The organism is Rhodoligotrophos appendicifer (assembly GCF_007474605.1).
GTDB classification, from domain to species: domain Bacteria; phylum Pseudomonadota; class Alphaproteobacteria; order Rhizobiales; family Im1; genus Rhodoligotrophos; species Rhodoligotrophos appendicifer.
Genome location: NZ_VHKL01000007.1, coordinates 173,015 through 229,095, shown reverse-complemented (window position 1 = coordinate 229,095; position 56,081 = coordinate 173,015). Strand labels below are relative to the sequence as shown.

The 56,081-nt window shown below is 59.8% G+C and carries 53 protein-coding genes, 2 tRNA genes and 1 pseudogene (2 of these 56 running past the window's edge); 27 read left to right on the top strand and 29 right to left on the bottom strand.

The window, feature by feature from the left end:
* Positions 1-1,408 carry the 5' portion of an alanine--tRNA ligase gene (gene alaS, locus FKM97_RS16805; protein ID WP_144293586.1) on the bottom strand. The gene continues 1,286 nt to the left of window position 1, outside the view, so 1,408 of the gene's 2,694 nt are visible here — the first part of the coding sequence; the start codon lies at positions 1,406-1,408; its stop codon lies off the left edge, out of view.
* A gap of 201 nt (positions 1,409-1,609) precedes the next feature.
* Entirely contained in the window at positions 1,610-3,193 is a 1,584-nt protein-coding gene (locus FKM97_RS16800; protein WP_144293585.1) for a 2-isopropylmalate synthase, read from the bottom strand.
* Between the two features lie 632 nt (positions 3,194-3,825).
* Here FKM97_RS16800 and FKM97_RS16795 point away from each other — a divergent pair.
* Positions 3,826-4,020, top strand: coding sequence for a hypothetical protein (locus tag FKM97_RS16795; protein WP_144293584.1), 195 nt, complete (start codon positions 3,826-3,828; stop codon positions 4,018-4,020).
* Between the two features lie 72 nt (positions 4,021-4,092).
* On the opposite strand, the gene FKM97_RS16790 is transcribed toward FKM97_RS16795, so the two are convergent.
* Positions 4,093-5,301: an ABC transporter substrate-binding protein gene (locus FKM97_RS16790; protein ID WP_144293583.1), complete on the bottom strand. Its 1,209-nt coding sequence runs from the start codon at positions 5,299-5,301 to the stop codon at positions 4,093-4,095.
* A gap of 167 nt (positions 5,302-5,468) precedes the next feature.
* On the opposite strand from FKM97_RS16790, the gene FKM97_RS16785 reads away from it, so the two are divergent.
* Positions 5,469-5,705 carry an Lrp/AsnC ligand binding domain-containing protein gene (locus FKM97_RS16785; protein WP_144293582.1) on the top strand — a complete coding sequence of 79 codons (237 nt, stop codon included), beginning with the start codon at positions 5,469-5,471 and terminating at the stop codon, positions 5,703-5,705.
* Between the two features lie 56 nt (positions 5,706-5,761).
* Here FKM97_RS16785 and thiD read toward each other — a convergent pair whose 3' ends face one another.
* Together thiD and FKM97_RS16775 are read right to left on the bottom strand one after the other, a co-directional pair.
* The gene (gene thiD / locus FKM97_RS16780; RefSeq protein WP_144293581.1) at positions 5,762-6,565 is read right to left on the bottom strand and encodes a bifunctional hydroxymethylpyrimidine kinase/phosphomethylpyrimidine kinase; all 804 of its coding nucleotides are present in this window, start codon (positions 6,563-6,565) and stop codon (positions 5,762-5,764) included.
* Between the two features lie 82 nt (positions 6,566-6,647).
* A complete protein-coding gene (locus FKM97_RS16775; RefSeq protein WP_210244886.1) occupies positions 6,648-7,664 on the bottom strand; it encodes a type III PLP-dependent enzyme domain-containing protein in 1,017 nt (338 codons plus the stop codon).
* Positions 7,665-7,983: 319 nt separating this feature from the next.
* Here FKM97_RS16775 and FKM97_RS16770 point away from each other — a divergent pair, with 319 nt between their 5' ends.
* The 5 genes from FKM97_RS16770 to FKM97_RS16750 all read left to right on the top strand — a co-directional run bounded on the left by FKM97_RS16770 (position 7,984) and on the right by FKM97_RS16750 (position 13,297).
* Positions 7,984-8,424, top strand: a complete 441-nt coding sequence (locus FKM97_RS16770) for an Lrp/AsnC family transcriptional regulator (protein WP_144293580.1) — start codon at positions 7,984-7,986, stop codon at positions 8,422-8,424.
* A gap of 85 nt (positions 8,425-8,509) precedes the next feature.
* A complete protein-coding gene (locus tag FKM97_RS16765) occupies positions 8,510-9,916 on the top strand; it encodes a DegQ family serine endoprotease (RefSeq protein WP_144293579.1) in 1,407 nt (468 codons plus the stop codon).
* A 19-nt stretch (positions 9,917-9,935) separates the two neighbouring features.
* Positions 9,936-11,264 (top strand): replication-associated recombination protein A, encoded by a 1,329-nt coding sequence (locus FKM97_RS16760; RefSeq protein WP_144293578.1) that lies wholly within the window; start codon positions 9,936-9,938, stop codon positions 11,262-11,264.
* Between the two features lie 21 nt (positions 11,265-11,285).
* Complete coding sequence (locus FKM97_RS16755; protein WP_144293577.1) at positions 11,286-12,272, top strand: RluA family pseudouridine synthase; 987 nt, start codon at positions 11,286-11,288, stop codon at positions 12,270-12,272.
* A gap of 62 nt (positions 12,273-12,334) precedes the next feature.
* Entirely contained in the window at positions 12,335-13,297 is a 963-nt protein-coding gene (locus FKM97_RS16750; RefSeq protein ID WP_144293576.1) for a class I SAM-dependent methyltransferase, read from the top strand.
* On the opposite strand, the gene FKM97_RS16745 is transcribed toward FKM97_RS16750, so the two are convergent.
* The 11 genes from FKM97_RS16745 to FKM97_RS16695 all read right to left on the bottom strand — a co-directional run bounded on the left by FKM97_RS16745 (position 13,294) and on the right by FKM97_RS16695 (position 23,284).
* Entirely contained in the window at positions 13,294-13,776 is a 483-nt protein-coding gene (locus FKM97_RS16745; RefSeq protein ID WP_144293575.1) for a type II toxin-antitoxin system RatA family toxin, read from the bottom strand. The genes FKM97_RS16750 and FKM97_RS16745 overlap by 4 nt on opposite strands.
* A gap of 3 nt (positions 13,777-13,779) precedes the next feature.
* Positions 13,780-14,751 (bottom strand): lipoyl synthase, encoded by a 972-nt coding sequence (gene lipA, locus FKM97_RS16740; RefSeq protein WP_144293574.1) that lies wholly within the window; start codon positions 14,749-14,751, stop codon positions 13,780-13,782.
* Between the two features lie 18 nt (positions 14,752-14,769).
* Positions 14,770-15,021, bottom strand: a complete 252-nt coding sequence (locus FKM97_RS16735) for a GlsB/YeaQ/YmgE family stress response membrane protein (RefSeq protein WP_144293573.1) — start codon at positions 15,019-15,021, stop codon at positions 14,770-14,772.
* A 44-nt stretch (positions 15,022-15,065) separates the two neighbouring features.
* Positions 15,066-16,463 carry a dihydrolipoyl dehydrogenase gene (gene lpdA / locus FKM97_RS16730; RefSeq protein WP_144293572.1) on the bottom strand — a complete coding sequence of 466 codons (1,398 nt, stop codon included), beginning with the start codon at positions 16,461-16,463 and terminating at the stop codon, positions 15,066-15,068.
* Positions 16,464-16,472: 9 nt separating this feature from the next.
* Positions 16,473-17,837 carry a pyruvate dehydrogenase complex dihydrolipoamide acetyltransferase gene (locus FKM97_RS16725; RefSeq protein WP_144293571.1) on the bottom strand — a complete coding sequence of 455 codons (1,365 nt, stop codon included), beginning with the start codon at positions 17,835-17,837 and terminating at the stop codon, positions 16,473-16,475.
* 22 nt (positions 17,838-17,859) lie between these two features.
* On the bottom strand, positions 17,860-19,317 hold the full coding sequence (locus tag FKM97_RS16720) for a pyruvate dehydrogenase complex E1 component subunit beta (protein WP_144293570.1): 1,458 nt from the start codon (positions 19,315-19,317) through the stop codon (positions 17,860-17,862).
* Positions 19,318-19,347: 30 nt separating this feature from the next.
* Entirely contained in the window at positions 19,348-20,439 is a 1,092-nt protein-coding gene (gene pdhA / locus FKM97_RS16715) for a pyruvate dehydrogenase (acetyl-transferring) E1 component subunit alpha (RefSeq protein ID WP_144293569.1), read from the bottom strand.
* A 128-nt stretch (positions 20,440-20,567) separates the two neighbouring features.
* Entirely contained in the window at positions 20,568-20,897 is a 330-nt protein-coding gene (locus FKM97_RS16710) for an FtsB family cell division protein (protein ID WP_170240962.1), read from the bottom strand.
* An 83-nt stretch (positions 20,898-20,980) separates the two neighbouring features.
* Positions 20,981-21,604, bottom strand: a complete 624-nt coding sequence (locus tag FKM97_RS16705) for a helix-turn-helix domain-containing protein (RefSeq protein ID WP_144293567.1) — start codon at positions 21,602-21,604, stop codon at positions 20,981-20,983.
* 160 nt (positions 21,605-21,764) lie between these two features.
* Positions 21,765-22,580, bottom strand: a complete 816-nt coding sequence (locus FKM97_RS16700) for a GNAT family N-acetyltransferase (protein ID WP_144293566.1) — start codon at positions 22,578-22,580, stop codon at positions 21,765-21,767.
* 11 nt (positions 22,581-22,591) lie between these two features.
* On the bottom strand, positions 22,592-23,284 hold the full coding sequence (locus FKM97_RS16695; protein ID WP_144293565.1) for a metal-dependent hydrolase: 693 nt from the start codon (positions 23,282-23,284) through the stop codon (positions 22,592-22,594).
* Positions 23,285-23,355: 71 nt separating this feature from the next.
* Between FKM97_RS16695 and ruvX the strand changes: the two genes are divergently transcribed.
* From ruvX to FKM97_RS27055, 7 genes and pseudogenes are all read left to right on the top strand, one after another.
* A complete protein-coding gene (gene ruvX, locus FKM97_RS16690; protein WP_144293564.1) occupies positions 23,356-23,835 on the top strand; it encodes a Holliday junction resolvase RuvX in 480 nt (159 codons plus the stop codon).
* 82 nt (positions 23,836-23,917) lie between these two features.
* Complete coding sequence (locus tag FKM97_RS16685; protein ID WP_144293563.1) at positions 23,918-24,883, top strand: aspartate carbamoyltransferase catalytic subunit; 966 nt, start codon at positions 23,918-23,920, stop codon at positions 24,881-24,883.
* Positions 24,880-26,217, top strand: coding sequence for a dihydroorotase (gene pyrC, locus FKM97_RS16680; protein ID WP_144293562.1), 1,338 nt, complete (start codon positions 24,880-24,882; stop codon positions 26,215-26,217). The genes FKM97_RS16685 and pyrC overlap by 4 nt, the downstream gene beginning before the upstream one ends.
* A complete protein-coding gene (gene plsY / locus FKM97_RS16675) occupies positions 26,214-26,822 on the top strand; it encodes a glycerol-3-phosphate 1-O-acyltransferase PlsY (RefSeq protein WP_144293561.1) in 609 nt (202 codons plus the stop codon). The genes pyrC and plsY overlap by 4 nt, the downstream gene beginning before the upstream one ends.
* Before the next feature lie 52 nt (positions 26,823-26,874).
* Positions 26,875-27,123 (top strand): hypothetical protein, encoded by a 249-nt coding sequence (locus tag FKM97_RS27065; RefSeq protein WP_342783559.1) that lies wholly within the window; start codon positions 26,875-26,877, stop codon positions 27,121-27,123.
* A 15-nt stretch (positions 27,124-27,138) separates the two neighbouring features.
* Positions 27,139-27,720: pseudogene (dprA, locus tag FKM97_RS27060) on the top strand (DNA-processing protein DprA); the annotation flags it as partial.
* Positions 27,721-28,026, top strand: coding sequence for a DprA-like winged helix domain-containing protein (locus FKM97_RS27055; RefSeq protein WP_342783561.1), 306 nt, complete (start codon positions 27,721-27,723; stop codon positions 28,024-28,026).
* Here the strand turns inward: FKM97_RS27055 and FKM97_RS16665 are convergent.
* The gene (locus FKM97_RS16665) at positions 28,023-28,319 is read right to left on the bottom strand and encodes a hypothetical protein (RefSeq protein WP_144293560.1); all 297 of its coding nucleotides are present in this window, start codon (positions 28,317-28,319) and stop codon (positions 28,023-28,025) included. The two genes, FKM97_RS27055 and FKM97_RS16665, sit on opposite strands and share 4 nt — an antisense overlap.
* Before the next feature lie 359 nt (positions 28,320-28,678).
* On the opposite strand from FKM97_RS16665, the gene topA reads away from it, so the two are divergent.
* From topA to FKM97_RS16635, 6 genes are all read left to right on the top strand, one after another.
* A complete protein-coding gene (topA, locus tag FKM97_RS16660) occupies positions 28,679-31,363 on the top strand; it encodes a type I DNA topoisomerase (protein ID WP_144293559.1) in 2,685 nt (894 codons plus the stop codon).
* On the top strand, positions 31,363-33,705 hold the full coding sequence (gene rnr, locus FKM97_RS16655; protein WP_144293558.1) for a ribonuclease R: 2,343 nt from the start codon (positions 31,363-31,365) through the stop codon (positions 33,703-33,705). The genes topA and rnr overlap by 1 nt, the downstream gene beginning before the upstream one ends.
* A gap of 105 nt (positions 33,706-33,810) precedes the next feature.
* The gene (locus FKM97_RS16650) at positions 33,811-34,257 is read left to right on the top strand and encodes a DUF983 domain-containing protein (RefSeq protein WP_246105123.1); all 447 of its coding nucleotides are present in this window, start codon (positions 33,811-33,813) and stop codon (positions 34,255-34,257) included.
* Between the two features lie 32 nt (positions 34,258-34,289).
* On the top strand, positions 34,290-35,051 hold the full coding sequence (locus FKM97_RS16645) for an NUDIX hydrolase (protein WP_170240961.1): 762 nt from the start codon (positions 34,290-34,292) through the stop codon (positions 35,049-35,051).
* Positions 35,052-35,150: 99 nt separating this feature from the next.
* Positions 35,151-35,318, top strand: a complete 168-nt coding sequence (rpmG, locus tag FKM97_RS16640) for a 50S ribosomal protein L33 (protein ID WP_144293556.1) — start codon at positions 35,151-35,153, stop codon at positions 35,316-35,318.
* A 154-nt stretch (positions 35,319-35,472) separates the two neighbouring features.
* The gene (locus tag FKM97_RS16635) at positions 35,473-36,963 is read left to right on the top strand and encodes an aldehyde dehydrogenase (protein ID WP_144293555.1); all 1,491 of its coding nucleotides are present in this window, start codon (positions 35,473-35,475) and stop codon (positions 36,961-36,963) included.
* Positions 36,964-37,145: 182 nt separating this feature from the next.
* Here FKM97_RS16635 and argC read toward each other — a convergent pair whose 3' ends face one another.
* The 4 genes from argC to FKM97_RS16615 form a co-directional block, all read right to left on the bottom strand.
* The gene (gene argC / locus FKM97_RS16630) at positions 37,146-38,093 is read right to left on the bottom strand and encodes an N-acetyl-gamma-glutamyl-phosphate reductase (protein ID WP_144293554.1); all 948 of its coding nucleotides are present in this window, start codon (positions 38,091-38,093) and stop codon (positions 37,146-37,148) included.
* 164 nt (positions 38,094-38,257) lie between these two features.
* Positions 38,258-38,734, bottom strand: a complete 477-nt coding sequence (gene rpsI, locus FKM97_RS16625; RefSeq protein ID WP_144293553.1) for a 30S ribosomal protein S9 — start codon at positions 38,732-38,734, stop codon at positions 38,258-38,260.
* Positions 38,735-38,739: 5 nt separating this feature from the next.
* Positions 38,740-39,204: a 50S ribosomal protein L13 gene (gene rplM, locus FKM97_RS16620; RefSeq protein ID WP_144293552.1), complete on the bottom strand. Its 465-nt coding sequence runs from the start codon at positions 39,202-39,204 to the stop codon at positions 38,740-38,742.
* Positions 39,205-39,378: 174 nt separating this feature from the next.
* Positions 39,379-39,822 (bottom strand): PaaI family thioesterase, encoded by a 444-nt coding sequence (locus FKM97_RS16615; protein WP_144293551.1) that lies wholly within the window; start codon positions 39,820-39,822, stop codon positions 39,379-39,381.
* 132 nt (positions 39,823-39,954) lie between these two features.
* Here FKM97_RS16615 and FKM97_RS16610 point away from each other — a divergent pair, with 132 nt between their 5' ends.
* From FKM97_RS16610 to FKM97_RS16590, 5 genes are all read left to right on the top strand, one after another.
* A complete protein-coding gene (locus FKM97_RS16610) occupies positions 39,955-40,518 on the top strand; it encodes a hypothetical protein (protein WP_144293550.1) in 564 nt (187 codons plus the stop codon).
* A 3-nt stretch (positions 40,519-40,521) separates the two neighbouring features.
* Positions 40,522-41,346 (top strand): enoyl-CoA hydratase, encoded by an 825-nt coding sequence (locus FKM97_RS16605; RefSeq protein ID WP_144293549.1) that lies wholly within the window; start codon positions 40,522-40,524, stop codon positions 41,344-41,346.
* Positions 41,347-41,350: 4 nt separating this feature from the next.
* Complete coding sequence (locus tag FKM97_RS16600) at positions 41,351-41,878, top strand: CoA-binding protein (RefSeq protein ID WP_144293548.1); 528 nt, start codon at positions 41,351-41,353, stop codon at positions 41,876-41,878.
* Positions 41,879-41,953: 75 nt separating this feature from the next.
* Positions 41,954-42,421 carry a MarR family winged helix-turn-helix transcriptional regulator gene (locus tag FKM97_RS16595; RefSeq protein ID WP_144293547.1) on the top strand — a complete coding sequence of 156 codons (468 nt, stop codon included), beginning with the start codon at positions 41,954-41,956 and terminating at the stop codon, positions 42,419-42,421.
* Positions 42,411-43,640: a multidrug effflux MFS transporter gene (locus FKM97_RS16590; RefSeq protein ID WP_246105122.1), complete on the top strand. Its 1,230-nt coding sequence runs from the start codon at positions 42,411-42,413 to the stop codon at positions 43,638-43,640. Before FKM97_RS16595 ends, FKM97_RS16590 begins: the two co-directional genes overlap by 11 nt.
* 3 nt (positions 43,641-43,643) lie before the next feature.
* Here the strand turns inward: FKM97_RS16590 and FKM97_RS16585 are convergent, their stop codons facing one another.
* From FKM97_RS16585 to FKM97_RS16570, 4 genes are all read right to left on the bottom strand, one after another.
* Positions 43,644-46,349, bottom strand: a complete 2,706-nt coding sequence (locus FKM97_RS16585) for a valine--tRNA ligase (RefSeq protein ID WP_144293546.1) — start codon at positions 46,347-46,349, stop codon at positions 43,644-43,646.
* Between the two features lie 144 nt (positions 46,350-46,493).
* Positions 46,494-47,261, bottom strand: a complete 768-nt coding sequence (locus FKM97_RS16580) for a DUF2497 domain-containing protein (RefSeq protein WP_144293545.1) — start codon at positions 47,259-47,261, stop codon at positions 46,494-46,496.
* Between the two features lie 143 nt (positions 47,262-47,404).
* Positions 47,405-48,739: a TolC family outer membrane protein gene (locus tag FKM97_RS16575; RefSeq protein WP_170240960.1), complete on the bottom strand. Its 1,335-nt coding sequence runs from the start codon at positions 48,737-48,739 to the stop codon at positions 47,405-47,407.
* A gap of 384 nt (positions 48,740-49,123) precedes the next feature.
* Positions 49,124-49,798, bottom strand: coding sequence for a protein-L-isoaspartate O-methyltransferase family protein (locus FKM97_RS16570; RefSeq protein ID WP_144293543.1), 675 nt, complete (start codon positions 49,796-49,798; stop codon positions 49,124-49,126).
* A 261-nt stretch (positions 49,799-50,059) separates the two neighbouring features.
* On the opposite strand from FKM97_RS16570, the gene FKM97_RS16565 reads away from it, so the two are divergent.
* Positions 50,060-50,133: transfer RNA gene (locus tag FKM97_RS16565), tRNA-Cys, on the top strand.
* Between the two features lie 53 nt (positions 50,134-50,186).
* On the opposite strand, the gene FKM97_RS16560 is transcribed toward FKM97_RS16565, so the two are convergent.
* On the bottom strand, positions 50,187-50,486 hold the full coding sequence (locus FKM97_RS16560) for a hypothetical protein (RefSeq protein ID WP_246105133.1): 300 nt from the start codon (positions 50,484-50,486) through the stop codon (positions 50,187-50,189).
* 148 nt (positions 50,487-50,634) lie between these two features.
* Between FKM97_RS16560 and FKM97_RS16555 the strand changes: the two genes are divergently transcribed.
* A tRNA-Asn gene (locus FKM97_RS16555) sits at positions 50,635-50,709 on the top strand.
* A gap of 654 nt (positions 50,710-51,363) precedes the next feature.
* On the opposite strand, the gene FKM97_RS16550 is transcribed toward FKM97_RS16555, so the two are convergent.
* The 3 genes from FKM97_RS16550 to FKM97_RS16540 form a co-directional block, all read right to left on the bottom strand.
* On the bottom strand, positions 51,364-52,368 hold the full coding sequence (locus FKM97_RS16550; protein WP_144293542.1) for an LLM class oxidoreductase: 1,005 nt from the start codon (positions 52,366-52,368) through the stop codon (positions 51,364-51,366).
* A 683-nt stretch (positions 52,369-53,051) separates the two neighbouring features.
* On the bottom strand, positions 53,052-55,304 hold the full coding sequence (locus tag FKM97_RS16545) for a xanthine dehydrogenase family protein molybdopterin-binding subunit (RefSeq protein ID WP_144293541.1): 2,253 nt from the start codon (positions 55,302-55,304) through the stop codon (positions 53,052-53,054).
* Positions 55,294-56,081 carry the 3' portion of an FAD binding domain-containing protein gene (locus FKM97_RS16540; protein WP_144293540.1) on the bottom strand. The gene runs 271 nt beyond the window's last position, so the window shows 788 of its 1,059 coding nt (coding positions 272-1,059); its start codon lies off the right edge, out of view; its stop codon occupies positions 55,294-55,296. Before FKM97_RS16540 ends, FKM97_RS16545 begins: the two co-directional genes overlap by 11 nt.

Here is a 56,081-nt window from a genome sequence, read left to right as displayed (position 1 = left end):
TGACAACACCTTCTGCCAGTTCTGTGTCGTAGCCCAAGAATTCGGTCGCGCCGAGCCGATCTCGTAAGCCGAACCAAACCGTATCGGTTTTGGCTTCGCCCGAGCCGGTCCAGGCCTTGCGTGCTTCCGCCCGCTGGCGCTCCATCGCGGTGTTGAAGCCATCCGTGTCGACGCCGATGCCCCGCGGGCGCAGCGCGTCTTGGGTGAGATCCAGGGGAAAACCGAAGGTGTCGTAGAGTTTGAAGGCCGTCTCCCCGGCGAGGCTTTGCCCCTCGGTCAGAGTCGCTGTCTCGTCCTCCAGAATGCGTAATCCCCGTGCCAGGGTGGTGCGGAAGCGGCTCTCCTCCAGGCGGAGCGTTTCCGTGATCATCGCTTCTCCGCGCACGAGCTCCGGATAGGCTTGACCCATTTCGCGCACCAGAGCCGGTACCAGACGCCACAGCAAAGGCTCCTCGCTGCCGAGCAAGTGGGCATGCCGCATGGCGCGCCGCATGATTCGACGCAGCACGTAGCCGCGGCCTTCGTTCGAGGGGAGAACGCCGTCGGTGATCAGGAAGCTCGATGCACGGAGATGATCGGCAATCACCCGGAAGCTGGGCTTGGCGTCGCCTTCGGCCTCACGACCCACGATCTCCTCGCACGCCCCAATCAGGGCTCTGAACAGGTCGATTTCGTAATTGTCATGCGTGCCCTGCAGCACAGCGGCAATGCGTTCTAGTCCCATGCCCGTGTCTATGGACGGCCTCGGCAGGCTTACCCGCTCGCCGCCGCCCATTTCCTCGAACTGCATAAACACGAGATTCCAGATCTCGACGAACCGGTCGCCATCCTCTTCGGGCGATCCGGGAGGACCGCCCCAGATGTGCGGTCCATGATCGTAGAAGATCTCCGAGCAAGGTCCGCAAGGTCCGGTGTCGCCCATCCGCCAGAAATTATCAGAGGTCGGGATACGGATGATGCGCTCGTCAGGCAGCCCCGCGATCTTGCCCCAGAGGGCATGCGCCTCGTCGTCCTCAGAATAGACTGTGACCGTCAAGCGATCCTTGTTGAGCCCGAATTCTCGGGTGATCAGGTTCCAGGCGAATTCGATGGCTTGATCTTTGAAGTAATCGCCGAAGGAGAAATTGCCCAGCATCTCGAAGAAGGTGTGATGGCGTGCTGTATAGCCGACATTGTCGAGGTCGTTGTGCTTGCCGCCGGCGCGCACGCTCTTCTGTGAAGTTGTGGCTCGGGAATAGGGCCGCTTCTCAATTCCCGTGAAGACGTTCTTGAACTGGACCATGCCCGAATTCGTGAACATCAGCGTCGGGTCGTTGCGGGGCACCAGCGGGCTGGAGGCCACCACTTCATGTCCGTTCCTCCGGAAGAAATCGAGAAACCGCGAACGGATTTCATTAACGCCAGTCATCGCGCTGTCCTGTCATTGGCCGAGGCCCGAGAAAACCGGGATTATCGTATCGAAGAGCAGCGGGCAAGGTCGCGCCTGCCGTCACGGCATCCATCCTTCCTCACAGAAGAACGGCGGACGAGGCTGCATGCCCCGGCGGGAGCGGCGTCCATGATGTGGACACCTCTCCCGCTCTAGACGTGCACCTCGGCATCCGTCCCGCTAGCCCGCAGCGAGCACGCCCGACTTGCCCATGGCGCGCCGCGCCATCAGCTTGTTCAAGGCGCCCACATAGGCGCGCGCTGCAGCCACCATCGTGTCGGTGTCCGTGCCGCGACCGGTGAAGGACCGTCCATCCTCTTCGAGCCGTACACTCACATCCGCTTGTGCATCCGTGCCCTCGGTGACGGCCTTCACCTGGAACAATTGCAGATTGGCCGTATGGTCGACGGCTGCCTTGATCGCATTGAAGGTGGCATCCACCGGACCATCACCCGTGCACTCTTTGGTGATGTGCTTGCCGTTCACACTGAGCGTGATGGTCGCCCGTTGCGGGCCTCCGGTTCCAGCAATGACGGTCAGCGCTTCAACCTTGATCAGGTCGGCCGAGCGCGTGACCTGATCGTCGATGAGCGCCTCCAAATCCTCGTCATAGACGTGCTTCTTCTTGTCCGCCAAGGCCTTGAATCGCTCGAAGGCATCCTGGAAGGCATTGTCGGAGAGCTGATGTCCCAGTTCCTCCAGCTTCTTGCGGAAGGCGTGCCGGCCGGAATGCTTGCCCATCACCAGGGAGGACGATTTGAGGCCGATATCCTCCGGACGCATGATTTCGTAGGTCTCGGAATTCTTTAGCATGCCGTCCTGATGGATGCCGCTCTCATGGGCGAAGGCATTCTTGCCAACGATCGCTTTGTTATACTGAACTGGAAATGACGTCGCTGCGGCCACCAGCTTTGAGGCCCGGACCAGCATGCTGGCATCCACATTTGTCGTGTAGGGCAGCACGTCACCACGCACCTTCATCGCCATGACGACTTCTTCCAGCGCTGCGTTTCCAGCACGCTCGCCGATGCCGTTGATGGTGCATTCAATCTGCCGCGCCCCACCACGCAGGCCCGCCAGAGAATTGGCGACCGCCAGCCCCAGATCATTGTGGCAATGGACGGAAAAGATTGCCTTATCCGCGTTGGGCACGCGGTTGCGCAGGTTCTCGAACATCGCGCAATATTCTTCCGGTGTCGTATAGCCGACGGTGTCCGGCAAATTGATGGTGGTCGCGCCGGCCTTGATCGCCGCTTCGACGCAACGCGCGAGGAAATCGATGGGCGTGCGGGTCGCATCCATCCCGGACCATTCCACATTGTCGACCAGACCGCGGGCCTGGGTGACGGTGGCGATGACGATCTCCAGCACCTCGTCCTGGTTCTTCTTCATCTGATGCTCCAGATGGATCGGCGAGGTGGAGACGAAGGTGTGGATGCGTGGGCTCTTGGCATGGCGCACCGCCTCCCCTGCCCGCGCGATGTCGATCGGAATGGCTCGGGCGAGACCGGCAATGGTCGCCCGCTTGGTCTGGCGCGCAATCTCGGCAACTGCCTGGAAATCGCCTTCCGACGCGATGGGAAAGCCGGCTTCGATGATGTCGACTCCCATCTGGTCGAGCAAATCAGCGACTTCGAGCTTCTCCTCGAAGCTCATTGTAGCACCGGGCGACTGCTCGCCGTCTCGCAAAGTGGTGTCGAAGATGATGACGTGATCTTTGTCGCTCGTGGATACGCTGGGGCGCTGAATGTGTTCGACAGTCATGGAACTGGCTTCCTGAATCTTACGACCCGAGATGTCGGGCTATGATCTTGGGGGGCTTTATCAGTTCATCCCCTGAATACCCGCCTCGATCAGAAGCAGTCGATACTCAGGGGCAGCTAAGAAGGAGGGCGGCGGCTGGCAGCGCAAGCGTCCGGATGGCGGCGAGACGGATGTCTGCCGCGGCGGAAGCGTTACCTGCGATGTGGCTGCACGAGATCATGCGCGCCATGAATCCTGCCGATCAAGATAAGCGGAAGCCTGCGCTACCGCGAGAGGATTATTAAAGCGCATTTCCTCCCGTCACGCAACGGCGAGTTTCAGAGCCCATGGCAGTGCTCGGGGTCTTCACTCTTCGTAATTGCGGGTTTGCTCCTCAACCGTGCCTCAGGAGGAGCTTGAATAGGCAGTAGAAAATCTGCCGCAGCGATGGGGTGCTCGGCGGTGAAGGAAATGGTTCTTCTTACGGGTAGAATAGGTAATGATCGATTAGCCGGCGAAGCCGGTTGCGACCACCATATGGACGAAGGCGATGCGGGGCCGGAGCCGACATACTCAACGCCAGTTACTTAGATGACGTTCTAGGCGGCGGCTTAGGTGAGATTTTTTTCCCGTCCTCGCTCCCGGCAGCGGAGTTGACACCGTCTTCGATTACGACGTCCGGTGCTGAATTGGCGAACATGGTCGTCTGGATGTCACTGGCTTTGGCTCCCGGGAGGACGAAGCAGGACCGCTCAAGTGCCTTTCTCGGACTGGGCGGTGGCGTCAAGATCATCCTTGTCGGCGTTAGTAAAAACGATCTCTCGGCTGCAGATTTCCTCTCCGCCTGACTTCTGGACGATCTGCCCGAGATCCGCTGCTGTATTCCCGAAGTGGATCTCGGACAGTGGGTGTCGGTGAGATCAGTTGATCTGGCCAACCTCAGTGAAATGCCCGTCCTTTACGAGCATTTCGACGATAACGCCGGGAACGTCGCCGCGGCGATCAAAGGTGAGATTGCCGCCAGCGCCGGAATAATGAACGTCCTTGCCTTCGCTGATCAGCTTCTTGGCCTTTGACCATTCACCCGGCAGGATGGCCTCACCCTTACCGCTCGTCACTTCCCGCAATGCCTTGTTCAGCCCTGCCCTCTCCGCCTTTCCGCTCTTCTCGATCGCCAAGGCGGTTAGGAAAGCCGCGTCATAAGCTTGCGCCGCATAGACGGCGGAAGGATCGAGGCCCGCGTCCTTGGCTAGCTTAGTGAAGACGTCGGATCCTGGAATTTCGGGGCGGCCAGCTTTGGTACCAATCATGCCGTTCAGCCTGTCGGCGCCAATGGCGGTCACCAATTCATCCGAGATCATGCCGTCGCCGCCCACGAATTTGGCGAAATCGCCACCTTCTATCGCTTGGCGGATGATGGTTTGACCGGAACCCGAGGCATAGGCCAGAACGATCAGAGTGTCGGCTCCGGAGGAAGCAAGCTGTCCGAGTTCCGCGCGATAGTCGGCTTTGCCTTCCTCATGGGGCTCCTTCGCCATGATGACGCCGCCAGCCGCTGCGAAATGGGCTTCCAGGGCATCTGCGAAACCCTTTCCGTAGTCGTTGTTCACATAGGTGATGGCCACGTTCTCGATGCCCTTCTCCTTGAGCAACTTAGCCATGGCCTCGCCCTGGAAGCTGTCTGAAGGCGTCGTGCGGAAGACAAGGTCATTATCTTCCAGCAGCGAGACTGCAGGGGATGTAGAGGCGGGCGAAATCATCATAACCCCACCAGGAACGGCAGCGCTGTTCGCGATGGCGATGGTCTCGCCGGAGCATAGGGCACCGACAATGGCGATGACCTTCTCGGAATTAACCATGCGATCTCCGGCGGCGGCGGCGGCGGTTGCATCCACACAGGTCGAATCACCGCTTGGCATGTCGATCTTCTGTCCGTCCAGCACACCACCCTGATCGTTGATCTCCTTTACAGCGAGCTTTGCGCCTTCGAAGATCGGCGGCGTCAAGGCTTCAATGGGGCCAGTGAAACCGCCCAGAAATCCTATCTTCACGTCTGCCCAAGCAGCGGATGTGGTCAAGGCTGTTACGCATGCCGCTGCCATCAGAGAGCGCCTCAGGGTGCCGGTCATCTATTCTCCTCCTCGTCGTCTCGCGCCCGGGCTCGCTTCGGCGGCCGGTGTCTGAGGGCGATACTGGCCACTGGAAGGCCAACTTGTAAAGCGTCTGCGCGGGGGAGTTGTCAGCTGGGTTAAGGATTGCCATTTTGAGCTCTTCCATCGGACCCCAGGGAGTCGTCATGAAGCCGTTCTTCGTTCAGATAAAATGCACCCTGGGAAAGGCCTATCAGGTGGCTACCGCCATTGCCGACGCCGAGATTGCATCCGAGATCTATTCAACGGCCGGTGGATTCGATCTTCTGGTGAAGTTCTATTTGCCCGAAGGTGAGGATGTCGGCCACTTTATCAACGAGAAGGTGCACGTCATCCCGGATATTGTCGACACCTACACCATTATCACGTTCCGGGCGTTCTGACCGAAAGTCCGCCGCCGGCGCGATACTCCCTTGCTGCATACCGACGACCACACCGCCTAGCGCCACATCCGGTAAAAATGGTGTACGGGCCCATGCCCGCTCCCAACGCTCAGTGTGTCCGCTTCCGCAATGGCGCCGCTGAGATAAGATTTTGCCTCCTGCACGGCCTCCGCAAGCGGTCTGCCCAAGGCGAGGTAAGCGGCGATCGCAGCCGAGAGGGTGCAGCCGGTACCATGCGTATTGTTTGAACAAATCCGCTTTGCCGAAAATCGTGTGGACTGGGTGCCAACGATGAGCATGTCCACGGCATCCGCCGTCTGTAGATGGCCGCCCTTCAGCAAGACTGCTTGCGCCCCCTTGTCGAGAAGGGCGCGACCCAGTCCAACCATCGCAGCTTCGTCCGCTCCTTGCGTCCAGTCTCCGAGGACGATCGCTTCTGGCAGGTTCGGGGTGATGAGCGTTGCCAGGGGCATGAGTGTCGTGACCATGGCCTCGACGGCTTCGGCCCGCAGCAGATGATCGCCGCTCTTGGCGACCATTACCGGATCGAGCACCACATGACGTGGGCGATAGCGTCGGATGCCCTCAGCCACGGCATGGATGATCTCGGCATTGGCAAGCATACCAATTTTAACGGCATCCACTTCCAGATCATCGAAGACCGCACTGATCTGAGCAGACACGATCGCTGGCGCCATTTCCGCGATCGCCGTCACGGCGCGGGTATTCTGGGCGGTAACGGCAGTGATGACCGATGCGCCGTAAACACCCAGAGCCGAGAAGGTCTTGATGTCCGCCTGGATCCCTGCGCCGCCTCCGGAATCGGACCCGGCGATCGTGAGCGCGATAGGAATGCTCATTGATGCACAACCTCTTGTCTTGGTTGGCATCAAGAAGGCGGGCGCCGAGGCAATTTGCAAGTACAGATCGGGAATTGTGCCTTCAACTGTCTGCGCTGAACGCGTCCTCCACAATCACCGTCTGAGTGCCGCCATAGCCATTGAAGCGCGTGGCAGTGGCCGAACCGTAAGCACCAAGAGTGCCAAATTCCAGATAATCGCCGTCCTGTATATCCGCCGGCAGGGACAGTGGGGTTGGCAGCCTGTCCAACGGATCGCAAGTGGGCCCGAAGATGCTGAAGTCCCGATGCCCTGAAAAACTTCGTCTTATCAGCCGTACACGGGGCAACAACTGCTCCGTCTGGCTGTACTCCATCAGTGTTCCATAAATCCCATCATTCAGGAACACTTCGCCCGTCTCCGGCTTGACCAGCTTCACGCGCGTCAACAGCGAAACGGCCTCCGCAACCAGTGCCCGGCCGGGTTCCGCTTCAAGACGGGGCCGCCACTGCGGAAATTCCTCCTCGACTGCCGTCCGAATGGCTGCAAAGAACAGGTCCAGTTCGGGCGTGTCCAGCCGAGGGTAGGCAACCGGAAATCCCCCGCCCACATTTAGCGCGTGCAGACGAATTCCAGCCCTTCGCGAAATCTCTGCCGCGCCCTTGATATGGTGTGAATAGGCCGAAGGCTCGAGACATTGCGACCCCGGATGAAAGGTGAGAATGGGTTTGTAGCCTAGGCTGCTCACGAGCTGGAGCAACTCCGCGGCTTCGGCTGGAGTGGCGCCGAATTTCGAGCCGAAGCTGTGGACCGCCGCCTGATGCGGTGGGAGACGAAAGCGGACGGCAATCTCCACCGTCGTATCAGCCCCGATAACCGCGACGATTTTCTCGAGTTCACCGGCGTGGTCGACAGCAAATCGTCGGATCCCGAATTCCCGGTACGCGTCACGGATCTCCTGCGCCGATTTGACCGGATTGTGGTAGTGGCAGACTGCCCGTGGTGCAATGCTCTTGACCAGTGCGATCTCCGATACCGAAGCCGTGTCGAAAGTGATCGTTCCTTGCGCCATGACGCGCAGGATGCACTCAGAAGGGTTGGCTTTGACAGCGTAGCTCACCTCTCCCGGAAACCCTAAGATGAACCTGTGGAGTGCGGTGGCAAGCCGCGAAGGGGCGACGCAAAGTATCGGTTCGTCCGGCTCCAGCAGGTCTGCTGCCTCAGCAGCATCTCTGTACGCCGCTCCATATGTTTGCGCATGCGGCACCTGCGATGAATGTGTCCGCGCAAGGGTATCGGATAGGGTCAGGTTCACAGGCGCACTCTCGAATGTGGATCAGCTTCGCCCCAACACTCGGTCAGTTTCCGCCCGACAAATAGACGACAGATTGCGCGACTTTGACGGATTGCCCGTGAATCTGTCATAAGCTTGCCCCAACATGTCGAACGCCCTCACTGCAAAAGATCAGGAACTCCTTTCGGCACTACGTTTGAACGCGCGGGAATCAGTGACCACACTGGCCCGCAAATTGGGCCTGTCACGCTCCACGGTTCAGGACAGGCTCAAGCGGCTTGAATCCCGAGGTATCATTGCAGGCTACGCCGTAAAGCTCGGCGATCAGGTCGAACAGGCGGCTTTAAAGGCTTTTGTGACAATAGAAATCGAGCCGCGCCGTAGCCTGGATGTTGTCCGCACACTGGGCAAGCTTAGCCCCGTGGAGCAGCTTTATACAGTCAGCGGAAAATACGACATCGTCGCGATGTTGAGAACCAATTCGACTCAGGATCTTGACCGGCTGCTCGACGAGATCGGGCAGATTCAAGGGGTGACCCGGACGGAATCGGCCGTTGTGCTCTCGACTAAAATTGATCGGCGCTGATGCCTTTTGCATGGATCCGCCTTGATCCCCATTTACTGAAGCCGGAACACATCGTGACCGGATCTAGCCTCGAGGAATCGCGCGTATGACAATGCTCCGAACCCTGCTCGCCAGTATGGTGGCCTGCATCCTGATCTCTCCTGTGCAAGCACAGGAGAGACAGGTGCCGGAAACGCGGCAGGAATTGCAGCTTTCCTTCTCGCCAATCGTAAAATCCACGGCACCGGCGGTGGTGAACATTTATGCCCGTCGTGTGGTCCGCTCCCAGGGTATGAACTCGATCTTTCAGGATCCATTCTTCCAGCGCTTCTTTGGTAATAATGGCGGCTTTGGCGTGCCACGCGAGCGCGTTGAGCGGTCTTTGGGATCCGGTGCTATTGTCAGTTCTGACGGTCTGATCGTGACGAACAACCACGTCGTCGGTGAGGGATCTGACATTTTGGTTGTGCTGTCGGATAAGAGAGAATTTGAGGCCAAGGTGCTGCTGTCAGATGAACGCACCGATCTCGCCGTCCTCAAGATTGACGCAGAGGGAGCCGCACTCCCCAGCCTCGCCTTCGACGACAGCGATGATCTGGAGGTCGGAGACCTGGTCCTGGCCATCGGCAATCCGTTCGGCGTGGGCCAGACGGTGACCAGCGGCATTGTATCGGCGGTGGCACGCACAGCCGTGGGCATCAATGACTACCAGTTCTTCATCCAGACCGATGCCGCCATCAATCCCGGCAATTCCGGAGGGCCCCTGGTAGACATGAACGGACGCCTCGTCGGCATCAATACGGCGATTTATTCACGCTCGGGCGGCTCCATCGGCATCGGCTTCGCCATTCCCGCCGACACAGTCAGGCTGGTTGTGGAGTCTGCCCGCGCCGGGGGTAAGATCATCCGTCCCTGGTTGGGCGTGGAATTGCAGGACATCACTCCCGACATCGCGGATTCCCTTGGTATGAAGCTGCCCAGCGGCGCCGTTGTGGTCGATGGCCATCCGGCCTCCCCCTTGCTCAAGGCGGGACTGAAACGGGGCGATGTCGTCATCGATGTGGACGGCAAGTCGATCGACAGCCCAGCCGCGGCGACCTACCGTTTCTCGATGTTGCGGGTGGGGTCGAGCGCGAAGGTCGATTATCTCCGCGACGGAAAGCGGCGAAGTGCCGACGTCACCTTGATCGCCGCTCCAGAGGTGCCGCCCCGCAATGAGACCACCTTGACCGGTCGAACGCCCCTAAGCGGTCTTGTCATTAGCAACCTGTCACCGGCCTTGGCCGATGAACTTGGCGTCAAGAAGCCGCAGAAAGGGGTGATCGTCACTGATCTGAAACGCGGCCCCGCGAGTCGCCTGGGCTTTCGTCCGGGAGATGTGTTGCGCGAGATCAACGGCCGTGAAATGGCTTCGGTCGATGATGTCGTTCGCGCCATCGCTGACGGCACCAGTGGCTGGGCAGTCACGATCGAACGCGATGGACGGGTGATCTCATCTCGCTTCGGCGGCTGAGGCAAGGTATGTCGACGGCATGAGCAATCTGTTTGAGGCGGCTGGACTGGAGCGCGAGGCGCCGCGGCCTTTGGCAGATCGCTTGCGTCCTGAAACTCTGTCGGAAGTGGTCGGCCAGGATCATCTGGTCGGCGATGACGGCATCATCACCCGCATGTTGCGGGCTGGACGGTTCTCTTCCGTCATTCTTTGGGGACCACCAGGGACAGGCAAGACAACCATCGCCCGCCTTCTGGCGCGGGAAGCCAATCTTGTGTTCGTACAGATGTCGGCGATATTTTCCGGCGTGCAGGACCTCAAGAAGGCGTTCGAGTCGGCGCGCGGTAACCGACAGCAGGGTCGTGGCACCCTGCTGTTCATCGACGAGATTCACCGCTTCAACCGCACCCAGCAGGACAGTTTTCTGCCGGTGATGGAGGACGGCACCATCACCCTGGTCGGGGCGACGACGGAGAACCCCTCCTTTGAACTGAACGCCGCTTTGCTGTCACGATCACAGGTGTTGACGCTACGTCGCCTTGATACGGGTGCGTTGGACCTGTTGCTGACCCGCGCCGAAACCTATGAGGGGCGGCCTTTGCCCCTGGACCAGGATGCCCGCGCAGCCCTGTTGCAGCTTGCTGACGGCGATGGACGCTACTTGCTGAATATGGCGGAAGAAGTCTTTGCGACCGTAATCAGGTCGGAAGACAGGCTCGATTCTGCCGGCCTTGCTGACATCGTGCAGCGTCGCATGCCGCTTTACGACAAATCGCGTGACGGTCACTACAATCTCATTTCGGCACTACACAAAGCCGTCCGTGGATCCGACCCGGACGCCTCGCTCTATTACCTGGCACGGATGCTTGTCGCCGGCGAAGATCCTCTCTATCTGGCGCGCCGCTTGGTCCGAATGGCCATAGAGGACATTGGGTTGGCCGATCCCCAGGCCCTGGTGCAGACGATTGCTGCTAAGGATACCTATGACTTTCTCGGCTCTCCTGAGGGCGAGTTGGCCCTCGCGCAGGCGGTGATCTATTTGGCGACCGCGCCCAAATCGAATGCGGGCTATAAGGCGTTTAAGGCAGCCACGCGAAACGCCAAGGAGACCGGATCCCTGTCTCCACCGATGCACATCTTGAACGCGCCGACCAAGTTGATGAAGGGCCAAGGCTACGGGTCAGGCTACGACTACGACCATGATGCACCTGACGCCTTCTCGGGCCAGGACTATTTTCCCGACGGCATGGGCCGTCAGAAGTATTACGAGCCCCCTGAGCGCGGTTTCGAGCGCGAGATCCGCAAGAGGCTCGATTATTGGGCGAAGCTCAGGCAAACCCGCCAGGCAGACGGCAAAGCGGACGCGTAGCAAGGGACCGGGACGAACGGCATGAGCGGAGTAGCTATTATCACCGTTTCGAGTGACGAGGACGGAATGCGTCTGGACCGCTGGTTCAAGGCGCATTACCCGGAGCTCAACCATGGCGCTTTGGAGAAGCTTCTGCGAAAGGGTCAGGTGCGCCTTGATGGCAGCCGCGCGAAGGCGGCCGATCGGATTGCGAAGGGCCAAGCGGTGCGGGTTCCTCCGCTGACCCAAGCCCCGGCCAATAAGGCTTCACCGAAGATCCGCCCCGAGGACATACGCCTGCTCCAATCGCTGGTCATCCATCGCGACCCTGAGGTGCTGGCCCTGAACAAGCCCTCGGGCCTTGCCGTCCAGGGTGGCACGAAGACTGAGCGACACATCGATGGCATGCTGGACGCACTGGTTTTCGATGCCGAGGAACGGCCCCGGCTCGTTCATCGGCTCGACCGCGACACCAGTGGTATCCTTCTCCTCGCCCGCAACCGAACAGCTGCTGCTGCTCTGGGCCGCAGCTTCAAATCGAGGGAGGCCCTTAAAGTCTATTGGGCCTTCGTCCGCGGCGTGCCCCGACCCCATTCGGGAACGATCGACGCGGCATTGAAAAAAGCCGGACGCGCCGGTGACCAGCGTGTCGAGGTGTCTGATCCCGAGGATGAAGAGGCCCAGAACGCGGTTACCGACTACACAGTCCTCGCGCACGCCGGACAAAGAGCGGCTTTCGTCGCCTTGAGCCCTCGCACGGGGCGCACTCATCAATTGCGGGCCCACATGGCCGCGATTGGTCATCCCATCCTTGGCGACCGTAAATATGGCGGCGAAGACGCCTTTATTTCGGACGATCTGGATCCAGTTCTCCATCTTCATGCCCGGGGACTTACTTTACCCCATCCCCGCCGCGGCGGGCTCCGCCTGATCGCTGAGCCTCCGGCGCATATGTGCAAAGCTCTGCGATATTTTGACTTCGAACCAGGCGCGGAAGATCCATTCAAGGTCTTTGCCGAACGGGGCTAGCCTACCGTCACCGTCTTCCTCTACACTTGCGTATCGGAACCGGTTGGGGGCAGCTCGGAACCATGCACAACGATCCGCAAACGGCGTCTTCCTCCTCGGAGATCGGGCCGGCGAGACGCGCTTTTTACCTCTGGAAGCTTCTCAAGCTCTATGGATCGGGGTACCGGCGCAATTTCGATTCTGCTCGTGCGGATCGGGAGCTGGAAGACGACCGGCGCCTCGCCAGCCGCTATGGGGTGGACCTGACAACATCCCGCGTCCTGGAAGTCGGCTTTGGCCAGTTTCCCTTCCGTTTGCTGTGGATGCATGGCGCTAGAATGGATGTTCGGGGTCTTGACCTTGAGCTTCCGCAATATCGGCCGGGGACCTCACGGCTCATGGACATCGCGAGAACCAATGGAGCGGTCCGGGCAGCGAAGACGGCGGTAAGAAGTGCTCTGTTCGATAGATCCATCTGGCGCGATTTCATTTTGGCCTGGGAGCGGAGTTTTCAGACGACGTTTGAATTTCCCTGGTCCCGCATGCTCGTCGGAGACGCCGCCCTGCCGGAGACTTGGGCGAGGACGACAGGCGAGTTTGATGTCATTTATTCGGAGGACGTGTTCGAGCATATCCCGCGGCCGCAATTGGAAAGGGTCCTCCTGCGCATGGCAGAAAACCTCGCCGATCACGGTATCGCCATTATCAAGCCTCTGATTTTTACAGGCATCACCGGCAGTCACGATCCGGAATGGTATGATGACGAGGTGAGACGGGGTACACCCGATCCTGGGGCCGCTTGGCAGCATCTGCGTCGATCGACTCCACTGGCCGACACGGTTCTGAACAGACTGTCCCGTCGGGAATTTCGTGAGGTGTTCTCGCACAAATTCGACATTCTCGAAGACCGCGCCCTCGAGCCTGATCTCGGACGCGCCTACCTCTCGCCCGAACTTGCTCGCGAGCTCAAAGCCTATCCGGAGAATGAACTGTTTTCCAATAAAGTGTGTTTTGTCTTGCGCAAACGTCGGCCGGATAGCGTCTAAGCTTTTGCCGTTTCGGGTGCACTCTGTCCATAAACCGCGTCTGCGCGGGTCTTGAAGGCATGCGCGATTTTGCCGAAGGCCTTGTCGAACATGACCGACATCAGGATCTGTAGCGGCATCGACCGCATTTGATAGGCGACTTTAAAATCGATGCGCGAGGCCATGTCCCCGAGAGGCACGAAGGTCCAGTCCGCCTGCAGTTGCTTAACGGGTCCCGTCGTCGAGATCGACGTGATGTGAAGGTGCTCCGGATCCAGGGTAACGTCGCTCCGGAACGTTTCATGAAGGTGGAGCTTTTCATATCCCACGATGAGCGAAGCATCGACGCTTTCGCGATTTGATGGCAGTGGCTTACGCCCGTGGATGATTGCCTTTTCGCACAGTGGCACGAATTCGGGATAGCGTTGGATGTCTGCGGCTAAAGCGAACATTTCCTCCGCGGAATAAGGCATGCGGTAACTGGTTTTAAAATCGCGCATGATCTAGCCCACCGCCGAAGCGGCAGCCAGCTTTGCCTGACGCGCCGCCCTCAACCGCGCGAAATCGTCTCCGGCATGATGCGAAGAGCGCGTCAGCGGGCTTGAGGAGACCATCAGAAAACCTTTGGCATAGGCAATCTGCTCATAGGCCTTGAACTCGTCGGGGGTGACGAAGCGATCGACCGCGATATGCTTCCGCGTTGGCTGCAGATACTGCCCGATCGTGATGAAGTCGATCTGTGCGGCCCGCATGTCGTCCATCACCTGCAGCACTTCTTCCCGCGTTTCGCCCAGCCCGACCATGATCCCCGATTTTGTGAACATGGAGGGATCAAGTTCTTTCACTTGCTGAAGCAGCCGCAAGGAGTGGAAATAGCGCGCCCCAGGCCGCACTTTCAGATAATGCGAAGGGACGGTCTCGAGATTGTGATTGAACACGTCGGGGCCGCTTTCCACCACAACCCTCAGGGCGCCCTCTTTGCGTAGAAAGTCGGGCGTCAGGATCTCTATCGTGGTCAGCGGGTTCAGCGTTCGAATTGCCTCCACCACGGCGGCGAAATGCTGAGCGCCGCCATCATCGAGATCGTCACGGTCGACGGAGGTGATGACCACGTGGGCAAGGCCGAGCTTCCCAACAGCGGCTGCGACGCTTTGGGGCTCGTGGGGGTCAAGGGCCAGCGGCAACCCGGTTCGCACGTTGCAGAAGGCGCAGGCCCGCGTGCAGATCTCGCCCATGATCATGAAGGTCGCGTGCTTCTTCGACCAGCACTCGCCGATATTGGGACAACCTGCCTCCTCGCAGACCGTGACGAGCTTGTTTTCACGAACGATCTGCCGAGTCTCGTTATAGACGGCCGAGCCCGGCGCGCGCACACGGATCCAGTCAGGCTTCTTCAGCACTGGACTATCGGGCCTGTGCGCCTTTTCGGGATGCCGGACCGTACGTTTGTCGATCGTGTCGATGAGATTGACCATTAATTCGGTCGCTTCGCTTTATCGACGCCGGAAAATCCCGACGATGAACAGGAGGATGATGGCTCCCGCCGTCGCAACCAGCAGTGATCCCCAAAAACCCGGTGCAACCTGGAGCCCGAGCTTCGTTGACAACCAGCCACCGATCACGCCGCCGATCAGGCCTACCACGAGATTTGTCAGCAGCCCGTGATCCCGGCTGGTGACCTTCTCTGCGATCCACCCTGCGATCAGTCCGATGATGATCCAGCTGATCCAACCCACACCTTCCATGATCATCCTCCGACAGTCAGACGCGGAACGGCCCGCAACGCCGTTCACATGTGGATGACGCGTCCATAAGCGTCAAGCACCGACTCATGCATCATTTCAGACAGGGTAGGATGGGGGAACACACTATGCATCAGCTCCTCTTCCGTCGTCTCGAGGTTCATGGCGATGACGAATCCCTGGATCAGTTCAGTCACCTCGGCCCCCACCATATGGGCGCCCAGGAGCTGGCCTGTCTTCTTGTCGAAGATGGTCTTGACCATGCCCTCCGGTTCGCCCAGTGCAATGGCCTTGCCATTGCCGATGAAGGGGAAGCGTCCAACCCGGACGTCATGCCCCGCCTCTTTGGCTCGCGCTTCCGTCAGGCCGACCGAGGCGATCTGCGGCTGGCTGTAGGTGCAGCCCGGTATTTTCAGTTTGTCGAGAGGATGTGGCTGAAGGCCGGCAATCTGCTCGATACAGACCACGCCCTCATGCTCCGCCTTGTGCGCCAGCATCGGGGTTCCAGAGACGTCGCCAATCGCATAGATGCCCCGTTCTGCAGTCCGGCCGAACGCGTCAGCGATGATGAGGCCGCGTTCGATCTTCACCTTCGTGCTCTCGAGTCCAAGATCCTCCACATTGCCCACTACGCCAACCGCTGAAATGACACGATCGGCGGTGATTTCCTGGCTTGACTTGCCATCGTCGATCATCGCGGTCACGCTGTCGGCAGCCTTTTTCAGGCTTGTGACCTTGGCGCCTGTAATGATCTTGATGCCCTGCTTCTCGAAGCGTTTACGGGCATGTGCAGCAATCTCCGCATCTTCAACCGGCAGGATCTGCGGGAGCACCTCAACGACCGTGACGTCCGAACCCATCGTCCGGTAGAATGAAGCGAATTCGATACCGATGGCGCCTGAACCGATGACCAGCAGTTTTGCCGGCATTTTTTCCGGCACCATGGCCTCGAAATAGGTCCAGATCAGCGCCTTGTCGGGTTCCATCCCGGGCAATGCGCGTGGCCGTGCGCCCGTCGCCAAGATGATATGCTTGGCCTTGTAATCGCCAACCGGCTTGCCGTCCTTTGTCACCGCCACCGTCCCTGCCCCCTTGAGACGACCGCGGCCGTCGATCACGGTGATCTTGTTCTTTTTCATCAGGAAGGCGACGCCGCGGCTAAGCTGTGCCGCCACGTTGCGGGAACGTTTCACCACGGCGGCCGTATCAAAGCGCACATTCTCCGCCGATAGTCCGTAGTCGCTGGGATGCTGCAGATAATGATAGATCTCCGCCGAGCGCAGCAGGGCTTTGGTCGGGATGCAGCCCCAGTTCAGGCAGATGCCGCCGAGCTCCTTCTCTTCGACGACGGCTGTCTTGAAGCCGAGCTGGGCCGAGCGGATGGCGGTCACATAACCGCCGGGGCCCGAGCCGATGATGATCACGTCAAAGGAGGTGTCAGCCATGGGATGCTCCTAGACCAGCATCATCGCCGGTTCTTCGATCAGGCTCTTGATCGCCTGCAGCAACTCGGCGCCAAGAGCACCATCGACCGCCCGATGATCCGTTGAGAGAGTGAGTGACATCACGCTGCGGATGACAATCGTATCATCGAGCACGACCGGTCGCTTCTCTCCGGCTCCGACGGCCAAGATTGTTGCATGCGGAGGGTTGATCACGGCAGCAAAGTCCTTGATGCCATACATGCCGAGATTGGAGATGGCGGTGGTGCCGCCCTGATACTCGTCCGGCATCAGCTTTCGCGCCCGCGCCCGTACGGCATAATCCTTCATCTCGTTGGAGATTGCGGCGAGCCCCTTCGTTTCCACCTGGCGTACGACGGGCGTGATCAGCCCGCCGGGAATGGCGACCGCAACGCCGACATCCGAGCGACGATGCTTCAGCATCCCTTCGTCCGTCCAGGTCACATTTGCCTCCGGCACCATCTGCAGGGCCTGACCCATGGCTTTGATGACGAAGTCGTTGACCGAGATTTTGTAGCTCGGCTTTCCGTCCTTGTCCGTGGGAGCGCGGTCGTTCAGCCGTTGGCGGGTCTCTAGCAATCCATCGATCACGCAGTCGAGGGTCAGATAGAAATGCGGGATCGTCTGCTTCGACTGGGTCAGCCGGCGGGCGATCACCTTTCGCATGCCGTCATGGGGGACGATTTCGTAGCTGTCATCGGCGAAGAACTTACGAATCTCGGCATCCGGCATGGCCGCCGCGAGCTTAGGTGCCTGCGCCGGCTGAGCAGCGGCTGCGGCGGTCGTGGCCGTCGGCGTCTCAGTCTTGGTCTTCTCGACATCCGCCTGGACCACCCGGCCATGGGGTCCGGAACCCACGATGGAACCGAGGTCGATCCCGGCTTCCTTTGCCAGCCGTCGCGCCAGGGGAGACGCGAAAATGCGTTCGCCTTTTGCCTCGGTTGCCGCTGTTTGCGTCCTGCGTTCTTCGCGCGGAGCAGCTTGCGGCGCAGGTTTCGCATCCTCCTCAGGAGGGGGCGTCCGTTGAACGGGCTCCTTCACGGGTGCAGCGCTGGGGGCGGCCTTGCTTTGCGACTTCCCGCCGACCGATGCCGCGATGTCGGCGGCCTTTTCCCCCTCGCCCAACAGCACGGCGATCTCGGCATTGACTTTAACGCCTTCCGTGCCCGCGGGGACGAGGATCTTCCCCATCGTGCCCTCGTCGACCGCTTCCACTTCCATGGTGGCCTTGTCGGTCTCTATTTCCGCAATGACGTCCCCGGAGGCGATCTTATCCCCCTCCTTGACGAGCCATTTCGCGAGCTTGCCTTCCTCCATGGTGGGAGATAAGGCGGGCATCAGGATGGGAGTGGGCATGAGTGCGGGTCCTGCTGCGGAATTATCGGTAGAGCACCTTGTGCACGGCCTCGATCACCTCATCGATGGACGGCAGCGCCAGCTTTTCGAGATTTGCCGCATAGGGCATGGGGACATCCTTGCCATTGACGCGGGTGACCGGAGCATCGAGCCAGTCGAAGGCCTCGTCCATCAGCCGTGCCGAGATTTCAGATCCGATCGAGCAGACCGGCCAGCCTTCTTCCACTGTCACGCAGCGGTTGGTTTTCTTGACGCTGGCGATAACAGTCGCCATGTCCAAAGGGCGTAGCGAGCGCAGGTCGATGACCTCAGCCTCGATCCCGTCGGCAGCAAGTTTCTGGGCGGCTTCCAGCGCGTAATGCATGCCCATGGAATAGGACACGATGGTCACCTGGTCACCGGGGCGAACCACCCGAGCCTTTCCGATCGGCACCACCCAATCATCCAACTTCGGTACGTCGAAGGAGCGCCCGTAAAGCAACTCGTTCTCGAGGAAAATCACCGGATTGGGATCTCGGATCGCGGCCTTGAGCAGGCCCTTGGCATCGGCGGCCGAATAGGGTGCAACAACTTTGAGTCCTGGCACATGGGCATACCAGGAGGAATAATCTTGGCTGTGCTGGGCAGCGACCCGAGCCGCGGGTCCATTGGGGCCGCGAAACACCATCTGCGCGCCCATTTGTCCCCCCGACATGTAGAGTGTCTTGGCGGCCGAATTGATGATCTGGTCCATGGCCTGCATGGCGAAGTTGAACGTCATGAATTCGACAACCGGCTTGAGCTTGCCGAACGCCGCTCCCACCGCGAGACCGGCGAAGCCGTGTTCTGTGATTGGCGTATCGATCACCCGCCGGGGTCCAAATTCCTCTAACAGCCCCTGGGTGACCTTGTAGGCACCCTGATATTCGGCAACTTCCTCTCCCATGACGAACACAGCATCATCCGCGCGCATCTCTTCCGCCATTGCGTCGCGCAGCGCCTCTCTCACCGTCATGGAGACGAGTTCCGTGCCCGCAGGGATCTCGGAATCGGCCAGATCCGCCCCATCGCCGCGATGGTTGGACCCGTGCGACCTCTGCTCGCTTTTTTCAGTCTTGCCGGCAGGCGCTTGCGCATGCTCCGGATGTTCCTCTGCAGTCTTCGCCGCAGGCGTTGGCTGAACGGCAGAAGCCGGGGGGGCCTTCGGTTCAGGCGCAGCGGCGACGGCCTTTGCAGGCGCCTCCGTCGATGTCGCCTCGCCCTCCCCCGCAAGCGTGGCGATCGGCGTGTTGACCTTCACCCCTTCAGTGCCTGCCGGCACCAGGATTTTGGCGACGGTGCCTTCGTCGACTGCCTCGACTTCCATCGTGGCTTTGTCGGTTTCGATCTCGGCGATCACATCTCCGGAGGAGACTTTGTCTCCCTCTTTGACGAGCCATTTTGCAAGCTTGCCCTCCTCCATGGTCGGTGACAGGGCGGGCATCAAGATTTGCGTGGTCATGAGAAACGGAATCCTGCCGCGGGGATGGGATTAAGCGCGCTCTGCGGGAGCTTCGACATAGATATCGGTCCAGAGTTCCGAGGGATCGGGCTCCGGATCGGCCTGGGCGAATTCGGCGGCTTCCGTCACCTGTTCCCGGATCTTGCGATCGATCTCCTTGAGATCATCCTCACTTGATTCCCCGCCTTCGAGCAGGCGCTTCCGCACCTGTTCGATTGGATCCTGCTCCTGGCGCATTTTCTGCACCTCATCACGGGTACGGTATTTCGCGGGATCGGACATCGAATGGCCGCGGTAGCGATAGGTTCGCATTTCGAGGATGATCGGCCCTTTTCCGGTCCGGCAATGCTCGACAGCGTAATCGCCCGCGCCCTTCACGGCGCGTACATCCATTCCGTTCACCCGCTCGCCTGGGATACCAAAGGCTTGGCCTCGGTGATAGAGCTCCTCAGATTGCGCTGCCGCGCGAACGATGGACGTGCCCATCGCATACTGGTTGTTCTCGATGACGTAGACCACCGGAAGCTTCCAGAGCGAGGCCATGTTGAAGCTCTCATAGACTTGGCCCTGATTGGCGGCGCCCTCACCGAAATAGGTGATCGCGACGTTGCCATTGTCTTTGTACTTGTTGGAGAATGCGAGGCCGGTTCCGATCGGCACCTGTGCGCCTACGATGCCGTGTCCACCGAAGAAGGACTTCTCCCGGCTGAACATGTGCATCGAACCGCCCTTGCCCTTGGAGTAGCCATTTCGGCGCCCCGTAAGCTCGGCCATCACACCCTTCGGATCCATTCCTGTCGCCAGCATGTGACCATGGTCGCGATAGGAGGTTACCACCTCGTCGCCCGGATCGAGAGCCATCTGCATCCCAACAACAACAGCCTCCTGCCCGATATAGAGATGACAGAAGCCGCCGATAAAGCCCATGCCGTAGAGCTGGCCGGCCTTCTCCTCGAAACGGCGGATCAGCAGCATGTCGTGGAGGGCCTGCAGATCTTCGCTGCGCGAAAAATTAGCGATCGCGATTTCTTTTGGTGCCGGCGCTGCGACGGCCTTCCGCTTCGGCGCGTTCGCTTTGGTATCCTTGCTGCCGCTTGCAGGTCTTGGCTTTCGCGCCGCCATCACTTTCTCCAATCGAAGCTCTGAATTGGAAGATAGCGACTCCCCGGGCGCATTACCATAGGTTTAAGTTGCTAAAAATGGAGACCTAAAGCCCTGTGAAACAAAGAGTTTTTCAAATTAACCGAAATTCAGTTAAATCCCATGCTTGCGGCGCTTCCGTCCGCATTCAGAGGAATTGATCGATCATTCTCATTTGCAAATCCCAAAAGGAGCCGAGCCTCCTCGTCGAGCATATCCGGGTCAATGCTCTCGGGACGCAGAAGAACCACCTGCTTCTCTAGTCTGCTCCGCTGGAGCTTCAGCTCACCCAGGGATTTTTCGAGACGCTTCACCTCAATATTGAGGGTGGCCACCCGCTCGACCCCGCGGCTGCCGTGCAGCCCATGCCAGGTGAAATAACCCAGGGCACCCATGGCCCCAAGCATAAAGAGGAGGCCCGTCTTATAGTTCTTGCGCATGGGTGTTTTGGCCCGATGAGATCGTGCCATGAGGATAGGGCGGAAGGGTTAACACCCTGTTAGACGTCGCAAGGGAGAAACCTTCAGCTGCGCCGTTCCTCGATCACAGGCACGCGGAGCGCGACGACCATAGTGGCCTGGGCGTCCTCAAGTCCTGTATTTGCTATTTTATGGGATCGGTCGCCACGATAACGCAGGGTTTCGCCCATCTTGATGTCCCGGGTCTCCCCTTCGATCGTCACGCTGAGTGTGCCCTTAAGAACCGAAAGATGTTCTACGCACCCTTGCTGATGCGGTTCCGATTCAAGAGTCCCTCCAGGCTTAGCGTGAAAATCATAGACCTGGAACATTTCCACCAGGTCCAGTGCCCCGATGATGTGCAGGGTGCAAAGACCGTCTTCACTGGTCAGTGTTGGCACGCCCGCACGCGTCTGGTGTTGCAGAAAATTCTGCGGACTGTCGGTTTTGAGCACTTCGTCCAGGGTGATGTCGAGCGCCTTGGATAACCGCCAGACCGTACTAATGGTTGGATTGGTTTCGTTTCGTTCGATTTGCGAGATGATTGACTTTGCGACACCCGACTGTTCGGAAAGCTCTCCCAGCGACATGTTATAGGCCTTGCGCAGGCGTTGAATGGTTTTGCCAAGTCCAGGAGCGGCCTCATTCTCCGCGGTTTCTCCGGTGACGCGGCGGCGACGAACTGACATATGAATGGTCCCCGAAAGGCTGTTTGTTCAATGAAACGAGCATGACGCCGAGACCATGACGGCAGCCTTGGCGGCTACCGTCGGCGGCGGCATGCATGTCAATCGACACTGTTCGTAGCATCAAACGCCGTAGCGAAAAAAGGAACGAAGTGAGTGGCTGCTATTCTCCTGGTCGGACGAATGCGCCGAGTGGCTTCCTTTGCTTTCCATCGTCATCGAAATTTTCGTCGGCAAGCCAAGCCTGAAATCCCATGCGGATGTCCGGCCAATCGTCGTTCGTGATGGAAAACCAGGCCGTATCTCGATTCCGGCCCTTCACGATCATGTGCTTTCGAAAGATGCCCTCGAAACGGAAGCCATAGCGCTTGGCGGCAGCGCGCGACGGAGCGTTCAGACTATCGCACTTCCACTCGAACCTCCGACATCCGAGATCCTCGAAGGCGTGCTTCATCATCAGGAAGATCGCCTCCGTCGCAGCCCGTGTCTTCTGCAGCTGCGGCGTAAACCAGATGTGGCCAACCTCCAGCACCCCCAGTTCAGGACGAATGTTGAGATAGGTGGCCACGCCTTCGGCCTTCTGGGACCGTCGCGGCACGATTGCGTAGAATTTGGGATCTGTGCCGGCGGCCTGCGTTGAGAGCCAATGATAAAAGCTTGTGTAATCGGTCCACGGTCCGTACGGCAAATAGGTCCAGATTTCGCCATCCGGGTCGCTTTTTGCATCGAATCCTTCGAACAAGGGCATGGCGTGCCGTGAGGGGTCCAGCGGTTCGAGCGTGACGGTTCTTCCGAACAAAAGCCGATTGTCCGGCCGCTTTCCGGGCGGCAGCGGATCGACCTTCAGTCCCACAGGCTGGCGGGGACCTGGAATGTCGTCCGCTGCGGCACGTTTCGGCGTCGAGGCCGGCGCGGCTTTTGATCGGGTGCCTTCCGCTCGCTTTGCCCGAACGCCGTCCTTCTTTGGTGTCGAGGCCATGGTTCGTGCTCTCAAACGTCGATGCTTTCGCCGCTTGCCAGCACCTTCACCTTGCCGCCCTGCTCCCCGAGCGCGGACACGAAGCCCTCTGCCGACTGCACCAGCGGCGGGAAGGTCTTGTAATGGCATGGGAGGATCGTCGAGAAGTCGAAGAACTTCTTGCATGCGAGAGCCGCGACCTTGGGGCCCATGGTGAAGCGGTCGCCAATTGGCACGATGCCGATGTCTGGACGATGGATTTCGGCGATCAGAGCCATGTCGCTGAAGATGTCGGTGTCGCCCATATGATAGATGGTTTTGCCTTCTTTCGTGGTGATCACAAGACCGCACGGGTTACCAAGATAGATCGTTTCACCATTGGCGCCGCTGGTCGAGGAGGAGTGATCGGCCCTCACGAAGGTGACGTCGAAATCGCCGGCCGAGATCTTGCCGCCGGTATTTGCATATTCAGCTTTTTCCACGCCCTTGCTTTGCAGGAAGGCGGCAAGTTCGAAGACTGCGATCACCGTCGCACCGTTCGACTTCGCGATCTCCACTGTATCGCCCACATGATCGTCATGGCCATGGGTCAGAGCGATATGAGTGACGCCCTCGGTCGCGTCTTTCTTGTCGCCACCGAAGGCGGCCAAGAACGGATCAATCAGCAGCGCACTCGATCCCGTATCGATACGAAAGGCGGAATGCCCGAGCCAGGTGATTTTCATGTAAGGGTCCCGATCATCTGTGTGGCAATAGTGAGGTTCGTGCCAACGTAACGAATGCTTCGGCGTTTTCAATGAACAAGTCTACGCTGCCGGATCTGACGATTTTCGAACTCAATGCGATGTTGAAACCGGGCGAGCGTCTCATGGGCCTTGATCTCGGCACGAAAACCATTGGTGTCGCGATGTCGGATTCCACCCGATCCATTGCCACGGCACGCGAAACCGTTATCCGGCGCAAGTTCAGTCTGGATGTCGCACGACTGTTGGAAATCGCCGCCGAGGAGCCAGTAGGCGGCATCGTCCTGGGCATGCCCATCAACATGAACGGCACCGAAGGGCCCCGTGCCCAGTCGACTCGTGCCTTCAAGCGCAATCTTGGGCAGTTCACCTCGCTGCCGGTGCTGCTCTGGGATGAGCGCCTCTCGACGGCCGCAGCAAATCGCACGCTGCTGGAGGCCGATTCCAGTCGCGCCCGCCGCGCCCAGGTCATAGACAAGATCGCCGCAGCCTACATCCTTCAGGGGCTGCTCGACCGGCTGAAGGGTCTCTGACAAAGACAATTCACCGAAGGTGCTGATATCTCCATCAATGCGCTTGCTGATGGATGGGGCAATCTCTATAGATCCCCCTTTAATGACCCTTGCCCAAAACCGGCCAAAATCGATCCTTTCCCAACCTCATTTGTTGGGAGTGGAAGGTCTTTCTCCAAGCGAAGTCATGAGCTTACTTGATTTGGCTGATAATTACGTCGAGCTCAGCCGCCAGCGCGAGAAGAAGCAGTCCGTCCTCCGGGGCCGAACTCAGATCAATCTTTTCTTCGAGGCCTCCACCCGAACCCAAAGTTCGTTCGAGCTCGCGGGCAAGCGCTTGGGCGCAGATGTGATGAATATGTCCGTAAAGGGATCATCCGTCTCCAAGGGCGAGACGCTGCTCGACACGGCGATGACCCTCAACGCCATGCATCCGGACCTCCTTGTGGTCCGCCACGCGTCGGCCGGGGCGGTCGAGCTTCTGGCACAAAAGGTCGGTTGTGCTGTGATCAATGCCGGTGACGGCTCACATGAACACCCCACCCAGGCACTCCTCGACGCGCTGACCATCCGTCGCCGCAAGGGCCGCATCCAAGGCCTCAGGGTGGCGATCTGCGGCGATGTCCTGCATAGCCGCGTGGCCCGTTCCAACATGCTGCTGCTGCATATTCTCGGTGCTGATGTGCGCGTGATCGCCCCAAGCTCTCTGTTGCCGCATGCGGTTGAACGCTACGGGGTTCAGGTTTTCTCGCGGATGGAAGACGGGCTTGAGGGCTGCGACATCGTCATGATGCTGCGCTTGCAGCTCGAGCGCATGAACGGTGCATTCGTCCCCTCGGTCCGTGAGTATTACCGTTATTTCGGTCTCGATGAACACAAGCTCAGCCTGGCGAAGGCCGATGCGCTGGTGATGCATCCCGGGCCCATGAACCGCGGTGTCGAGATCGACAGCGCGGTTGCCGATGGGGTTCAAAGCGTGATCCGGGAGCAGGTGGAGATGGGTGTTGCCGTGCGGATGGCAGTGCTTGATGCCTTGGCCCGCAACCTCCCCGGGGGTGACAATTCATGATTCTGCCGGCCGGTCAGACGGTAGAGAATGGCGCCCGCGCCTATATCAACGCTCAAATTGTTGATCCGTCCACCGGTTACGAGGGACGCGGAGGCCTCATCACCGAAAATGGCGATGTCACAGCCTGTGGCCCGGACGTGACGGCCGATTCGGTAGGCGATCTTCGCCGTGTAGATTGCAGGGGCTTGACCCTTGTGCCTGGCCTCGTGGACATGCGCGTCTTCACCGGTGAGCCAGGGTCCGAACACCGCGAAACCCTTGCCTCGGCCTCGGAAGCGGCGGCGGCTGGCGGGGTTACGACCATCATCGTGATGCCCAATACCGAGCCGGTGATCGATGACGTCGCCCTGGTCGACTTCATCCTGCGTCGTGCTCGCGATACAGCCATCGTGCGGGTGGCCCCCATGGCAGCCCTGACCAAGGGGCTCAACGGCCAGCAGATGACCGAGATCGGTATGCTCCAGGAAGCTGGCGCCGTGGCGGTCACCGATGGCAACCGACCGGTCGTCAATGCTCGTGTCCTGCGCCGGGCCCTCTCATATGCCCGAGACTTCGATATGCTCGTGGTCCAGCATGTCGAAGAGCCTGAGCTCGCCGCCGGTGGTGTGATGAATGAGGGCGAGGTGGCAAGTCGTTTGGGCCTCTCCGGAATCCCGACTGCTGCCGAAGTCATCATGCTGGAACGCGATCTGCGATTGGTCGAACTCACCGGCGCACGCTATCATGCGGCCCAGGTTTCCTGCCGTGCTTCGCTCGACCTCATGCGCCGCGCCAAAGACAATGGACTTCCCGTGACCTGCGGGGTTTCGGCCAACCACTTGGTTCTGAATGAGCACGACATCGGCGCCTACCGCACGTTCTTCAAGCTGGCCCCTCCGCTGCGCTCTGAGGAAGACCGTGCAGCTTTGGTGGCGGGGGTTGCCGACGGCACAATCGACGTCATCGTCTCCGGCCATGACCCGCAGGAGCCTGACACCAAGCGACTTCCTTTTGCGGAATCTGAGTTTGGCGCCGTGGGGCTGGAGACCTTGCTGCCGTGTCTCATGGGGCTTGTGCACGCTGGGGCTGTTCCCTTCATTCGCCTCATCGAGGCGTTAAGTACCGGACCCTCAGCGATTCTCGGCATGGGCGTTGGCGGTCTTCGTCCCGGCGCACCAGCGGACTTCACCTTGATCGATCCGGAACGCTCCTGGCGGGTCGAGGCCAGTGGATTGCGATCGAAGTCGAAGAATTCTCCTTTTGAACATCGTGTTCTGGAGGGCTGCGTTATGGAGACTGTCGTTGCCGGCCACTCCGTTTATAGTCGCGACTCCGGTGCCGGAACCGCGTTATGAGCGCGGATTGGCCTCTCGACTTCTCCACGTCTCTTCTTCTGATGCTGCTCGGCTACGTCTTTGGCTCGGTGCCCTTTGGTTTGCTTGTCACCCGCATGGCGGGTCTCGGTGATATCCGCTCCATCGGCTCCGGCAATATCGGCACCACCAACGTTCTTCGGACCGGTTCCAAAAAGCTGGCGGCCCTGACCCTTGTCCTGGACGCTGCGAAGGGCACAATCCCGGTCTTGTTCGCCGCCCGCTGGGGACCTGCTGGTGCCGCCTTGGTGGGTGTGGCGGCATTGCTCGGACACCTTTTCCCCATCTGGCTGAATTTCAAGGGGGGCAAGGGCGTCGCGACCTTTCTCGGCATCATGTTCGGCTTTGCCTGGCCGTTGGGCCTGATTTTCATCGCGGCTTGGATCGCTGCGGCATTTCTCACGCGCTACTCATCCGTCGGGGGTATCTCTGCAACCGCATTGACAGCAGCGGCATGCGTCGCGTTTTATGGCGGCTGGCCCGCTACCGCGGCCGTCTTTATGGGGGTAATCGTCATCATCGCGCATCGCGAGAATATCGCAAGATTGGCGCGTGGTGAGGAAACCAAGATAAAATTCGGTCGCTGAGGCGGGATGATGGGGCGAGCATAAGCTTGCTCCTGGCGACCGGGGGGCCGTCATGACCGCAAAATGCTTGAGCCGCGCTGAGCGGATAGACTGGCTGCGTCTGATCAACAGCGAGAATGTTGGACCGGCGACCTTCCACGCCCTGCTGTCCCGCTACCATACGGTCGCGCGCGCAATCGAGCGTCTGCCAGAGCTCTCTGCGCGTGGCGGCCATCGAGGGACTTTGAGGATCTGCGCCAGGGAACGCGCTGAAGCCTATCTCCAGCGTGCTGAAGAGTTCGGCGCCCGAATGCTCGCCTGAAATGAACCCGATTATCCTCAGTTGCTCCTCCATATTGATGCCTTTCCCCCGGTGATTTTTGTGAAGGGCGAACTCAGCCTTCTGCAGCGGAGTACAGTCGCGATTGTCGGTTCGCGCGACGCTTCCGCGGTGGGCCGAACACTGGCTCGCCGTCTTGCGGCGGAACTCGGGCATTTCAACATCACCATCGTCTCAGGGCTAGCGCGCGGAATCGATACCGCGGCCCATGAGGCGAGCCTCGCGAGCGGGACCGTGGCGGTGCTCGCAGGTGGGATCGAGATTGTCTATCCCCCCGAAAATGCAGCCCTTGCCAGTGAGATCGCCATTCGTGGCATTTTGATCAGCGAGATGATGCCCGGCACCGTACCGCAGGCGAAGCACTTTCCTCGTCGCAATCGCTTGATCTCGGGCTTGAGTTTAGGGGTCTTGGTGGTGGAGGCGGCTGAGCGGTCCGGATCGTTGATCACGGCCCGCATGGCGTTGGAGCAAGGCCGGGAGATTTTCGCGGTTCCCGGATCGCCGCTCGATCCGCGAGCGGCCGGAACGAACAGGTTAATTCGCCATGGCGCCGCTCTTGTAACCTCCGCACGGGACGTAATGGAAATTCTCGAACCTATGGGGGGTCTCCCTCGCCAAAAAGGCTTTGCCGGCCATGACGAGGCCGCCTTTCCCCTGAGTGGCGCCCCTCAGGCCGGGCCGAGCGAGGTGGAAACAAACGAAGCTGATCGACGCCGGGTTCTATGCCTTTTGGGGCCCGCGCCGACCGACACGGACACTCTGTTGCGAGAGACCGGCTTGGATCCCGGGTCACTCTACGGTGTCCTTCTGGAGCTCGAACTGGCAGGTAGGATCACACGGTCGGGTCGGCAGCACATCGCTTTGACGGCGCTGGCCGATGCCTAGGCCTGGTGGAGGTTTGCCTGCTTCGTTGAGGCGAACCGCAGCTTCAGTGCCTCACAATGCGCCTCTTGGAATACCATCTCCAGCAGGTAGCCCAGAAATGGCTGATTCACCTCTGCAGACATGTCCCGCAAAGACAGAGCCATGTCGGCGATATATTCCACCACCGCGGCCTCGCTTGATCCTTTCGACTCAAAGGTCTGGTTGGATCGACGTCGAGCGACGGCGACCTCCTTGCTGCACTCCTGACGTGCCTTTCTGGTTTGGGGAATTGCCATCTCTCTCGGTGCTGTCATCTGTGCGCCTGCTTCCCGAATTCGCGTCTGATCCTGACGCAGGTTCTTAACGAGCGGACCCTACGCTCGCAATAGTTTAAATTGCAGGAAAAGCAATTTATACGTGCAAACTGGTTTGGAGCCCGAGCGGCCCTTGAACCGTGTCAGAACTGTCGTTTTAAGGGCCGAGCTTTATGGTCTCGAGTTATACCTCAGAAGGTGGCGGAGTCGTGTTCGCAAAGGCGCGAAAACATGCACCGTCTTGCCGTCGCCGGGCGGAGCCGCTATGAGCGGCCTAATCGCAGGACTTGCGCTTTGCTTGCATCGACGCCATTTCGCCTCCCGGGCAGTGCAGCATCGAATGCTCAATCAGGATCTTCATGACCGTCGTCGTCGTCGAATCACCGGCTAAGGCCAAGACCATCAACAAATACCTCGGCAGCAATTACACCGTGCTGGCGTCCTTCGGTCACGTGCGAGATCTGCCCGCCAAGGATGGCTCCGTTCTGCCTGACGATGATTTCTTGATGTCCTGGGAAATCGATGCGAAGTCAAAGAAGCGCATGGATGATATTGCCCGTGCTCTAAAGCCCGCGAGCAAGTTGATCCTCGCCACCGACCCCGATCGTGAAGGTGAGGCGATCTCCTGGCATGTGCTGGAAATTCTCCGCAACAAGGGAGCCCTGAAGGACAAGAGCATCGAGCGCGTCGCCTTTAATGCTGTAACCAAGTCGGCCATCCTCGAGGCAATCAGTAACCCGCGGGCGATCGACGACGATCTGGTGGAGGCCTATCTGGCCCGGCGTGCGCTTGACTATCTGGTAGGATTCACTCTCTCGCCGGTCCTATGGCGCAAGCTGCCGGGTGCCCGCTCTGCCGGGCGCGTGCAGTCAGTCTCCCTCCGCTTGGTGTGCGACAGGGAAATAGAGATCGAAGCTTTCAAGCGCCAGGAATACTGGACCATTGAAGCCGCGATGAAGACGGCCGCGGGGGCGCCTTTCGATGCCCGTCTGGTCGAGATCGCGGGCAAACGGCTCGACCGTCTGGAAATTGGTGAGGGCGATACGGCCAATCGGATCGTTTCGGCAATTCGGGACGGGGCCTACACGATTGAGAAAGTCGAGAGCAAGCCGGGCAAGCGTAATCCGCAGCCGCCGTTCATCACCTCAACCCTGCAGCAGGAGGCCTCCCGTAAGCTGGGGTTCTCTTCGAAGCACACCATGCAGCTCGCCCAGCGTCTCTACGAAGGCGTCGATCTCGGGGGCGAGACGGTCGGCTTGATCACCTATATGCGAACCGATGGCGTTCAGATGGCCGAAGAAGCAATCACTTCTGCCCGCAATGTCATCGCCGAAAATTTCGGCCGCGAATATGTCCCTGGCTCCCCGCGTCGCTACGTGACCAAGGCACGCAATGCCCAGGAGGCTCATGAGGCGATCAGGCCCACCGAACTCTCCCGTCTGCCCGAGCAGGTGCGGCGCGTCCTCGATGACGATTCTTATCGGCTGTATGAACTGGTCTGGAAACGCACCATCGCCAGCCAGATGGAGAGTGCCGAGATCGAGCGCACCACGGTCGACATTGCCACTGCTGGCACCGATGGGAGGCGCTACGTTTTGCGCGCGAACGGATCGGTCCTCCGCTTTGACGGCTTCCTGAGGCTCTATCAGGAGGGTCGCGATGACGAGGATGATGATGACGGCCGGCGCCTGCCCTCCATGGCTCAGGGCGAGCGGGCTGCTCTCGTCAAGCTCGAACCGATCCAGCATTTCACAGAACCGCCGCCGCGTTACACTGAGGCCTCGCTGATCCGCAGAATGGAAGAGCTGGGGATCGGGCGCCCCTCGACCTATACGGCCATTTTGACGACCCTGCGCGACCGCGGATACGTCAAGCTGGACAAGAAGCGCCTCATACCGGAGGACAAGGGCCGGCTGGTGACCGCGTTCCTCGAAGGGTTCTTTAAGCGCTACGTTGAATACGATTTTACCGCCAATCTAGAGGAACAGCTCGACCGCATTTCCAGCGGCGATATCGACTGGAAATCGGTACTGAGGGAGTTCTGGACGGATTTCATTGCCGCCGTCGAGAACATAAAGGATCTGCGGGTCTCCGAAGTGCTTGACGAGCTCAATGAGATCCTCGGACCCCATATCTTTCCGCAGTCGGCAGAGGGCGGCGACCCGCGCCAGTGTCCCAATTGCGGCAATGGCCGTCTGAGTCTGAAGACGGGCAAGTTCGGCGCCTTCATCGGCTGCTCCAACTATCCCGAATGTCGGTTCACCCGGCAGCTCGGCGAAAGCGATCGCGAGGCCTCCCCCGCGGCATCGCCTGAGGGACAGCTTTTGGGGGTGGATCCGGAGACCGGCCTGAATATTGCCTTGTTCGACGGCCGCTTCGGCCTCTACGTCCAGCTCGGCCAGCCCGAAGGCAAGGAGAAACCCAAGCGCGGCAGCATTCCTAAGGGAACGAGCATTGAGGATGTGAATTTGGAACTGGCGCTTCGCCTCCTGAGCCTCCCGCGCGAAATCGGTTTGCACCCGGAGACCCGGCAGCCCATCACCGCAAACTTTGGCCGTTTCGGTCCCTTCGTGAAGCATGAGAGCACTTATGCCAATCTTGAGAGCCCGGAGGATGTCTTTACGATTGGGATCAACCGGGCGGTCGATCTCCTTGCGGAGAAGCAGGCCCGTGGTGGTAAGCGTCCTGGAGCGGCGGTCATCAAGGAGTTGGGCGAACATCCGCAGGGTGGCGGTCCCCTTCAGGTGCTTAGCGGCCGCTACGGCCCCTATATCAAGTTCGGAAAAATCAATGCCACCCTGCCCCGCGGTATGGATCCAGAGAATTTAACTGTCCCGGAGGCCGTGGCCATTATCGACAAGAAGCAGGTATCCACGGGCGGAAAGCCTGCAGCCAAGCCCAAGGCTGCAGCGAAACCGAAAGCAGCGGCCAAATCGAAGTCAGCGGCCAAGCCCAAGGCTTCGGGCAAATCCAAGGGGACCCCGAAGGCTCCGGCCAAATCAGAGGCCAAAACGCCTCCAAAGCAGAAGGTTTCAGCGAAATAATCGACAAGCCAAAAAAACAGCGGAAAGCTCAGACCCCAGAGACGGTACGCAGTCTTCCAGGTGAGGCCCAAATACTGGAGTTTCTGAGCCAGCAGAAAGGACGTGTGGGCAAGCGCGAAATTGCCAGAGCCTTTGACATTAAAGGCGCACAGCGCATTGAGCTGAAGCGACTGCTGAAGGATATGACTGAGCGAGGCTTGGTTGGGCGCGAATCACGAAACTTGCAGTCTTCGGGTCGCCTCCCGCCGGTGACGGTGATTGAGGTGACCACAGTCGACGATGATGGCGATCTGATCGCTATGCCGGCGAACTGGGATGCGGACCGCGACGGGGCTGCACCTCTCATCACTATCCCCTTCAAGCCGACCAAGGAGCGGGGCGCTGAAAATCGACCACTTGGTCTCGGTGACAGGGCGCTGGCTCATATCGATGGGGGTCCGGGCAGTGAGAATGATGCCCCCTACTCCGCCCGTATTATCAAGAAGCTCGAAGGCGGTCCCAGTCGGGTGCTGGGTGTATTCCGTATTGCCCGGGGTCGCGGCATGCGTGTGCAGCCGGTCGAGAAGAAGAACGCGAGCGAACTCTCCGTCCTTCCTGGTGACGACATGGGGGCAAAGAGCGGCGAGCTCGTCTCCGTCGACATCGTCGGCGGCCGCGGCAGCCTGCGGCGAGCGCGGGTCCGGGAACGGCTGGGTGACATGTCGGACCAGCGCAACATCAGCTTGATCGCCATTCACCAGCATAATTTGCCTAACCGATTCCGCGAACGCACCTTAGCGGAAGTCGACTCCCTCGAGCCGTTCGATTCAAAGGGCCGTACAGACCTTCGCCACGTGCCTCTGATCACAATCGATCCCGTTGATGCCCGTGATCATGACGATGCTGTTTGGAGCGAGCCCGACGAAGATCCTGCCAATCCCGGCGGATTTCGCGTCATCGTCGCCATTGCCGATGTTGCGGCCTATGTTCGCCCGGGCTCGGCTCTCGACCGCGAAGCGCGTGACCGTGGCAATTCTGTCTATTTCCCCGATCGTGTCGTGCCCATGTTGCCGGAACGGCTCTCGGCCGATCTCTGCTCCCTGCGTGCTTATGAGGATCGCCCGGCTTTAGCCTGCACGATGGTCTTCGATGCCCAGGGGGAGAAGCGGTCCCATCGGTTTGACCGCGTGACCATGCGCTCGGCCTCCAAGCTTTCTTACGAGCAAGCCCAGGCCGCCATCGACGGTCGCCCCGATGACACTAGCGGACCACTGCTTGAGATCGTGTTGAAGCCGCTCTGGGCAGCCTACGCTGCCCTTTCAAAGGCGCGACGGCGGCGCGGTCCTTTGGAACTTGACCTTCCGGAGCGAAAGCTGGTCCTCGATGCCCATGGTCTGATCGAGCGCGTCGTGACCCCAGCGCGGCTTGACGCGCACAGGCTCATTGAGGAGATGATGATTCAGGCCAATGTGGCCGCTGCCGAGAGCCTGGAGAAGGCCAAGTTGCCCTTTATCTACCGCGTCCATGACGCCCCGTCGGTAGAGAAGCTCCAGGGGCTTGCTGAGTTTCTCTCCAGCATAAACATCCCCTTTGCCCGCGGCCAGGTCGTTAAACCGAAGCAGTTCAATCAAATCCTGGAGCGGGTTAAGGGTCGCGACGATGAGCACCTGGTCAATACGGTCGTGCTCCGTAGCCAGGCGCAGGCAATCTACACGCCGGAGAATCTCGGCCACTTTGGCCTGAACCTCAGGCGCTACGCTCATTTCACCTCGCCCATAAGGCGGTATGCGGATCTGATTGTTCACCGCGCCCTGATCACGGCTCATGGCTTCGGCAAGGATGGTCTGTCGCCCCAGGACATCGAACAGTTGGAAGAGACGGCGGAATTGATTTCTGCCGCCGAACGCCGTGCGATGGCCGCTGAGCGGGACACCGTGGACCGGCTCATCGCCTCGCATCTGGCGGACAAAGTGGGGGCGACTTTCTCGGGCCGTATCGGTGGCGTCACCCATGCTGGGCTCTTCGTCACTTTGGCCGAAAGCGGAGCAGACGGCTTCATTCCGGCGGCGACCATCGGAAAAGATTATTATGCGTATGACGAGACGCGGCACGCGCTGGTCGGACGGTCGACTGGCGAGACGTTTCAGTTGGGCGATGTCGTGGAAGTCCGGCTTGTGGAAGTTACCCCCGTCGCCGGCGGTTTGCGTTTCGAAATATTGAGTCACGGCCGGCCCGGAACACCGTTCGCCGGCGGTCGTCGCTCCAGCCTCCCCGGTGTAGGACGAGGAAAGTCCAGGTCGGGAGCGGGCGCGCGCTCCAGTGCCGCCGCTTCAAAGTCCAAGCGCCGTTCAAAAAAGGGCTAAAGGGCGCGAGTTGCAGTTGTTGCGTCATCCTGCCGCGCGGCGTGTGCTGATCTTAACGACGCGCTCCGATCATGGCCATGCTGCACCATGAGCTCCGAGACCCCTATGACTGCTTCTCGTCCGCGCGACCTCGGCATCTCCATGCTGCGCGGTAGCCTTCTCTGCTGTCCCGCCTGCGGGGCCCGTTCGCTCTTCGGCCGCTATCTCAAAGTTGCGGACAGCTGCTCGGCTTGCGGTGAAGAGCTGCATCATCACCAGGCGGATGATGCACCACCCTATTTCACAATCTTCATCGTCGGCCACATCCTAGTACCCCTGGTTCTCGTTGTGGAGCAGATCTGGTCACCGCCGCTCGCTATCCAGACCCCTATTTGGCTGTTCCTGACCCTAGCTTTGACCCTGACCTTGCTGCCTATGGTGAAGGGTGCCGTGGTGGGCCTGCAATGGGCCCTGCTCATGCATGGCTTCGAGACCGCCTCCAAGGCGCCTCTAGGGATACCGTCGAAGGCACTGCGGACGGATGACCCTGCGGTCGCCCCATTGAGTACTTGACAGCTCTTCCTGCGACAGGAATGAAAGCGTCCATGTCGACGCGCAAAGTCTCCGGGACCCCGGATCCCAGCTCAAGTCATTTGGAAGGCCGCTTCAAGGGCAATCGGAGCCTGAGGCCGAAGGATGCCGCCACGCTCATCGTTCTTCGAAACGATGGCGGTGAACGCAAGATCATGATGGGCAAGCGCCATGAGGCGCATAAGTTCATGCCCAATAAATTCGTTTTTCCCGGGGGAAGGTTGGATCCGGCGGATTGTCGGGTGCCGACTGTGCATGGTCTCCATCCTGCGGTCGAGGACCGTCTTATGGTGAAGATGCGAGGCCGGCCGACCCGCTCCCGAGCCCGCGGCCTGGCGATGGCCGCCGTGCGCGAGGCCTTCGAGGAGACGGGGCTGGTCATCGGCAAGCCGGCCGACAAGCATCACCGTACATCGGACAAAGCTTGGCAGGCCTTCTTCAGCACCGGCTATGCTCCCGACCTTTCCGGGTTACGCTATTTCGCTCGCGCGATCACACCGCCCGGTCGCACGCGGCGCTTTGATGCACGCTTCTTCGTGGTCGATGCGAGCTATGTCGCCAACATCGAGACGCCGCATGTGGTGAACACGGAAGAGTTGTTGGACCGCTATTGGTTCACTTTCGAGGAGGCCCATGCCCTCGACCTCCCTTGGATCACAAACGAAGTCCTCAAGATGCTGGGTCAGGCGCTGGGGGAGACAGGGCATATCGATCCCGCTCGTGGTGTTCCCTTTCAGCGCATGTCCGGTTCGAACTGGGTTTTTGAGACCCTGTAACGAGGGCGCTTTCCCTTGACATTCTGCACATCTCCGAGCGATAAGCAGCCAATGTGAGCGCGGGCGAGATCCGCGCTTCAACCATTTTGGAGTTGCCCCATGGCGAAGCCGACCACTTTGAAAATCAAGCTCGTCAGCACGGCGGGAACTGGTTTTTTCTACACCGCGAAGAAGAATTCACGCACCATGACGGAAAAGTTGGCGCTGAAGAAATACGATCCCGTCGCTCGGAAACATGTCGAGTTCAAAGAAGCGAAAATTAAGTAATCTTGCCCTGATCGCGACCATCTGAAGGGAAAGGCATCGCACAGTGCGGTGCCTTTTTGCTAAGATGGACCTATACGCTCGTGCCGTCACAATGACGCCGAAGCAATCAGCCATAATGGCTAAAAATAAGATCATTCCCCCACGGAGGCATTATATGTCCGCAGCCGAAGACTATCGTCACCAGATCACCAGCATTTCCTATCGCAACAAGGCCTTCATCAACGGCAAATATGTCGATGCCGCCTCAGGCAAGACTTTTGATTGCATCAGCCCCATTGATGGCCGGGTGCTGACGAAGGTTGCCGCCTGCGACAAGGAAGACGTTGATCGCGCGGTGAAGGCGGGCCGGGCCGCCTTCGAATCCGGCAAGTGGTCGAACATCGCACCGCGTAAGCGCAAGAAGATCCTGCAGAAATTCGCCGCGCTGGTGGAGCAGCACAAGGATGAGCTCGCTCTCCTTGAGACTCTTGATATGGGTAAGCCGATCAGCGAGTCGCTGAACTCGGATATGGGCGGTGTCGTGAACTGCATGGAGTGGTTCGCGGAATCCGTTGACAAGATCTATGACGAACTGGCTCCGCGGCGCCCAGACTCGGTTTCCATGATCACCCGCGAACCGCTGGGCATCGTCGCCGCGGTGGTGCCGTGGAACTTTCCGCTGATGATGGCCGCGTGGAAGTATTCCCCTGCCCTGGCGGCCGGAAATGCCGTGATTTTGAAGCCTGCGGAGCAATCGCCATTGACTGCTCTGCGCATCGCTGAGCTGGCATCGGAAGCAGGGATCCCCGATGGGATCTTCCAGGTCGTCCCTGGTTTTGGCGAGACTGCAGGCCAGGCCCTCGGCATGCACATGGACGTGGACATGGTGGCCTTCACGGGCTCGACTGAGGTCGGCAAGTACTTCCTGAAGTACTCCGGCGAGAGCAACATGAAGCACATCAGCCTGGAATGCGGGGGCAAGTCGCCAAATATTATCTTCGCTGACGTGCACGATCTCGACTACGCCGCCAAGGAGGCAGCAGCAGGCGTCTTCTACAATTCCGGTCAGGTCTGCACCGCTGCGACGCGTCTTCTCATCCAGCAAGATGTTCGCGACGCCTTCCTTGAGAAGGTCGCAAAATATTCCGAGGCCTGGGCCCCCGGCGATCCGCTCGACCCCAAAACGCTTATGGGTTCCATGGTCGACGAGAGCCAGATGTCTCGCGTGATGAGCTACATCGATGTTGGCCAGAAGGAAGGTGCCAAGGTTGCCGTTGGCGGCAAGCAGGCGCTCAGCGAGACGGGCGGCTTCTACGTTCAGCCCACGGTTTTCGAGGCCGTGAACAACAATATGCGCATTGCCCAGGAAGAGATTTTCGGGCCGGTGCTCTCCACAATCACCTTCAAGGACGAGGCGGAAGCGGTCGAGATCGCCAACAATTCGATCTATGGTCTGCAGGCCAACCTCTGGACCCGGGATGTGAAGAAGGCCCACAATGTGGCTCGCGCCTTGCGCGCCGGCACCGTGAATGTAAACGCTACAGACGGTGGTGACATCACCGCTCCCTTTGGCGGTTACAAGCAATCCGGCATCGGTCGCGACAAGTCTCTCCACGCCTTCGACAAATATACGCAGCTGAAGCACACCTACATTCATCTGCGCTAGAAGCTTGAGCGGGTTTGTCGCCGGGGGCCAATAATCGCCCCTGGCGGCGCCGCATGCTTCCCCAGTGACGCGGCCGCCTGCAGCTGCAGCTGTTCAGCGTTATTCGGCCGACTTGCCTTGCTAAGTGCTCTTTCCGGAACCGAAAGCGCTTTGCGGAGCTAAATCGTTGACTTGACGCGCGCTTAGAGGCCTGTCGCTTCGTCGACGCCGATCATGATGTTCAGATTTTGCACGGCCTGGCCCGACGCGCCTTTGCCGAGATTGTCGAGCAGGGCAACGAGCCGGGCTTGCCCGAGCTCCTCATTGCCGAACACGAACAGCTTCAGCCGGTTCGTGCCATTCAGCCTCTCTGGATCAAGCGACGACAGGGCCTCTGTCTCCTCTCGCGACGCGACCTCCACGAAGTAGCTGTCGCGATAAGCCCCCTCCAGAATGTCGCGGATCTCGTCCGGTCCCGTGGCACCGGGCAGAGCCCACAATTGCAACGGCACCTCGACGATCATGCCCTGCGCGAATCGCCCGACACTCGGCGCGAAAAGTGGGGGATGGTGCAGATCGCAATAGAGCTGCATCTCGGCGATGTGCTTGTGTCCAAGACCGAGCGCATAGATGCGGAAATTATCCGTCGTATGGTTCGAGGCGGCCGGGTCTTCGAAGGCCGCAATCAGGCTCTTGCCGCCGCCGCTGTAGCCGGAGACCGCATTGACCGTTACGGGCCATCCTTTGGGAACGATGCCATGTTCTACCAGCGGCCGGAGAAGAGCGATCGCTCCAGTCGGGTAACACCCAGGATTGGTGACGCGCTGGGCTGCCGCAATGGCCCGATGCTGGCCCGGCGCCATCTCCGGAAAGCCGTAGACCCACCCCTGGGCCGTGCGATAGGCGGTCGACGCATCGATCACACGGACATGATCCCGTGCAATCAGAGAGACCGCCTCACGTGCCGCCTCATCCGGGAGGCAGAGAATGACGATATCTGACTCGTTGATTGCTTCTCGCCGTGCCGATTCGTCTTTTCGGGCCGGGCCCTCGAGCCGGATCATCTCGAGATCGGTTCTGCTGTCGAGGCGCGAGCGAATCTGCAATCCCGTCGTTCCTGCTTCTCCGTCGATGAAAATTTTCGTGCTCATGACTGGCCTCGCATCGATGAATGGGCAGCGACCAACTGAGCCTGCCCGCGACCTGCAATTCTACTCCACTCCTACGACTGAAGTGGGATCTAGCGGCCTCGACCACAAACGAAAAGGACCGGATCGATGATCCGGTCCTTCTTGAAAAGTCCGAAAGTAGCCGATCAACGCTTCGAGAACTGGAAGCTCCGGCGCGCCTTTGCCTTGCCGTACTTCTTCCGCTCGACGACGCGTGGATCCCGGGTCAGGAAGCCGTGCTTCTTGAGCGCCGGGCGAAGTTCCGGCTCGTAATAGGTCAGCGCCCGGGACAAGCCATGGCGCACGGCGCCCGCCTGACCGGAAAGCCCGCCGCCCACAACGGTGCAGACGATGTCGTACTGATCCTTGCGGCCTGCCGCTTCCAGCGGCTGACGCAACACCATGCGCAATGCCGGGCGTGCAAAGTAAGTCTCCACGTCACGGCCATTCACCGTGATCTTGCCGGGTCCGGGCTTTATCCAAACGCGCGCGATGGCGTTCTTGCGGCGACCGGTAGCATAAGCCCGGCCTTGGGCATCGATCTTTGGCTCCGGCAGCGCATTGGCATCCTGCTCGAGGCCCATGGCGGCGCCCAGCTGCTCGAGTGATTGAGTCTCGGCCATTGGCGTCATCCCTTCTTCGTGTTCTTGGCGTTCATGGCCGCGACATCGAGCGCCTCAGGCTGTTGTGCCTCGTGCGGATGTTCTGCGCCGGCATAGACGCGCAAATTCTTCAACTGATGACGGGTCAGCGGGCCGCCCGGCATCATGCGTTGGATGGCGAGCCGGATCACCCGGTCGGGAAAGCGGCCGTCGAGGATCTGATGCGCCTTGCGCTCCTTGATTCCTCCGGGAAAGCCCGTATGCCAGTAATAGGTCTTTGCCTGGCGCTTATTGCCAGTGAGGACGACTTTTTCTGCATTGACGATGACGACATTGTCACCGCAATCGATGTGGGGCGTGAAGATCGGCTTGTGCTTGCCGCGCAGGCGGTTCGCTACGATCGCTGCAAGGCGCCCGACGATGAGGCCCTCCGCATCGATCAGAATCCACTTCTTCTCGACCTCCGCGGTTTTCGCAGAGAAGGTTTTCATGAAGTTTCACCCATGTGGATGTGCATTGTAACGCGTGGCGGCGGCAGCGAATTAACCTGGTCGCGACAGCCGAGCTCGCGCTGTGTCTAGCGCAACGTTTACGTTCGGTCAAGCGGAGAAGCCTCGGAAGGCCAGGCGAAATCAATGCTTTAAGAGAAGGGTATTCTATTACCTCTATTGCGCTGTATCCATGTAATAGGTGCATTCTGCATGGGCGACGAGCCTGCCGTCTTTATCCTCTAGCTGTATGGCGCCCACCGACAGAGTCTTGCCGTGCTTCAACAGCCGGACATCCGCTACCAGGTCGCCGGATGCAGGTTTGCGTAGGAAACTGATAGTGAGGTTGGTCGTCACCGCGAGTCTTGCGCTTTCACCGTGCAGTGCAAGCAGCAAGACATAAACCCCGAGATCAGCCAGATGCATCATCGTCGGTCCCGAGATCGTTCCTCCGGGCCGCAACTGGCTCTCATGAGCGTGAAGTCGCACTCTTGTGTGATCGGCTGTCAGCACCTCGATCCGATAGGTCCAGCCATTGTTAAAAGCCTGCGGAAAGTCAATACGCAGGAAAGCCAGGATGTTCTCTGGACCCCACTTCAGTCTTCGTTCTCGTAGCGACATTCACCCTCCACGGAAATATCATCACCTGCACAACCCAAGTCTTTGCGTCCGAGGGCTGCCTCACTTATGTTTCCTTCGGACCGTCCTGAAGGGAGGGTTCGGTGCCCAGACCGTCGCCGGAGTGTCGACCTCATGATTTCGCGTAATATCGCCGCCGCTGTGCTGAGCTTTAGCCTCTGTGCGGTGATGCCGGCAAGCATGGCCTATGCACAAGCACCTTTGGTGACCGAGGAGGGAACGGACTACGGCGATATTGCACCACTCGTGCAGGTCGACCTCGATCCTGACGTGGCCTTGCGTGCCGTTGATGTCTATTTGACGCTTCGCGATACGATCGGAACGGACCAGCTGGAAGCTCTGTCGGAACAGTCGAGTGACGAGAGTCTGACCACCTTGGTACCGGAGATGAAGGGCATATTGGAGAAATATGGCTTTGCCGATGAGGACGCTTGGCTTGAGGTCCTGCAAAGCGTGATTTTGGCATATGAGGCCTTGCAAGACGACAGTTTGGAGCAGGCCAAGCAGTCATTGGCGGAAATCCAGGCTGACACGAGTATGTCACCCGAACAGAAGGGGCGCGCCGAAGCCATGCTGCGCTCCATGATCCCCTCCGATACAAACATGGAAGTCATTCGTAAGATGATGCGTGACCCGACCGTGGGTGCAAAGCTCGCCCAGGTCTTGGAGGAAATGTAGCGGATGAGTGCGGCTGAGAGAATCCAGTCTTCAGATACCGCTGGGGACCTTGAACAGGATCTGCAATCGGGCGTCCTGCGAGTAGTCATGAACCGGCCGGAGCGTCGCAATAGTCTCTCCGAAAGAATGATAGAGGCCCTTCAGTCTGCTTTAGATCAAGCCTCCAGCAATCCGGCTGTGCGGGTCGTCATCTTAGCTGCGAAGGGCCCTGCTTTTTGCGCCGGCCATGACTTAAAGGAGGTTCTGGCACACCGCGCCGACGCCGATGCCGGTAAGGCTTATTTCACTTGGCTCATGAATTCCTGCTCCCGCATGATGCAATCCATCACCGCGTGTCCGAAACCCGTGATTGCCGAAGTCCACGGCGTAGCGACGGCGGCAGGCTGCCAGCTGGTCGCCAGCTGTGATTTGGCACTGGCCGCAGAGACCGCTCAGTTCGCGACGCCCGGCGTCAATATTGGTCTCTTCTGTTCGACCCCGATGATCCCCCTCTCCCGTAACGTGGCGCCGAAGCATGCGATGGAGATGTTGCTGACCGGCGACATGATTTCAGCCAATGACGCTGCGCGTATCGGTCTGATCAATCGGGTGACGGCGCCTGACGACCTGACTCGCGAGACCAGAGACTTGGCCTCTAGGATCGCCTCCAAATCCATGGCAACGATCGGTCTCGGCAAGGCCGCCTTCTACCAGCAGCGTATCCTCCCATTGGCAGAGGCCTATGCCTATGGTTCGCATATAATGGTCGAGAATATGGGCTTCTCTGATGCTGGGGAAGGCATCGGTGCCTTCGTTGCCAAACGTCCGGCCCGCTGGACCGATAGCTAGGGCTATGAACCACGATCATTATTCCGAAGATTACCTCCGCGGCATCCTCACGGCGGTGAAGACGATTGCGCTCGTGGGCGCCAGCAGCAATCCGGTGCGGCCATCGTATTTCGTCCTGAAATACATGATCGAGAAGGGTTACGACGTCGTGCCCGTTAATCCTCGCGAATCAGTGGGTGAAATCCTCGGCCGTCCCCTTTTTGCAAGCCTCCAGGAAGTGCCGCATCGGGTGGACATGGTCGACATATTCCGAAATTCCTCTGCAGCTGAGTCTGTTGTCGACGACGCGATTGCTCACGGAGCCAAAGTTGTCTGGATGCAATTGGGTGTTCGCAACGACGAGGCTGCGCTGCGCGCCGAGGCTTCAGGGCTCAAAGTTGTAATGAATCGGTGCCCTAAAATGGAATATGCCAAACTCTGTGGCGAATGGAGCTGGGTCGGCGGTAATCCGGGCCGCATCTCCACGAAGCGCCCAACTCTTTCGGGCAACCGGGTCCAAAGCCTATCGATTACTGCCCGAAAAGGTTATTGACGCGCACAGTGTGTTGGGCCAATGGAAGCAACTAAATGACATACCATCTATTGGCCCAGCATTTATGATGCCTCAATGACAAGTGATCCTCTTTCTCTACGCGGAAGACTCGGCTCACAGGTTTGGCAGACCGCCAGGCAGTGGCGGCGTTCCGTGGATCGCCGCCTTCACCCGTTTGGCCTGACTGAGGCGACATGGCTGCCGCTGCTCAAGTTGTCGCGCGCCGCCGCACCCCTTCGTCAGAAGGATCTTGCCTCTGCCCTATGCCTTGACAGTTCTTCCGTGGTCCGCCTGCTTGACTCCCTTGAGGCGGCAGGCCTCGTCATCCGGCAGGAGGAGGATGGTGATCGGCGGGCCAAAGTGATCATGCTGACGGAACAGGGTCGAAGCACGGTAGATCAGGTCGAAGCCGTGGCCCGCGAAGTCAGGGACGAAGCACTGCTCGGCCTCTCCGACGCCGACGTTGTTACCGCTCTCCACGTTCTTGACCACGTCCATAGTCGGCTCGCGGCTTCTGAGCCAGGATCGACGGATGGCGACTGAGACCATCGAGGTTCAAAAGGAGCCAATGGATTCTCGAGCCGTCATCCATGCGCCCTTGTGGATCCTAGCCCTCGTGACCTTCAGCGGCACCTTGGCGATGCATATTTTCGTTCCCGCCCTGCCCTATGCCGGCGCCGACCTCACTGCCTCCAGTGGCACGATGCAGCTCACCATCAGCGTCTATATTCTGGGTCTCGCCGCAGGGCAGTTGATCTATGGACCACTGTCGGATCGCTTCGGACGCCGCCGCACGCTCATGGCCGGTCTGGTCATCTACTCTCTGTCCGGACTTGCGGCGGCTCTATCACCTGACGTGGACAGTTTGATCATCGCGCGCTTGTTCCAAGCGCTGGGAGGATGCTCCGGAATGGTGCTTGGTCGCGCCATGGTGCGCGATACCGCCAGTGCTCAGGATGCCTCCCGCCGCCTCGCGATGATGAACTTGATCGTTATGATCGGCCCTGGTGCGGCTCCCATCATCGGCAGCCTGCTTGCCTCCGCCCTGGGCTGGCGCTCGATCTTTTTCTTCTTATGCGCTTTCGGCGTATTCAGTATCCTATTCTGCCTCCGTCTTCTTCCCGAGACCAGCACATCTGGAAACAACGCGGACTTCCGAACTTTGGCTCGCAATTACGCGGCGCTCGTGAAATCCCCAGCCTTTCTCGGATTTGCAATCGGCGGCGGCTGCGCCACGACCTCACTTTACGCGTTTATCGCAGCCGCGCCCTTCATCTTCGAGGATCATCTTCACCAGACCGCTCGGCAGGTCGGCGTGTATCTGGCAATTCTCATCTCCGGTGTCTGGCTCGGCAGCGCGATCATGAGCCGCCTCGTCACCCGAAGTTCCATCAAGCAACTCCTGATCGGATCCAGCTTGATCAGCCTGTCCGCGGCAGCTGTCTATCTCTGCATTGTGTTAGCAGGGGGGCTGTCGGTGATCGCAGCGGTGGCCTCGATCTTCGTCTTCAGTGTCGGCGCAGGAATCGCCTCTCCCGTTGCCTTGACCGAGGCGATCAGCGTCAATGCGAAGGTGATCGGTTCTGCTTCAGGCCTCTATGGCTTCACGCAGATGATGATCGCGGCGCTCTGTACCGCTTTGGTCGGGCTTGGCCGCGACCCCTCGATTTCGGCAGGAATTGTTCTCGTGGGTGCCGCTCTGGTCGGGCAGTTGGCTTTCTGGTTTGCGCTTCGATGGAAACGCCTCGGCGGTGCGGCTTGAAGTCTAGAGCTCATCCAATCGGCGGATGGCAGCTTCTGTTTTGACCACCAGGGCCTCGGCGTCCGTGCGTCGCTCTTGCTGCTCCTCGACGACATGCTCTGGTGCCTTCGCCATGAAAGCTGCGTTGCCGAGCTTCGCATTGATCTTGCCGATTTCATCCCGCAGTTTCGTCAAATCTTTTCCTAGCCTCGACTTCTCCGCTTTGAGGTCGATCACATCGGCAATCGGCAGTCCGACGACGGCATCGCCCAGAACGATCTGAACGGCACCCTTCGGCATGGTCTCCGCCATGGCGACCGCTTTCAACCGCGCCAGCCGTCGGATCTCCGCATCCCACGCCACGACCCTTTGACGGATCGTGGCGTCGGCGCCGACGATCACACATTCGATCTGCGCCCCCGCCGGGACATTCATCTCGGCCCGCACGGAGCGGATTTCGCTGATCATTCTGATCACCCAGCTGAGCTCTTCATCGGCAGCCGCATCTTCTGGATCGGTGAGCGAGGGCCACGGCGCCAGGATGAGCTGGCTACGACGCGGCGCACCGGACTCGCCAAGACGTTGCCAAAGCTCTTCCGTCACGAAGGGCATGAAGGGATGCAGCAGGGTGACGATCTCGTCGAGCATATAGGCGGCCGTGGCTCGAGCTTCCGCCTTTGCGGCAACATCCTCGCCATTCAGCAGCGGCTTGATCAGCTCGACATACCAGTCGCAGAAAACGTTCCACACGAACTGATAGAGGGTGAGCGCGGCGTCGTTGACGCGATATTGCTCGATGGCTTGACTCACGCTCCGAGCGGCGCGGTTCGCCTCCCCGATGATCCAGCGATTGACGCTGTGCTGCACGTGCCCGGGCTCGAACTCGGGATCGCGTATGCAGCCGTTCATCTCGCAGAAGCGCGCCGCGTTCCACAGCTTGGTCGCAAAGTTGCGGCTGCTTTCGATGCGCGCTTTTGATGGTTTTACGTCTCGGCCCGGTGTGGCTAGAGAAGCCATCGTGAAGCGCAGCGCATCGGCCCCGAACTCATCGATCAACTCAAGCGGATCGACGACATTCCCTTTCGACTTCGACATCTTCTGCCCGCGTTCGTCACGAACGATGCCGTGGATGTAGACGTCCGGGAAAGGCACGTCCTTCATGAAATGCAGGCCCATCATCATCATCCGGGCAACCCAGAAGAAGATGATGTCGAAACCGGTTACCAGAGCACTGGTCGGATAGAATCGCTTCAGCTCCGTCGTCTGGTCCGGCCAGCCGAGGGTCGAGAATGGCCACAGCGCTGATGAGAACCAAGTGTCGAGGACATCTGGATCGCGGTCAAGAACGACGCGGCTGCCGTAATAGGCCTCCGCCGCAGCGAAGGCTTCTTCTTCTGTTTCTTCGACGAAGATCTCGCCGTCGGGCCCATACCAGGCAGGAATCTGGTGCCCCCACCACAGCTGGCGCGAGATGCACCAGGGCTGAATGTTGCGCATCCAGTCGAAATAGGTCTTCGACCAGTTGGCAGGTACGAACTTCGTCTTTCCTGTCTCCACAGCCTCGATGGCCGGTTGGGCGAGTGTGGCTGCGTCCACGTACCATTGTTCGGTCAGAAAGGGTTCGATGATCACATTGGAGCGATCCCCGAACGGCACCATATTCACATGGTCATCGACCTTGTCGAGCAGACCTGCGGCTTCCATCCGAGCCACGATTCTTTTGCGCGCTTCGAATCTATCGAGCATGTGCAAGCTTAAGGTCTCACCGAGTTCGTCGGACGCTTGCAAGTCCTGCAGGAAATCGTGATTGCTCTCGATGTCGAGCCGCCCATGCTGGTCAAAGATGCTGATCTGGCGCAGATCATGCCGCTTGCCCACCTCGAAATCGTTGAAGTCGTGAGCCGGCGTAATCTTGACTGCACCAGAACCCTGCTCTGGATCGGCATATTCATCAGCCACGATCGGAATTTCTCGGCCGACCAGGGGGAGCACGACGGACTTACCCACCAGGTCCTTGTAGCGCTCGTCCTCCGGATGCACCGCGACGCCGGTGTCACCCAGCATCGTCTCCGGCCTCGTGGTGGCCACCGTGATGAAACGGCCCGGTTGGTCTTTGATCGGATAATTGAAATGCCAGAGGTGCCCCTTGGTTTCCACGGACAGCACCTCCAGATCGGAGATCGCCGTCAAGAGTTTTGGGTCCCAATTGACGAGCCGCTTATCCTTGTAGATCAGTCCCTGCTTATAGAGTTGAACAAACACCCGCACCACTGCGAGTGAAAGCCCCTCATCCATGGTGAAGCGCTCGCGGCTCCAGTCGCAGGATGCGCCCAGTCGCTTCAGTTGGTTGATGATCGTTCCGCCGGAGATGGCCTTCCATTCCCAGACGCGCGCGATGAAGGCCTCGCGTCCCATGCTCCAGCGCGAAGGCTCCTGGCGCTCCTGCAGCTGTCTCTCGACCACCATCTGGGTAGCAATACCCGCGTGGTCCGTCCCCGGCTGCCACAGCACATCTTTGCCGCGCATGCGTTCGAAGCGGACGAGAATATCCTGGATTGTGTTGTTGAGTGCATGTCCCATATGCAGCGAACCAGTCACGTTCGGCGGTGGGATGACAATTGAATAGCACTCGGCGCCTTGCCGCAGACCTGCCTTGAAGGCGCCGCTTGCCTCCCAGGATTCGTAGATCCGACCCTCGACGTCCTGCGGCTTGTAGGTCTTGTCCAGCATCGACGCCTCTCAAATGAAACCGAAAGAACGCATGCTGCGAGGTGCCCCGCGCAACAAGCGTCAGAATGGCCTTAAATAACGATTGTGGCGCAGGTGGCAACCGCCTGCGCATTGGAGAGGTCGTTCACATCCTCGGCGAGCGGCTTACGCGCCCCGTCGGATCAACCTTTCGATCTCGGCCTGCACCATGCGTTCGACCACGTCGGACAGGTTGTTGTCGAGCCAGTCTTTGATGGCCGGCCGCATTAGGTCCTTGACGACATCTTCGAGGGTCACATTCGACTTCGCCCTGACTTCGGCGAGTTGATCTGTGAGTTTTTCGAATGCTGCACCGACCAGCCGATCGATATCGGCGGCGACGAGCGGCATGTCCGATGCGGCAGCCTTGACCGGTCTCGGAGTCTCGCGAGATCGTTCCCCCATGAGAATCTCACTGCCCGCGATCGGGCCGTCCAAATCTCTATCTCTCCGCATGTCGGCTACTCCACTTGCAGTCTCCGGCACCACAGTTTCAGCGGCGACCTGGTCTTCGGCTTCGCGGTTCATCTCTCTACCGGGCACCGTGTCTTCCCCGCTCGGGGTGGAAATCGCGGGTGCAGGTTCGCCCCTTTGACCGAAGGATGGCCGCAAAACTGAAGGCTCTTCAGGGCTGGTAACACGTCGAAGCGGCGCCCGATGGTCATGGTCTCTCGCCGCCCGCGAAATCTCCAGGACGTCTTCGGCCAGTTTGATCACCTGGTCAGAAGGAGTCCTCCGGTCATCGGAGATGATACGGCTACCGGCGCGGGCACCGCGTTGGGCAACGCCATTCCCGCTCTCTGTTGCAAATCTGCTGTCCTCGTCGATCGCTCTGCGGATCGAAGCAAGGATCTCCTCCATGGACGGTTCGTCTAATTGGTCGAGTTTACTCATCGCTTCAGACCAGCGCTTTCAGGCCTGCGCAAGATGCGCAAACGAATCAACTACATTGGATTAGAATCCCGCAAAACTCCTCCCGGAGCAAACGCTGCTGAAGGATTTGCGAGCAAGATCCGTGGAAAACGTCTCGCTGCGATTTATTCCGCGCTAGGTGTGTCCAGGCCGAACCAAAGGTTGCGCACCTTGTTGTAGTAGATGCTGGGATCGTAGATCTGGACCGGGAGCTTCAGATCCATAGCGTTCAGCCTGCCGACGGCGGATACGAGCGCATAGCTGGCAACGACCGTGTTGACCTCCGCCTGGACGACCAGAACCTGTGCCCGAACCAGCTCCGATTCAGCGTTCAACACATCCAGCGTGGTACGCGTGCCAGCTTCCGCCTCCAGCCTCACCCCCTCATAGGCGAGTTGCTGTGCGCGCACTTGCTCCCTCGCCGAGACTATGGTTTCCCGTGCCGAGACCAATTGGTTCCAGGCCTGGACGACCACCTCTCTTACGCTGCGCCGCGTCTCGACGATTTGCATCTGCAACTGATTGCGGGTCTGCTTGGCTTGTCGCACATTCGCATACTCTCCGCCGCCTTGGTAAAGTGGGATCTGCAAGTTGCCAAGAACTTGAACTTGATCGGTTCGGATTGCTGTGACCGAGTTGTTGGAGGAATAGTAATAATCCGCGCTCAGGCTGACGGTCGGCATGAGCACCCCCTTCAGCACCTCGACCTGGTAGCCTTGCGCCTTTTCCAGGAATTCGGCGTTAATCACATTCGGATTGTTGCCCTCCGCGACCTGGATCGCCCGATCGATAGTGTCCGGCGCCAGCTTGGAGGCGGTGTCCGGGAAGGTGAGGCTTCCAGGCGCCTGTCCCACGATCTGGATATAATCGCCCACGCTGATCGCCAGATTGGCTTCGGCAGTCGAGAGGTTGGATTGTGATTCCGCCAGCCGCGCTTGAGACTGGGCTACGTCGGTGCGGGTATTGTCGCCCACCTCGAAGCGTGCATTCGTCGACCGCAGCTGCTCCTGCAGCACCTGTACATTCTTGCGCTGCAGATCCAGAATCCGTCGGTCGCGGATCACGAACATGAAGGCCTGGACCGCACTGAATAGGACCGATTGCTCGGTGCCGGCCAGTTGCGCCCGGCCGGCTTGTACGTTGGACTCCGCTTGGCGGGTATTGTTGACGGTTTGGAAGCCGTTGAAGATCGGCTGGTCGAGACCGATGTTGAAATTCCCGGGATCCGTGCTGAACCTCTGGGTTCCGCCCCCGGCCGAATTCCTCAGCCGGCTTTTGGTGTCGGAATAACCGTAACTGCCATTGGCGGAGACCGTCGGCCGCCAGCCTGAAAGCGCTTGCGGCACATTTTCATCTGTTGCCCGAAGTGCAGCGCGTTGGCCGAGCAAGGTCGGATTGGTCTGATAGGTTTTCGCCAGAGCCTCCCGCAGCGTCTCCGAGAAGGCTGGCGATGCGGTCATGATTGACACGAAGCCCACGGTCGCCATCAGGAGGCCTTTCACCTTTGACGGCCGCGCGCGCCAAGGCTGATCATTCCGCGAAGCAGCAGGTGCCAAACGCACTTCAACTGTTCCGCCACGCGACTGACAACCCATCTCACCACCTCTGCGCAAGCGTACTCTCGACCAGGTGGGACACCCTAGGCGAGCCAAATTCAGACGAAAACCGACCCTCTTCTCACCGCCGGACAGGCATCCCAATGTGTGACGAATGTCCTGCCCCTCCTGTTTTCCGTCTTCCATGGTTAAAACGCTCTTTATAGACGAGAGAATTTTGTATTTTATATAATTGTATTACAAAACGACATCAAAAACTTGGGACGATTGCTTTGGAAGTCAAGAGAATTAAAACACAAAACTTGGACGGGCGACGTCAAACCCGCTGAGACGTCCTACCGACGCGTCGAAGGCCACTCGTTGACTGGTTGCCGATCCATGGCGGGAGAACAAAGTCGCCTTGCCAACCGGGCCGTGATCAATGACGGCCACGAGACGGCCGCCATCCTTCAGTTGCTCCAGCAAGGATGGCGAGACCTCTTCCACCTGGCCGTTGACAAAGATCACATCGAAAGGCGCCTCCCTTGCGTAGCCCTGCGCGAGGGGTCCCGAGACGACGGCCACATTCAGAATGCCATTCGTCGTCAGATTGGTATTAGCAGACCTTGCCATTTCTTCGTCGTCTTCGAGGGCGACGACCGAGCGGGCTAGACGGGAGAGGACGGCGGCAGAATAGCCGAGGCCGCAACCGACATCGAGCACAAGATCCTCTTCTCCGATGTCGGCGAGCTGGACGAGTCTGGCGAAGACCATGGGCTCCATCAGATAGCGCACGTTACGACCCTGTGACGGGACTGAGAGCGCGAGATCCTCATCGATATAGGCCAGCGCCTGCCGTGACGGAGGCACAAAGAGCTCGCGCGGAATGTCCCACATGGCCCCGTTGATCCGGGCATCCGTGATCCCGTTCGGACGCAACTGCGACTCCACCATATGACGTCGCTTGGTTGCATAGTCGATCATGATCCGCTTCTCTGATAGGCGCGAGGAGCCCGCAGGCTCGATTTTGCTGAAACCCCTTCGAAGGAATACCGGAATGGCCGGAGGTCGCCAACTGCAAATCGCGCCGTATTCGTCGCGCCGCAGCAACACTTACGCAAAACCCGACCAGATGCTGATCCCTGCCCGCCGCGCGGACAGGACCCCTAACTTTCCCGGTGGGCCGGGCGAGATGATTTGACGTGTTGCGCGAAGGGATCTCTGTGCTAGATAACGCCGCAGCAGGGCCTCGTGGCAGAGTGGTTATGCACCGGACTGCAAATCCGTTTACTCCGGTTCGATTCCGGACGAGGCCTCCACCATCCAAGAGACGTGCGTTATGGAGTCACCCATGGTGAGAGCACGCCGCTGTTCACGTATTCGTGCGATGCGTCCGGACATGCGGTTTGGCTTCCGTGACATGTCTATGCCAAGCGCTCGGCCACCGCTTCTTGAACCGGCGACCGAGGCGCACCGTGAGTCGGCGGCGTCCCCGTCGCACCATAGGAAGATCAAAGGACAGGACGACGAGCCCGAGGGGAATCATCCAAAAGCCGAGGATCGGAAGAAAGCCGAGCACCCCACCTGCGACGAGTCCTCCGCCAATAGCGATGCGCGCCAGCTTCGATTGCGGCAGCGGGAAGGCCTTGTTGCCATAGCGGAGTTCGGTCATGCCGACTAAGGTGGGATATTCGGCCCTGGTGGGCAATGGCAGGCGCAAAGAAAACCACATGGCACAAACCCCCTTTGCACTTGGCAGAGCGCCCGGGCATTGATATAGGAGCCCCATTGGCGAGCGAGCAGTCACGCACCTCGCCTGTTCCGCGGTAGCTCAGTGGTAGAGCAGCCGGCTGTTAACCGGCTGGTCGTAGGTTCGAATCCTACCCGCGGAGCCAACATTTTCAAAGACTTAGCTTCCTGAATCGCCCGTCGATTTTATGCTTAGGTACGCTATAAGTACGCTAGCCCAGCGCAGTATGCTGAACAGAGCAGCCGTCATGAGTTGCAGTAATCCCTGACAATGATGCCGCCGAAGCGCGTGATATTGTTTTTTACCGGGTCTGATCAGGCTCAACGCCAGGCCTGGAGGGGAGAGCATCCTGCCCCCAGCCTGCTCTCCCGCCCATCGAGACAGCTTCAATGACGTTATTGGATCTCATCAGCCTCATCCCCCGCTTGCTTCGGGGTCCAGGGAGGCAGGATGCTGAGAACATACTTCGCACTTCAGCGAGATGGGTGGCGCTTTCAAGTGAATGACGAAACCTCAAATGAGCGATTTGACAGCCTTGAAGCCCCTGAGCAGCAGCGATCGTGGCTGGAATATGAGCAAACTGGCGAAGAGTGCAGCGTGCTGGTCCGGAACGAGAAAGGGGGATGGGTCTTCAGCTGGGCCTCGACCTGTTGCTTTAGCTCCTGTTGAGTGCGAGATCGCCCGCGCGCACTCGTCTACCGAAGCGGACGGACGTCCACAACGCCGTCTCTGGACACACACCGTTCGGAACGATTGGGCGCAGGCGGCGACGGCTAAATTCGTCTTTCGCTCCGATGCTCTAGGTGGCAGTAGGCGGTTTGAGAGGTGGTGTCCCTTCGCGTTTGCCCAGGCGCGGAAGTACCTCTCGGCCGATCTCCTCCAGCACCTCGCCCGCGGCGCGCCGGCCATATTTGAAGTTGAGAATGACGTGATTGACGCCAGCACCGGCAAGTTCGTTCAGGAAGTCGAGCATGAAGTTGCGGCCGGCTCGGAATCCGAGATGAAGTGGCCGAGGGGGCTCGGCCGGTTCTTCGGCCAGATCGACATAGAGCGACTGAACGAAGGGCTTGAACACACCAGGCGACACGGCCTCCACTGCTGCGCGCCATTTCGCGACCAGTTCCGCCTGCCGTGCGAGGTCGCGTGGATAGGTGATCCAGCCGTCCGCATGCTCGGCGATCCACTCAAAGCTCTGGCGGCTCGAACTGGTGATCAGGATCGGCAGGCGCGAGACGGGTTTGGGCACGAGGTCCGCCGTTCCTGTCATGGCGCCATAGCTCGATTGGACGCTTGGAAATTCCTCCGTGAGTACCCTACGGATCATTGCCAGGTTCTCGCGAAAGAGGACGTCGCGCTGATGCAAGTCGACCCCGAACGCTGGAAATTCGACGGGGCGATCTCCCGAGGCGACGCCGAGGACGAATCGCCCCCCTGTCAGCTGATCGACCGATGCGGACGCCTTTGCGGTGTGGAGCGGGTGGCGCAAGGGGAGAATGATGGAGCCTGTCGCAAGCGCAATCCTTGAGGTATGGGCCGCGATCCAGCCCAGCCACACCCACGGATCGTAGACTTGGCCAAGGTCTCCGAAACTGGGGTCGCGTAGAGGCACGTCTCGCGTCCAGAGGCCGGCAAAGCCGAGCTCCTCGGCGCGCCGGGCGAGACGCGGCTGGTCGCGCATGCTGGGCTCGTCCCTCTCGAAGGCCTCGATCGGGAAGAACACCCCCAGCGAGAGCCGATCAGGTGCAAACATGCGCCGGAAGCTGGCGGAATCATTGACGGACGTAGCTTTCCTGGCCTTCAGCATAATGCCTCATTCTGGGCGAGGAAGCACATCGGCGCCATGACAATGGTCAGTCCTTCACGGCGCGAGAGAAGAAACTGCGCCAGACAGGCTGGCCATGCTTCATTGCTCTAATCTCGGCGATTCACCGTGATAATTATGTCGGGTGCATCAACTACAGTGCTCGTAATCCCGCGGCCAAGTTCCATCGCCTTCAAAGGGAAGCTCGATCAAAGCCTCAAGTCCATTGTCAGGGCGATCGCGAGCAACGAACTTTCTCTCCCCTGCCACCGGGATCTCACGCAGCTCGGACCGCTGCAACAACGCTGCTTGCGGCGCACATCATGGGGAGAATGCCGATGCACGGCGGATGCGGACATTGTTGCACGAAGAGGCCGGTAGCCGACATCGGGGCTCGGCGGCCGTGCCCATTGCCGCAAAGGCTGCCTAAACCAATGGCGGGCAAGAACGAGAGGGGAAATGGAATGACAGCGTCCGGCTGAGAATGAAGAGTGCGCGAACGTCCGCCATGGAGGCGCAAAGCGGTCTCTATGCCCCGCCGATTTCGCCTTCGGGTCAAAATAAGCCGTGCATCAACCCAGCTGTCGAGCCATTGGATATAAAGGCGCGTTTCGTAAATATCTGCAAATGGCGCAGACGCTCCGCCAGTGGCACCCTTGTGCGTGGCGCCACTGGCTTCAGGTTCATCACCGATGGACGATCAGGTCTTCTAGCCGGATCGGGAAGCGCCGCACGCGTACGCCGGTTGCATGCCAGATCGCGTTGGCGATCGCGCCCACCGTGCCGGTAACGCCAATCTCGCCGACGCCTTTCACACCGAGTGGGTTGACGTAAGGGTCTTCCTCCGGGATCAGGATCGTGTCGAGTGAAGGCACGTCCGCATTGACCGGGACATGATACTCGGCAAGGTCGGCATTCATGATCCTGCCGGTCCTGCGGTCGGTTATCGCCTCCTCCTGCAGGGCGAAGGAGATGCCCCAGATCATGCCGCCAAAATATTGACTGCGCACGAGCCGGGAATTGATGATGCGGCCGGCGGCAAACGCGCCGACCAAGCGCGTCGCCCGCACCTGACCGAGATCCGGATCGACCTTCACCTCGGCAAAGACGGCGCCATGCGAATACATCGCATAGGCCGAGGCGATCGCGGGGTCGCGCGCCGCCTTTGCCGTGCCGACGACCTCCGCGCGGTCGGCACGCGCGAGAATGTCGGCATAGCTTTCGCTACGCTCCTCGTCGTCGCGGCGACAAAGCCGGCCGGAGCGGGCCACCACGCCGATATTGCCGGCGCCGAAAAGCGGCGATGCCGGATCGGCGGTTGCGAGTTCGGCCAGCTTGGCGATTGCATCCTCTCCGGCATTGTGGAGGGCCAGGCCCGCGCTGGCGGTATGGCCGGAGCCGCCGGCTATGCCGCCATCCGGAAGGTTGGATATGCCGGAATGGAACTCGACTTGATCGGGATCGAGGCCCAGCGCTTCAGCCGCGATCTGGGCAAGGGCTGTCCACGAACCTTGCCCCATGTCGACGCCGGATGTCTCGACCAACGCGGTTCCGTCCGCCCGCAGCGTGGCGCGTGCCTCAGCGGGGAAGTGCGGACAAGGGAAGACTGCCGTTCCCATGCCCCAGCCCACGAGGAACCCGTTCTCGTCGCGCATCCGGCGCGGCTCCAGTGGCCTGCCTTCCCAGCCGAAATGCTTGGCGCCTTCCGCATAGCATTCGCGCAATGCCTTGGACGAAAATGGCTTTCCGGTGGCCGGCTCGGTCTCCGCGTAATTGGCGAGCCGGAAAGCAAGCGGATCCATACCACAGGCTTGCGCTGCCTCGTCCATCGCCACTTCGAGCGCCGCCGATCCTGATGCTTCGCCGGGCGCGCGCATCGGCCCGGGCGTACCCATGTCGAGCCGCAGCCCCTCATGCTCGGCAAGGATGGCCGAGCATGCATAAAGGGGTAGGGACGCGTTCGCAGCCGGTTCCAGGAAGTCGTCGAAACTGGAGGTGGCAGCTACAGCGTGATGGTGAAGCGCCGTTAGCCGGCCGGCATTGTCCGTGCCGATGCGCAGCTTCTGCCAGGTCTGTCCGCGATGTCCAACGGGACCGTACATCTGCGCGCGCGTGAGCACCAGCTTGACCGGCCGCTTCAGCATGCGCGCGGCAAGGATCGCCAGGATTTGCGGCCCATTGAGGATGGCCTTGGAGCCGAAGCCGCCACCCAGGAAGGGCGAGCGGATCAGCACGTTTTCGGGAGGGATACCGAAGTAAGCTGCATAGGAAGCCGCACTCAGCGTCAAAGCCTGGTTCGGCATGTCGAGGGTTACCCGATCGCCATCCCATTCCGCAACGACGGCATGCGGCTCCATCGCGTTGTGGTATTGCGCCGGCGTGAGATATTCCGCCTCCATGATACGGGCGGCAGCCGCGAAACCTGCCTCGATGTCGCCATGGGCGGTGCGTGGTGGCATGCCGACGCCGATCGCGGCCGGCGAGAAGCGCTCGCCGCTCTCTTGGTCGGTGCGTGCACTGTCTGCCTCATATTGCGGGTTGAGCAGCGTCGCTCCCTCCGTCGCCGCTTCCAGCGTTTCGGCGATCACGAGGGCGATCGGCTGGTTGACGTAGCGCACGGAGTCATTCTGCAGCACCTCGACGCGGAAGCCGAAGGGCGGCATTTTTTCGTTCGGGTCATGCGCCAGCGGCGGTCGGTTGGCCGGGGTGATGACCTCCACCACGCCGGGATGAGCCATAGCAGCCTCAACATCAAGCGCCGTGACCCGTCCGCGCGCGATGCCGCTGACCGCCGTCACGGCATAGAGCATGCCTTGGGGATGGTTGTCGGCGGCATAAGTGGCGCGGCCGGTGACCTTGAGCACCCCGTCACGGCGCGTCAGCGGCTGGCCGGCGTTGGAGCCGTGCCGATATCGGGGGCGAATTGTATCAGGCGACATGTTTCGCTCCGGAAATCGTGGAGAAGGGCGAAGCCGGCAGCGCGGGCATAATTGCCGGCGTCCCCGCAAATGCAAGGTCCAGGGCACGCACGACGATGCGGCGCGCCAGTTCGATCTTGAAGGCGTTGTCGCCAGATGGCTGCGCCTCGGCGAGCGCAATTTCTGCAGCCATTGTGAAGGCTTCTTCGGTGGCGGGTCCGCTCGCGAGGAAAGCCTCCGCCTCACGTGCGCGCCATGGTTTTGCGGCGACGCCGCCGAGCGCGATGCGCGCGCTGCGGATCGTTCCGAACTCGACCTCGAGCATGGCCGCCGCCGAAACGACGTCGAAGGCATAGGAGGTGCGTTCGCGCAGTTTCAGAAAGCGCGCATTGCGCGAGAAGGCGGCGGCCCCCACGGGAAGCCTGAGGGCGATGATCAGCTCGCCGGGCGCCAGCGCCGTTTCCCGTTCCGGCGTGGTCCCGGGCAGGAGGTGCAGCGCATCGATCGGGATCGCACGGGCGCCCTGCGGGCCCTCTACCTCCACGACCGCATCAAGCGCCGCCAGCGGCACGCAGAAGTCGGAAGGATGGGTCGCGATGCAGTGCTCGCTCCAGCCAAGCACGGCATGGAGACGGTTCTCGCCCTCGCGGGCATCGCAGCCGGTGTCCGGCATGCGGCGGTTGCAGGCGCTGCCCAGGTCATGGAAATAGGCGCAGCGGGTGCGTTGCATCAGGTTGCCGCCCACTGTCGCGACATTGCGCAGCTGTGCCGATGCGCCTGAAAGCAGTGCCTCTGCGA

What these genes read in the sequence shown, in the direction of transcription:
- FKM97_RS16800 (WP_144293585.1), bottom strand. Translation starts at nt 3,193, where the DNA reads ATGACTGTCGAACACATTCAGCGCCCCAGCGTATCCACGAGCGACAAA.
- FKM97_RS16790 (WP_144293583.1), bottom strand. Translation starts at nt 5,301, where the DNA reads ATGACCGGCACCCTGAGGCGCTCTCTGATGGCAGCGGCATGCGTAACA.
- FKM97_RS16785 (WP_144293582.1), top strand. Translation starts at nt 5,469, where the DNA reads ATGAAGCCGTTCTTCGTTCAGATAAAATGCACCCTGGGAAAGGCCTAT.
- thiD (WP_144293581.1), bottom strand. Translation starts at nt 6,565, where the DNA reads ATGAGCATTCCTATCGCGCTCACGATCGCCGGGTCCGATTCCGGAGGC.
- FKM97_RS16770 (WP_144293580.1), top strand. Translation starts at nt 7,984, where the DNA reads ATGTCGAACGCCCTCACTGCAAAAGATCAGGAACTCCTTTCGGCACTA.
- FKM97_RS16765 (WP_144293579.1), top strand. Translation starts at nt 8,510, where the DNA reads ATGACAATGCTCCGAACCCTGCTCGCCAGTATGGTGGCCTGCATCCTG.
- FKM97_RS16760 (WP_144293578.1), top strand. Translation starts at nt 9,936, where the DNA reads ATGAGCAATCTGTTTGAGGCGGCTGGACTGGAGCGCGAGGCGCCGCGG.
- FKM97_RS16755 (WP_144293577.1), top strand. Translation starts at nt 11,286, where the DNA reads ATGAGCGGAGTAGCTATTATCACCGTTTCGAGTGACGAGGACGGAATG.
- FKM97_RS16750 (WP_144293576.1), top strand. Translation starts at nt 12,335, where the DNA reads ATGCACAACGATCCGCAAACGGCGTCTTCCTCCTCGGAGATCGGGCCG.
- FKM97_RS16745 (WP_144293575.1), bottom strand. Translation starts at nt 13,776, where the DNA reads ATGCGCGATTTTAAAACCAGTTACCGCATGCCTTATTCCGCGGAGGAA.
- lipA (WP_144293574.1), bottom strand. Translation starts at nt 14,751, where the DNA reads ATGGTCAATCTCATCGACACGATCGACAAACGTACGGTCCGGCATCCC.
- FKM97_RS16735 (WP_144293573.1), bottom strand. Translation starts at nt 15,021, where the DNA reads ATGGAAGGTGTGGGTTGGATCAGCTGGATCATCATCGGACTGATCGCA.
- lpdA (WP_144293572.1), bottom strand. Translation starts at nt 16,463, where the DNA reads ATGGCTGACACCTCCTTTGACGTGATCATCATCGGCTCGGGCCCCGGC.
- FKM97_RS16725 (WP_144293571.1), bottom strand. Translation starts at nt 17,837, where the DNA reads ATGCCCACTCCCATCCTGATGCCCGCCTTATCTCCCACCATGGAGGAA.
- FKM97_RS16720 (WP_144293570.1), bottom strand. Translation starts at nt 19,317, where the DNA reads ATGACCACGCAAATCTTGATGCCCGCCCTGTCACCGACCATGGAGGAG.
- pdhA (WP_144293569.1), bottom strand. Translation starts at nt 20,439, where the DNA reads ATGGCGGCGCGAAAGCCAAGACCTGCAAGCGGCAGCAAGGATACCAAA.
- FKM97_RS16710 (WP_170240962.1), bottom strand. Translation starts at nt 20,897, where the DNA reads ATGCGCAAGAACTATAAGACGGGCCTCCTCTTTATGCTTGGGGCCATG.
- FKM97_RS16705 (WP_144293567.1), bottom strand. Translation starts at nt 21,604, where the DNA reads ATGTCAGTTCGTCGCCGCCGCGTCACCGGAGAAACCGCGGAGAATGAG.
- FKM97_RS16700 (WP_144293566.1), bottom strand. Translation starts at nt 22,580, where the DNA reads ATGGCCTCGACACCAAAGAAGGACGGCGTTCGGGCAAAGCGAGCGGAA.
- FKM97_RS16695 (WP_144293565.1), bottom strand. Translation starts at nt 23,284, where the DNA reads ATGAAAATCACCTGGCTCGGGCATTCCGCCTTTCGTATCGATACGGGA.
- ruvX (WP_144293564.1), top strand. Translation starts at nt 23,356, where the DNA reads ATGAACAAGTCTACGCTGCCGGATCTGACGATTTTCGAACTCAATGCG.
- FKM97_RS16685 (WP_144293563.1), top strand. Translation starts at nt 23,918, where the DNA reads ATGACCCTTGCCCAAAACCGGCCAAAATCGATCCTTTCCCAACCTCAT.
- pyrC (WP_144293562.1), top strand. Translation starts at nt 24,880, where the DNA reads ATGATTCTGCCGGCCGGTCAGACGGTAGAGAATGGCGCCCGCGCCTAT.
- plsY (WP_144293561.1), top strand. Translation starts at nt 26,214, where the DNA reads ATGAGCGCGGATTGGCCTCTCGACTTCTCCACGTCTCTTCTTCTGATG.
- FKM97_RS27065 (WP_342783559.1), top strand. Translation starts at nt 26,875, where the DNA reads ATGACCGCAAAATGCTTGAGCCGCGCTGAGCGGATAGACTGGCTGCGT.
- FKM97_RS27055 (WP_342783561.1), top strand. Translation starts at nt 27,721, where the DNA reads ATGGAAATTCTCGAACCTATGGGGGGTCTCCCTCGCCAAAAAGGCTTT.
- FKM97_RS16665 (WP_144293560.1), bottom strand. Translation starts at nt 28,319, where the DNA reads ATGACAGCACCGAGAGAGATGGCAATTCCCCAAACCAGAAAGGCACGT.
- topA (WP_144293559.1), top strand. Translation starts at nt 28,679, where the DNA reads ATGACCGTCGTCGTCGTCGAATCACCGGCTAAGGCCAAGACCATCAAC.
- FKM97_RS16650 (WP_246105123.1), top strand. Translation starts at nt 33,811, where the DNA reads ATGACTGCTTCTCGTCCGCGCGACCTCGGCATCTCCATGCTGCGCGGT.
- FKM97_RS16645 (WP_170240961.1), top strand. Translation starts at nt 34,290, where the DNA reads ATGTCGACGCGCAAAGTCTCCGGGACCCCGGATCCCAGCTCAAGTCAT.
- rpmG (WP_144293556.1), top strand. Translation starts at nt 35,151, where the DNA reads ATGGCGAAGCCGACCACTTTGAAAATCAAGCTCGTCAGCACGGCGGGA.
- FKM97_RS16635 (WP_144293555.1), top strand. Translation starts at nt 35,473, where the DNA reads ATGTCCGCAGCCGAAGACTATCGTCACCAGATCACCAGCATTTCCTAT.
- argC (WP_144293554.1), bottom strand. Translation starts at nt 38,093, where the DNA reads ATGAGCACGAAAATTTTCATCGACGGAGAAGCAGGAACGACGGGATTG.
- rpsI (WP_144293553.1), bottom strand. Translation starts at nt 38,734, where the DNA reads ATGGCCGAGACTCAATCACTCGAGCAGCTGGGCGCCGCCATGGGCCTC.
- rplM (WP_144293552.1), bottom strand. Translation starts at nt 39,204, where the DNA reads ATGAAAACCTTCTCTGCGAAAACCGCGGAGGTCGAGAAGAAGTGGATT.
- FKM97_RS16615 (WP_144293551.1), bottom strand. Translation starts at nt 39,822, where the DNA reads ATGTCGCTACGAGAACGAAGACTGAAGTGGGGTCCAGAGAACATCCTG.
- FKM97_RS16610 (WP_144293550.1), top strand. Translation starts at nt 39,955, where the DNA reads ATGATTTCGCGTAATATCGCCGCCGCTGTGCTGAGCTTTAGCCTCTGT.
- FKM97_RS16605 (WP_144293549.1), top strand. Translation starts at nt 40,522, where the DNA reads ATGAGTGCGGCTGAGAGAATCCAGTCTTCAGATACCGCTGGGGACCTT.
- FKM97_RS16600 (WP_144293548.1), top strand. Translation starts at nt 41,351, where the DNA reads ATGAACCACGATCATTATTCCGAAGATTACCTCCGCGGCATCCTCACG.
- FKM97_RS16595 (WP_144293547.1), top strand. Translation starts at nt 41,954, where the DNA reads ATGACAAGTGATCCTCTTTCTCTACGCGGAAGACTCGGCTCACAGGTT.
- FKM97_RS16590 (WP_246105122.1), top strand. Translation starts at nt 42,411, where the DNA reads ATGGCGACTGAGACCATCGAGGTTCAAAAGGAGCCAATGGATTCTCGA.
- FKM97_RS16585 (WP_144293546.1), bottom strand. Translation starts at nt 46,349, where the DNA reads ATGCTGGACAAGACCTACAAGCCGCAGGACGTCGAGGGTCGGATCTAC.
- FKM97_RS16580 (WP_144293545.1), bottom strand. Translation starts at nt 47,261, where the DNA reads ATGAGTAAACTCGACCAATTAGACGAACCGTCCATGGAGGAGATCCTT.
- FKM97_RS16575 (WP_170240960.1), bottom strand. Translation starts at nt 48,739, where the DNA reads ATGACCGCATCGCCAGCCTTCTCGGAGACGCTGCGGGAGGCTCTGGCG.
- FKM97_RS16570 (WP_144293543.1), bottom strand. Translation starts at nt 49,798, where the DNA reads ATGATCGACTATGCAACCAAGCGACGTCATATGGTGGAGTCGCAGTTG.
- FKM97_RS16560 (WP_246105133.1), bottom strand. Translation starts at nt 50,486, where the DNA reads ATGACCGAACTCCGCTATGGCAACAAGGCCTTCCCGCTGCCGCAATCG.
- FKM97_RS16550 (WP_144293542.1), bottom strand. Translation starts at nt 52,368, where the DNA reads ATGCTGAAGGCCAGGAAAGCTACGTCCGTCAATGATTCCGCCAGCTTC.
- FKM97_RS16545 (WP_144293541.1), bottom strand. Translation starts at nt 55,304, where the DNA reads ATGTCGCCTGATACAATTCGCCCCCGATATCGGCACGGCTCCAACGCC.